This window comes from Butyrivibrio sp. NC3005 (assembly GCF_000424545.1).
Classification (GTDB): domain Bacteria; phylum Bacillota; class Clostridia; order Lachnospirales; family Lachnospiraceae; genus Butyrivibrio.
The window spans coordinates 1-57,671 of the sequence record NZ_AUKC01000018.1; the positions used below are offsets into that span (position 1 = coordinate 1).

Consider the following 57,671-nt stretch of genomic DNA (forward strand, 5'->3'; position numbering starts at 1 on the left):
GATTGACATTATACCAAAAAAGGGAGGTCAATGCTCTTTTTATTTAAATCTCCCGAGAATAAAGGATTTAATAACAAAAAGGAGTGTCAGATTTGACACTACCCGTAAGGCAAAGGAGGGCTTTTTATGAGTATTTATGATTTAAGTGTAACTGCAGCTTCAGGCGAAGAGATTTCTATGAAGAATTACGAGAAAAAGGTAGTTCTTATTGTAAACACTGCGACAGGATGCGGATTTACACCTCATTATAAAGATATTGAAGCAATGTATGAGAAATATCACGATAGAGGATTTGAAGTTATTGATATACCTTGTAATCAGTTTGCAGGTCAGACACCAGGAACTGATGACGAAATTCATGAGTTCTGTACACTTAAGTACAATACACAGTTTCCACAGATGAAGAAGTCTGACGTAAATGGTGAGAATGCAATACCATTGTTTAAATATTTGAAAGAGCAAAAGGGATTTGAAGGATTTGGAAAAGGACCTAAAGCACTTGCAATGAGCGCAATGCTTTCTAAAATCGATAAAGATTATAAAAATAATTCCGAAATTAAATGGAATTTCACCAAGTTCGTTGTAGACAGGTCTGGCAATGTTGTGGCTAGATTTGAACCTACTGCAAAGATGGAACTGGTAGATAAGTGTATAGAAGAACTGTTATAAGCTGCAGATAAACAATAAGCATGAAATACGAGTTTATTAAAGAGTAATTAAAAGAGGGTATTATGGCACAAGAATATGAACAGCTGCTGTTAAAAAATCAATTATGTTTTCCACTATATGCTTGTGGACGCAAAATAGTAAGTGAATACACTCCTTTTTTGAAACCGCTTAATCTTACATACACTCAGTATGTTGTTTTTATGGTTCTTTGGGAAAAAGAAAGCATAAGTGTTGGTCAACTTGGCAGTACACTTCATTTAGATGCCGGAACTCTTACACCTCTTTTGAAAAAACTGGAAAAAGAAGATTATGTAACAAGAAAACGTTCTAAGGAAGATGAACGTGTTACTATAATAAGTATTACTGAAAAAGGAAAAGCGCTTAAAGAGAAGTGTAAGGATATACCGCTTGAACTTACAAAGAAAAAGTCTCCGCTAAATGAAGCGGAGACAAAAACACTTTATACATTATTGTATAAACTTCTTGAAGAAGATGAGTTATAAAGTAATAACATAATGATGAATTATGAAGTTACAAGTCCGAGGCGAACAATCTTTCCGTCTTTAATATCTAGATGAAGACCTGTTGCACTTTCAACTTCCTGTCCACGGATTGAGAGGTAATACTGCAATACTTCTTTGACTTTCTTAAGGTTAGAGTTTGCCTCGAATTCATTTCCGGCATCAATATCGCCATATTCTATGGATTTACTATCTCCTGTTAAGGTAATATTTTGAACATATTCCATTCCCCAATCATCATGAACTGCACCTTCTACTTTGTTATCATTACAGTACAGTTTTTCAACAGATAGACTAAAAACTCCATCTTTTTCTTCAAATGCTGTTACCATATCACAGTAGGATGTGTAATTGCCGTCTGGAAGCTGATTAGCAGTAACTTCTGGTGCGTTTGCTTTTTCTGCATCTTTTTTAGCCTTATGCATATCGCAAATTGTATATGCTACTGCAGAAATATCAAATCCATCAAGGTCTGTGCCTGTAACGGTAAGAGTGTAAGTAAGGCTTGTATCACTAAAATACCAATATGCTACATCTACAGTTTTGTCAGTATCTATTTTTCTCTTGAAATAAACAGGCTGTCCATCGTGCATTTCTTTGGAATCGCTGTCCCATTCATCATAGTTATATCCAGAAATACAGTCACTTGGTCGTTTTGCTTTTTGCATTCTTGCAACATAATCAACAGATGTATATTCATCTGACATAGTAAATGTAACTTCACCAAGAGGTACAACTTCTGTATATTCATTTAATTTTGAATCATGGTTTATATTCCCCAGAAGAGCATCATCTTCACAAATTTTGTATGTGACATTTAAAGCTCCATCTGGGATTTCAAAATCGGATTCCATTTCCCTGGCAAATTCGTCCTTAGTAACAGTTTTCCATGGATTTGAAGCATCTTGTGAAGTCTTAGTTTCTTCGTTCTGTAAATTATCCCTGCTTGAAGAATCATCATTTTTCTTAGTAGAACTGCTTGAAGAAGACAAATCTGCAGATGTTTTTGTAGTAGAATCTATAGATTCATTTTTGGAGGAATTATTTTCGTTTCCCTTACTACTGCATCCGCAAAGAAGTACTACTGTTAATCCGATTACAATAATCTTTTTCTTTATCATTATAATCTCCTTTCGTTTTTCTTACTTTATTTTATCAGAAAAAATGTTGTTTGCGACTCTTTTTTATTGATAGAATAAGTGGTGTCATTACTTATAGTTTTTTGTCACTGCGTTCCAAAAACTACGCAAACTGGCCATTTGAAAAGGCTTCGCCTTGGACCAGTTTGCCACTTGACTTTTGTTCTCACGAAACTCGCAGTAAATGCGAGTTTATGAATATAAGTGACAAGAAGTCATGACTTCTTGCTGAGATTTAGGATAATCATCAGCAAGAATCCTGCTTTGCAGGACAAAATTTGTCTTAACGACAAATTTTGGTCTGATACGGTTTTTGATTTTCCTGATGAAAACAAAAACCTATACTTTATTGTTTTGAATACTTAGTAGATTAGTTTTACTGGCTTGTAATATTTCATGAGCAGAACTGTTTATAAACGTTGGTACTTATGCGCTGTTTTTTAGCGCATTACGTACCACTACGTTTATAATCAAGCGAAAGCGTGTCTGCGACGAAATATACAAACAGTAAAACGGACTATATAGAAACAATAAAGCATAATTTATGGTCCTGATTAAAAGAAAGTGATTCAAAATATTCTAGTAATAACAAAATAAAAGTGCGAGGGAATTTTTATGCTGGACATTATAATCGTTGAAGATAACAAAGAAATTGGAGGTCTTTTATGTGATTTCCTAAGAAAAGAAAATTATACTGTGAGTATTGCTCAAACAGGTGAAAAAGCACTTGAATTATTTGAGGCTTATGGAGCCAAACTAATAGTTCTTGATCTTATGTTACCTGGAATTGACGGATTTTTTGTATGCTCCAAAATCAGAGAAAATTCTAATGCCCATATTATGATTGCAAGTGCAAGAACATCAAAAGATGACAAGCTCAAAGGTCTGGGAATCGGAGCAGACGACTACATAGAAAAACCGTACGATATTGATATTCTTCTGGCAAAGATAAAAGGAGTTTTCAAGCGTAAATATGCTTTAGATGAGATGGTTTCTGACGAAATAACAATAAATACTGTTACGAATAGTATTTTTGTAAGAGGAGCATATATAGAATCAACAGCCAAAGAGTTCGAGCTTTTAAAACTATTAATGGAGAATAAGGGCATTACATTAAAAAAAGAATATCTGTTCAATAATATATGGGGAAGCGATAGCGATTCAGAACTACAGACATTAACAGTTCATATCAAATGGCTAAGGCAGAAAATAGAAGATAATCCAAAGAATCCTAAACATCTTATTACAGAATGGGGAGTGGGGTACCGATTTGAATAAGTATAAAAAGTTTGCATTGTGTACTATCTTAATAGAAATCGTCCTTATTATTATCTGTAATGTGTATATTTTAAAAAACAATAACAGTCAACAGGGCAGAAAGTATTTAGTAGATATAAGCCGAATAGTCACAAGGGTTGAAAAAGGCGAATCCATTCAAAATATAGATTTAAATAAGTATAAAACAATTGTATCAATAAAAGAGTTTGATCCATACTACCGCTCAAAATATGATTATACAGTCGAAGAGTTAAATGGAAAGCTCTATAGATTTGAGTATTATCCTGTTGATAACTCTTTTGTAATATGGCATGTGAATAAAATTCTTACCATAATGCTTGTTTTTTCTATAGTTCTACTAGCTTTTGTGGGAAAAAAGATAATTTATCCATTTATAAGTATCAAAACACTTCCACAAGAGCTGGCCAAAGGAAATCTTTCAATTCCAATAAAAGAAGAAAAAAGCAAATTTTTCGGGAGTTTTTTGTGGGGGATGGATATGTTAAGGGAAAAACTCGAAGATGATAAGAGAAATGAACTTGAACTTATTAAAGAGCGCAAAACTTTGATTCTATCTTTGTCACATGATATAAAAACACCTCTTTCTGCAATAGATTTATATGCTAGAGCTTTGAAGAATAACTTATATAAAGAAGAGAAGAAGAAAATAGAAGCCTTAGAAGGGATAGAGAAGAATGTTTTTGAGATAAAAAAGTATGTCAATGAAATTTTAGAAGCCGCCAGAAAAGATTTTCTTTCTTTAAGTGTAGAGAATACAGAGGTGTATCTTTTCGATGTTATAAAAGAAATAGAAAAGTATTATACAGAGAAAATGATGCATCTCCATATAGATTTTAAAATTTTTGATACTGACAATTGTTTTATATATGGCGATTTCAATCGTATCGTAGAAGTATTTCAAAATGTTATAGAAAATGCTGTTAAATATGGAGATGGAAAAAAGATTGAAATATCTTTTTCTGAGGAAGAAGAATGCAGACTTATAACTGTCAGCAACACAGGATGCAGCGTTAAACAGGATGAAATACCTCATTTATTTGACTCTTTCTATAGGGGAAGCAATAGCGAAGGCATACAGGGAAGTGGATTGGGATTGTATATATGCAAAGAAATAATGAAAAAAATGGATGGAGATATTTTTGCAGAAATAAAAGGTGATATTTTCGCTGTGACACTCGTGACAAAAAAATTATGATTTTTGCCTGTTTCGTTCAGAATCATTTTGGGGATTTAATGAATGATTAATAATTGGTGCATTATATTAAATATTGTAATCAGCAAGGATGCGTTTCCAAAGGCCTGGAGGTTAAAGAAAAGCGTATATAAAGGCACAAAATAAGTTTTAATCCAACAGAGGTTATGAAGAGAAAGGAAGAATCATGTATTTTAGAATCTTAAGACGTGATGTGAAGCGAAAGAAAACGATGAATTTCATATTGTTGTTATTCACGATTCTTGCTTCAACGTTTGTATCGAGTGGACTTAGCAATGTTGTTAATGTAATGAGTGGTACTGATTATTATTTTGAACAGGCGGGACTAGGTGATTATATTATCATTACACAAAATGGTGATGGCAAAGTTGAAAACATATTGGAGAAATCCAAAGAAGTGACAGGATATAAAAAAGAGGAATGTTGTTGGGCATCAAAAGATGATCTTACTGCTAATGGACATAAGGTTGAAATGAAGAATAATACATTTTTGATTCAGCCGTTACAGGAAAATGGTCTTAGTTATTTTAATGAAGATAACACGAAGCTTACACATGTAGATCAGGGTAAGATTTATGTAACAGCAGGTTTTCTTAAAGATAACAATATAGAAGTAGGAGATACATTAAGGCTAACCTTCAACCAAAAGACTTTTACTTTTGATATTGCAGGTGAAATCAAAGATGCGCTCCTTGGTTCCGTTATGATGGGAAATACAAGATTTATCATAAGTAACGAAGATTACCAAAGGTATACAAGTGACTCTAAAATAAAAGACTATAAGGGATGCATCTATAATATTGATACAGATGATGTAAAGATTCTTATCAATGATATAGCTGACGTAGAAGGTGTATTATTTGCTGACGGAAAAGATGTTATAAAAATCTGCTACATTATGGAAATGATTGTAGCCATGATAGTACTAATCCTTAGTGTCTGTCTGATTATAGTATCTTTTGTACTTTTAAAGTTTGTAATAGCATTCTCTATTAGTGAAGAGTATCGTGAAATTGGCGTGATGAAGGCAATTGGAATAAGTAATTTCAAGATAAGAAGCCTTTATATGATTAAGTATCTTGTTATGGCACTTCTCGGAGGACTTCTAGGTTTTCTTATTGGAATTCCATTTGGAAATATTCTGATACAGTCAGTGTCTCAAAAGATGATTTTAGGTAATGAATTTGGAGTATTGTTAAATGTAACAGGTTCAGTTTTTGTAGTTATCATAATGAGCTTTTTTGCATATCTTTGCACAGGAAAGATAAAAAAAGTTACACCTGTAGATGCAATTAGAAGTGGACAAACAGGTGAAAGATACGACAAAAAAATGATGTTTCCTCTTAGAAAATCTGTTTTGGGTAATGCTGTGTATATGGCAGTAAATGATGTTGTAAGTTCGCCCAGACGTTTCTTTACAATTATTATTTCGTTCTTTTTGATGGAAAAGATATATCAAAGCTTTCTTCAAAGGAACTTGCAGATGTACGACTTAACAAGATGGGATTTATTTTCCAGCAGATGCAAATGTTGAAGAATCTTACAATAATGGATAATATCTTGATTCCTGCTATGGAGAAAAATGATAAAAGAAAAGAAAGGCGCCAAAAAGTCAAAAGAGCAGAAGAACTTTTAAGAAAATTATCTATTATCGATGTTGCTGATAATGATATCAATGAAGTGTCAGGAGGCCAGCTCCAAAGAGCGTGTATCTGTAGAAGTATGATTAATAATCCGAAGATTATTTTTGCAGATGAGCCTACAGGAGCACTTAACAGGACTGCATCAACAGAAGTAATGGATGAACTTGTTAAGCTTAACAATGAAGGAACTACTATCATGATGGTTACGCATGATCCGAAGATTGCTGCAAAATGTAAAAAGGTATTCTATATTGTGGATGGTAATATCAAAGGTGAATACGAAAATGTTACTAATGAGCATACCTCTGAACAGGATAGAGAGCGAAGATTGAATAACTGGCTCATGGATCTTGGCTGGTAATGTATAAGGTAATTTAACAGGGATTTTTTAAGCAAGATTTTCGAATATTTATTGCTAGTGATGCCAACAAAGTGTATAATATTTTTTGTTCAGAAAAGATAAGGATGCTGCCTGTAAGTTAAATGATTTAAGCGTCATAAGTGTTTCTAATCTTTGGTGCCGATGTCATAATCATGGCAGTAATATAAGTAAGAGGGAATTCGGAGGATTAGAACAATGTCAAGCATTATAACAGAATCCCAGCATTTTAATAATGAGATTCCGTTTTGTACGGTTTATTCTTTAAGAGATAAAAAAGAGTTAGAGCGTATTTTCCTAAAACATCGCATTTCCTATTATCTTGATTGGCAAAAACAATCTTTATGGCAGAAAATTTTTGGTGGACGTAAGGGATCCGATAGAATTAATTGCCTGGTTAAGATTAATAGAGCGGATGTCGAACGTGCAAGAGAACTTGTTAAGAACATTACTGGTCTGAAAATGAAAGAACTTATCGGAAACACAGAAAATCGTCAGGTTACAAAGAGAGCTCTGATGGATGAAGAGATGGATCTTGATAAGGAAGATGAAGAAATGTAATTATTCTAGGAAGATGATTTTTAAGAGCTGAAATTCTTGAATGATTTTGTAGGAGTAATTATCAAAAGGGTCTGTATGGGAGGAATAGTGCTATCTTTAGACAAGTGATAGCAGCTTTTGTTCATACAGATCTTTTTTTGAGCTATAAATAATAAAATGGTACTTTTTTAGATAAATGTAATGTTAAACTCCTTTGAAAGGTGGATATAGTAGATTGGAATTTAAGAATAATAATAGAAAAAATATCGTAAATAAGACAGGGGTTGCTTCAAATAAACCTAAGAAAAATAAGAACTTTGCAGGTAAGCTTCCAGAAAACCAAAAATCTTTAAGAAAGTTTTCTGATAATAGAAAACCTTCAGGTAAGATTCAGGATAATAGAAAAACTGAAGGCAAATCTTTTGAAAAAGGTAAAAAAGAATCTAAAGCATTATGTCCTGTATTTAATAAATGTGGTGGCTGTCAGCTTCTTCACATGCCGTATAACAAACAGCTTGAGTGGAAACAGAAAAGAGTGCAGGAGCTAATCGGAAACATCTGTGAGGTTGAATCGGTTATTGGAATGAAAGAGCCTGACCATTACAGATGTAAGGTTCATCATGTCTTTGGCCATGATAGAAAAGGAAATGCTCTTCATGGAATTTATCAGGAAGGCTCCCATAAAGTTGTTCCTATTACAACATGCCTTCTTGAAGATAGAAAAGCAGATGAGATAATCGAAACGGTACGAAGTTTGCTTAAATCATTTAAAATAAAAACATATGATGAAGACTATGGACAGGGACTTCTTAGACATGTTCTTATCAGAATAGGTAAGAATAGTGGACAGGTTATGGTGGTACTTGTTGTATCAAATCCTATTTTTCCATCAAGCAAAAACTTCGTGAAGGCACTTGTAGAGAAACATCCAGAGATAACAACAATTGTTTTGAATGTTAATGATAAGCATACAAGTATGGTGCTTGGTGATAAAGAAAAGCCTATTTATGGAAAAGGGTATATAACTGATGAAGTATGCGGAATGACTTTTAAAATTTCTCCTAAATCGTTTTATCAGGTAAATCCTGTACAGACCGAAAGACTTTATAGTAAAGCAATAGAGCTTGCAAAACTAAAAAAGACTGATGTAGTTATGGATTGTTACAGTGGTGTAGGTACTATCGGAATCATCGCATCGCCTCATGTTAAAGAAGTTATTAGCGTAGAGCTCAATAAGGATGCTGTAAAAGATGCTATCTGGAATTCTAGGGCAAATAATGCCGAAAACGTTACTTTCTATAATAACGATGCTACAAGATTTATGGCTCAAATGGCAGAAAGTAATGATAGAGTTGATGTAGTTATTATGGATCCGCCAAGAAGTGGTGCTACAGAAGAGTTTCTTAAGTCCTTGTTTGAGCTTGCTCCGGAAAGAGTATCTTATATTTCCTGCTCGCCAGATACACTTGCAAGAGATTTGAAAATTATGGTCAAGAATGGTTATAAGGTAGAGAAAGTAGTACCGGTTGATATGTTTGCTTACACAAAGTCGATTGAAACAGTAGCGGTTTTATCTAGAATAGGTGACTAACAGAGGATTATATAAAACATTTTTCTGATTTTGATATTGTATATTCCGCCATTATTAAAAATGTTGATTACTCTGATGTAATCAAAGATCATGTAAAAAATTTTGCGATAGAAAAAACTGTGACAAAAGTTCCTAAGTAGTATTATTCCTACTACGTAGGAGCTTTTTTGTTATGCACTTTGACTAACATTTGTGCAAAAAAGCAATATCTGATAAGCATATAGCAACTTATGATAAGAAAGAAATGTGATGTTGCATAATAATATTGTATAAATCCTGCAACAGCAGAGCATAATGCACAAATGAATTTCTTTTAAATCTTAAAATCTTTTTATGGGAAGGGGTATTGCATGCATAAGAAAAAGTTAGGTTTAACATCTTTGCTTATGGCAGAAATGTTGCTTACTACAACTGTAGGGACAGGGGTTACAAACGTCTATGCAGCTGAAAATGAGTCAAATGTAAGCGCATCTGAATCTGAAGAAAAAGAGGAGAAGTCAGATTCATCAGTCGAATCAGAAAGTACTAAAGAAGGGGAAGACAATCCTGAAAAGTCAAATGATGCAGGAAATGGTTCTACCAGTGAAGAAGCAGGGGGCAAATCCGGGGAGAAGGATAACGACAAGACAAGTGATAACGAAGAAAAGAAAGAAGAAAGTAATTCAGGAAGTGATAACAGCGAAGAAGCTGCTAGCAAAGAGGAGGGTGTAGAGAACAAGGACAAAGAGTCTAAAGAAAAGGATAAGGAACAAAAAGACGACGTCAAGAAGGATGAGGAAAAAGAGGATAAAAAGGAAGAAGGTAACAAAGACGAGAAAACTATAAGATACTCGGCTGATGAGCTCGATGTAAGTTTTCGTTGGGGCAGTGAGAAAGCTGAAAATGGAGTTATGAAATTCCCAAGTCAGTATTATGAGTATCTTGTAAAGATTCCTAAGAAGTATTCTTTTAATGAAATCGAAAACATTAAAGTTAAAATGAAGGATCAGGATGGAAAGCTTTGCTTTAAGTACTATGGAACTGAGGAAAAGCCTACAAAAGAAGATAAGTCTGTAAAAGAGACTTATGATAATTTTGGTAAGGAAGAATATGACATAAATATTGAGGATGATGCTTCATTTACATATCTTGGAATTATGTCTGTAGATGAATTTGGTGAGAAGACACCGACAGAGTTTGCAACCTTGGTAGGAATAGAGATAAAACTCAAAGATGATGTTAAGAAAGATGATGAAAATTCCAAGATTAAGCATATCATCTACACTAAGGATGATATGGAATTTATGGATACCTGGTCTAAAGAAGCATATGATGGCGGTAATGTTTTAAAGTTTGAGAAAGACTGGCAAGAGTATTGCTTCAAATTAAAAGAACCGTTAAATGCGGAAAGAATTAACAGCATTAAGATTAAAGTTAAAGATCAGGATGCGACTGTTGCATTTAAGCTTTATGATGAAACACAAGGTGAAGATGGTAAATATAAAGAACTCCTAGCTGAATATGGCAAAAAAGGTCAGAAGGAATATGTTCTTAACCCATCTGTAGACGGTAAGGTGACACACTTTGCTATTATGGCTATGAATAGTAACACCTATCCATGCGGAGTTACTATCGAAAGTGTAGAATTTGAATATGATACAACGCCTGTTGATGATACTGTGAAAAAAGGTGTAGAGTATGATATTCCAAATCTTAGAGATAAGATGTGCGCAGTTCTTGGTGATGACTTTATCGTAGGAACCGCAATTAGTTATCAGGAATTTGCTGATAATATGGAGATGGAACTTGTAACAAAACATTTCAATGGTGTAACTCTTGGAAATGAGCTTAAGCCTGATTCTATGCTTAGAAAAGATGCTGAGCTAGAGGATGTTACTCTTAATGGTCATACTTTCAAGTTTCCTAAGTTGAACTACGAAACTCCTGAAAGATATCTTGATTTCTTTGTAAAATGGAATAATGAGCATCCAGATAAGAAGATTCGTATAAGGGGACACGTTTTAGTATGGCACAATCAGACTCCAGAGTTCTTTTTCCATGAAGACTATGATCTTGGTAAGCCGTTTGTAACTCCAGAAGTTATGAATCTTCGATTGGAGTATTATATAAAGAGTGTCGCACAGCATTTCACATCCGAGGGTAGCAAATACAAGGATATGTTCTATGGATGGGATGTTGTTAATGAAGCTGTGAGTGATGGAACAGGCACTTATAGAAATGACAATGAAAACTCAAAATGGTGGGCAGTATACAAGAGCCCTGAGTTCATTAAGAATGCCTTCGTATATGCTAACAAATATATGCCAAAGTCTATTGCTCTTTTCTACAATGATTATAATGAAACAATGGAGAGTAAAACCAAGGGTATATGTCAGCTTCTTACAGATGTAAAGAATACTGAAGGGGCTAGAATTGATGGTATGGGCATGCAGGCTCATTACCAGATAACATCCAATTCTCCATCTATGGAGCAATTCAAAAAGTCTGCACGTGCATATGGCAAGATTGTAGGACAGGTTCAGGTTACTGAGCTTGACTTCAAGGGAAGTGCCAACTCTAAAGATGAAAGACTTGCCCAGAGATATAAAGATGTTTATGACACCATTAGACGTTTGAGAAATGAAGGCTGCAATATTACAGGTATGACAATCTGGGGAGTGGTAGACAAGCATTCATGGCTTCAGACTCAGAACAGTGCAGGAGGAGGATCTACAGATAATAGCCGACAGTATCCGCTTTTGTTTGACAACAATTATAAGGCTAAAAATTCTTTCTATGCCCTTGCAGATGCAGGCGAGTTAGAGCCGGAGATAAAGAGTGTTCGTCTTGTTCAGATGCTCGAAGAAGACTATAGTGTAGGTGAAAACTATAGCTTTAATAAGGATGGCGGAAATGTTTCATTTACTCCTATGTGGAGCACTGATGGATTAAATGTAAAGGTTAAAGTTCCAGATAATTCTTTTGATAGTCAAGACTCTGTAACTTTATTTGCATCGGATTCTGATGGTATTAAGCAGGTAACTGTAAGCAGAAAAGACGCAAAAGAAGTAAACGGTGGCTATGAGGCAGAACTTAAGCTTTCTGTTAATGGAAAGTCTCTTTCTTCAAATGAAGTAAAGATGGATGTGCTGGTAAATGATAATGGCAATAAGTCAGCATTTAATGACACAACCTTTAATCAGGCAAGTAGTAACAAGTTTTTTGCAGAAACAACCGTTAAACCTCTTCTTAATGTTCAAAAGGGAAGTGTTTTAATAGACGGCAAGATTGATGATAAGGACTGGGATAAGGCAGAAGAAGTTCCACTTACCATCAATGTTGGTTCAAAGGTTAGTGCCAAGGCAAAACTTTTGTGGGATGAGGAAAATCTCTATGTTCTTATGAATGTTAAAGATGATGTTCTCAACAAGGATTCTTCACAGAATCATGAGCAAGATTCTATTGAAGTATTTATAGATGAGAATAACCATAAGACTTCTTCCTATGAAGATGATGACAAACAGTATCGTATTAATTATGAGAACAAACAAAGTTTTAATGGTAAAAAGTGTGTAGAAGAAAATGTAAAGTCAAGCGCAGTTGTTACCAAAGATGGTTATATGATTGAGGCTGCATTCAAGTGGACTGATATTAAGCCTTCTAATGGCACTGCTGTTGGTTTGGAACTTCAGATTAATGATGCTGATGGCAGTGGTAAGCGTATTGGTACACTTAGCTGGAGTGACAAGACAGGTAATGGCTGGTCTTCAACTTCAGTATATGGAACAATTTGCCTTAAGGATGGAATTGTTATCCCTCCAGAACCTTCGAAAGATACACCTAAAGAAGATGAGAACAAGGATAAGCCGGCAAATGGTGGTGGTAATAAAACTCCATCAAAAAGTGGTAATGGTGGGAACGAATCAGGAAACAGTGGAAGTAGTTCAACATCAGGAAACATATCAACAGGAAGTGATACAACAAGAAGTACATCGACAGGCAGTACATCAACAACTTCTAACAAAGCTGCGGCTGCTAAAAAGAATACTACAACTGTAAGTAAAGCATCTGCAAATGCACCTGCAAACAATGGAGAAGTACTTGGTGTAAGAAAGAGCGGCGATTCAGATTCTGTATACAAAAATACTGGAAAGGTTTCTTCTAGGAATACAAAGAAGAGTTCTAAAACAGGTAAAAAGACAAGAATAAACGCAAGGAAGAATTCTTCTAAGGTTACACTGGCGGAAAATAAGACTACAGAAGAAGTAAAAGAAGTTACAGAAGAAGAAAACCTTGAAGTGGCTGTTAATGAAGAAGATACGAACAAGGAGGAAGTAAACGAATCTGCATCTTCTGAGAATGAAAATGCTGAAGAAACAAAGAAATATGAAACAAGTGCTGATACATCTTCTGAAACTTCAAAGGACGATGCGAAAGAAAATGTAGAAGAAAAGAAACCTGAAGATGAAAACGCAGCAAAGGAAAATGAAAAGTCAAGTGTTCCTGTAGCACCAATCGCAGGAGGAACCGGTGCTGTAGCACTTGTAGCTATTATTTCAGCTATTCTTAAAAAGAAAGGTATTTTTTAAACTTTCTTTAGAAAACCAAAAATGATATAATAGTTTCATAATATGGAAGTATATTTTATTAATACACTTAACTTATGGAAGGAAAAAATCATTTTGGCTAATGAAAAGATAAAAAAGGCTGATAAAAATCCTATTCAGGTAGCTGACAGGCTTTTTAAAACTTTAGAGTTTCTTGCTTCTAGAAAAGAGTCAGGACTTATGGAAGTTGCAAGCGCAATGAAGCTTAATAAAAGTACTGCTCATAGAATTCTGACTTCACTTGAATATATGGGTTATGTGAAACAGAGTAAAGAGAATGGAAAATATTTTCTTACGATGAAGATTGTGGAGCTATCTGGGCTTGTCATGAGCAGAGTTGACATAATAGGTATGGTTAGACCGCACTTGGAGAAGCTTATGGAAACAACAGGTGAGACGGTTCATTTTGTTAAAAGAGACGGAAATGAAGCAATCTACATCGATAAGGTTGAATCACATCAGAACTCTATTCAAATGATTTCACACATTGGAAGTAGAATTCCGCTTTATTGTTCAGGTGTAGGAAAAGCTATGGCAGCGACTTTTAGCAATGAAGAAGTAAGAGATGTGTGGAAGAGCAGCAGGATAGTCAAGCTGACTCCTCATACTATAACCGATTACATGGATTTTGAAGAGGTTCTCGACAGGATTAGAAAGCTTGGATATGCAATGGACGATGAAGAAAACGAATTAGGTGTAAGGTGCATTGCAACAGATTTGTCTTCGAATGGAAAAAGTGCAGAATATGCATTTAGCATTTCTGCACCCGTTTCGAGGATGGATGAGAAAAGAATTAGTAAGCTCTCTGAATATATGCAGAGAACAAGGCAGGATATATTAAAAGATATAGGTGGACTATTATAAACACAAAAAACTCCTTACTGATAATCATCGGTGGGGAGTTTTTGTATTGACATCATTAATTAAAGTAATATAATTAATAACAGTTATACCATAATATGAAATATAGTTTCACAATATGAAACTAAAAGGAGAATGTATGAACGCAGTACTTGAAAAGTTTGAGAAGATTGGTATTATTCCTGTTGTAGTTTTAGATGATGCAAAAGATGCAAAGAAGCTTGGAGAAGCTCTTATGAAGGGCGGACTTCCGGCAGCTGAGGTGACATTCCGTACAGAGGCAGCAGAAGAGTCTATTAGAATTATGTCTGAGAATTTCCCTGATATGCTTGTTGGTGCAGGAACTGTACTTACAACAGAACAGGTTGATAGAGCAGTTAATGCTGGGGCAAAGTTTATCGTAAGTCCTGGATTTAATCCTAAAGTTGTTAAATATTGTATCGAAAAGAATATTCCGGTAACACCTGGTACACAGACACCTTCTGAAATGGAACAGGCTATTGAGATGGGTCTGGACGTAGTGAAGTTCTTCCCGGCAGAGCCTGCTGGTGGTCTTAAGATGATCAAGGCAGTCTCTGCTCCTTATACAATGCTTAAATTCATGCCTACAGGTGGAATTAGTGCAGATAATGTAAGAGAATATCTTAAGTTTAACAAGATTCTTGCATGCGGCGGAAGCTGGATGGTTAAGAAGGATATGATTGTTAATGGTGAGTTTGACAAGATTGAGGAGCTTGTTGCACAGGCTGCTGCAATAGTTAAAGAAGTTCGCGGATAAAATAATAGTTATTTGTAATAAAAAGGCAAAATTGGAGAAGGAATATGAAAGTTGAACTTAATTTAAGAGCAAAAGAAGATTGCAAATTTGATGCAGTATCATTGGGAGAGGTTATGCTTCGCCTTGATCCAGGCGAAGGCAGAATCAGAACTGCAAGAAGTTTCAGAGCCTGGGAAGGCGGCGGAGAATATAATGTTATAAGAGGTCTTCATAAGTGTTTTGGTATGGATACAGCCGTTATTACATCTTTTGCAGATAATGAAATCGGTAAGCTTATGAAAGACTTCATTGAACAGGGCGGTGTTGACACTTCTCTTATCAACTGGAAGAAGACAGATGGAATCGGAAGAATTTGCCGTAATGGTCTTAATTTTACAGAAAGAGGATTTGGCATTCGTGGTGCAGTAGGCTGTTCGGATAGAGCAAATACTGCAATTTCTCAGGCAAAGCCAGAGGACTTTGACTTTGATTATATTTTTGGTGAGCTTGGTGTTCGTTGGCTTCATACAGGCGGAATCTATGCAGCTTTGTCCGAGCAGGCAAGTGAGACTGTTGTAGAAGCTATTAAGACTGCAAAGAAATACGGAACAATTGTGTCTTACGATCTTAACTATCGTCCATCTATGTGGAGCGCAATCGGCGGACAGACAAAAGCTCAGGAAGTTAACAGAGAAATCGCAAAGTATGTTGATGTCATGATTGGTAATGAAGAAGACTTTACAGCATGCCTTGGTTTTAAGATTGAAGGTAATGATGAGAATTTAAAGAGTCTTAACATCGATGGATATAAGAAGATGATTAATGAAGCAGCAAAGACATATCCTAATTTCAAGGTTGTTGCTACAACACTTCGTACAGTTAAGACAGCTACAGTTAATGATTGGAAGGCAATGTGCTGGGCAGGTGGAGAAATCTTTATGTCTAACGAGTATCCAGGCCTTGAGATCATGGATAGAGTAGGTGGCGGTGATTCATTCGCATCTGGTCTTGTATATGGTCTTATGACAACAGCCAATCCTCAGATGGCTGTAGATTATGGAGCAGCTCACGGAGCACTTGCAATGACAACACCTGGGGACACTTCTATGGCATCCAAGGAAGAAGTTGAAGCTATTATGGGCGGTGCTGGAGCAAGAGTTAAGAGATAAAAAACAAATCTTTAGTTTAGATAAATTTTATATATTTCATCTTTATTAAAGCTTGACCAACTACCTTTATATTTGTACGATTTAATTATGCGCTGTGTATTGCAACAGCATTTTAAATCTCGCAATATAAAGGAGTTGGGTATGTTTTTTGACAAAAAATGGAAGAACCAGAATTGGTTTCAGTACGCAGTTGCGTTGTGCATTGCGATTCTTTTCTACACTATAATAAACAATATAGATGGTATACAAGATTGTTTTAGTGTCTTATATGGATTTATTTCACCGGTTGTTCTTGGTGTAATAATTGCATATCTGCTTAATCCCGTCATGTCTTTTTATGAACGGACAATTTTTTCTAGATTAAAACAGCAGTCATTTAGAAGAAGTTTTTCATTAATACTTACGGTTATTACTTTTTTGCTGTTTTTTTCTGTGCTTCTTATAGCACTGATTCCTCAGATAGTATCGAGTCTGACTACTCTTTTTGCAAATGTGGATGAATACTCGAATACGCTTCAGATGCTTTTAGAAAAATTAAAAGAAACTGCTGCTAAGTTTAAGCTTGATATTAGTTCATTTACAGCTTTTAGTGATAATTTTCTTAGTACTTTTAAGTCAAGTATACCTAATGGCTTTAACAGCATTGTTAATACTTCGGTGAATATCGGTTCAGGAATACTTAATGCTGTTATTTCATTTATTCTTGCTATTTATTTTTTGGCAGATAAAGAGCATTTAATTGGTGGATGGTCTAATTTGTTAGGTCTTTTGGTATCTGACAAGCATAAAAGAGACTGGGTTGATTTTTGGACTAGATGCAATACTATTCTTCTTAGATATATTGGTGGAGACCTGCTGGATGCACTTATTGTTGGAGTAGTTAACTGGATATTCATGCTTGCTTTCGGAATGCCATATGCAGTGCTTATTTCTCTTATAGTGGGAGTTACAAATCTTGCTCCTACTTTTGGTCCTATTGTGGGAGCTGTGATTGGCGGATTTATTCTTGTGCTTGTTAATCCATGGTCTGCACTTTGGTTTCTTATTTTTACCATTGTTCTTCAGACATGTGATGGATATATTATTAAGCCTAAGCTCTTTGGAAATACTCTTGGAATCGCGTCTGTATGGATTTTAGTATCTATAATCGTATTTGGAAGAGTTTTTGGAATTGTGGGTGTGCTTCTTGCAATTCCGTTCGCAGCTATTATAGACTTTATATATAGGGAATTCTTTCTTGTCTGGCTTAAAAGAAAAAAAGATGTTGGCGAATTTGATGATAATGAAGATGATATAGCTAAAGATGAGAATGTAAATAAAAAAAATTCATAAAGTTTTTGGCAGCATTGTGTTTTTTTGTTGATTTTGTAAGAACCTAAACTAAACAGCCATATATCTTGTGGGAGGGATTATGGAAAAAAGAAGTTCTTTAAGATTTAAAAATGTCTTTTCTTTGTTAATGTATTTTTTGAAGGGCAGCAAACATTTGTTTGCTGCCACAGTTGTGTTTTCATGCATGACATCTTTTATAGATCTTATTAATCCAAGGTTTATAGGTTTTGCAGTGGATGTTATTTTAGGTAACGATATTGGTAAATATCGTTTTACGTCCTTACTGCTAAAAAACGATACTGGTGCTGATTTTCTCAAGAAACATATGTATATTGTGGCGCTTTGCGTGCTCGCATTTTCTGTGTTAGGAGGGTTTTGCAGATATCTTGTAAGACTTTTTAATACCATGGGAGCAGAGAAGTTAGTTAAAAGAATGAGAGATAGCCTTTCTGATCATATCATGCATCTTCCATATGCGTGGTATGGAACAGTGCAGACAGGTGACATTATTCAGCGATGTACATCAGATGTAGAAACTATTAAAATGTTTGTTTCTGAACAGCTTGTAAATTTTTTTAGGATAGTTATGCTTATGATTCTCGCGCTTAGTTTTATGGCGGGAATTTCAGTAAAACTGACACTTATTTCTGGTGCATTTATTCCTGTTATTGTGCTATATTCTGTATTTTTTCATGGAAAAATAGGGGATGCATTTGAACATGTTGATATTCAGGAGGGAAAGTTATCTGCTATTGTTCAGGAAAATCTAACAGGTGTTCGAGTGGTTAGAGCTTTTGGTAGAGAATCCTACGAAAAAGACCGTTTTGATAAACAAAACGAGTATTATACGAATATGTGGATTAGAATGCTCAAACTTTTATCTGCATTTTGGGCATCAAATGATCTTATTTCGGGATTGCAGATTTTCTTTGTTGTTATTTTTGGAGCAATATTCTGTGTGCATGGTCAGATGAGTGCAGGTCAGTATGTATCATTTATAGCATATAATGCTATTTTGACTTGGCCGGTTAGAATGCTAGGAAGAGTAATTACTGAAATGAGTAGGGCCGGAATATCAGGTAACAGAATTTTGGAGATTATGAATACACAGGTTGAACATGATATAGAATCTCCAAAGAGACCGCCGTTGGATAAAGATATATTATTTGAACATGTATCATTTTCTTATGACAATGAAAATGATATTTTGTCCGATGTTTCTTTTGAAGTGAAAGCGGGTAGTTGTGTAGGAATCCTGGGATCTACAGGTTCTGGCAAATCTACTTTGATGTATCTTCTAGACAGGCTCTATAACCTTCCAAAAGAAAATGGAAAAATCACAATTGGCGGTGTTGATATTTTGGATATAGAAGCTGAGTACTTAAGAGAAAACATAGGAATTGTACTTCAGGAGCCATATCTTTTTTCTAGAACACTTGCCGATAATATTGCAATTACTCAAAATGAGTTGAAGATGGATAATATTTATCATACTGCGCATACTGCTTTTCTCGATGAAGCTGTAGAGAAGTTTACTAAGGGGTACGATACCTTTGTAGGTGAGAGGGGAGTAACTTTGTCTGGGGGTCAAAAGCAGCGAGTTGCAATCGCTCAAACTCTTATGAAAAATGCTAAGATACTAATCTTCGATGATTCATTATCTGCCGTTGATGCTAATACTGATGCAAAAATAAGAGAGGCTTTGAATAAAGAAATGAAAGGTACAACAGTATTCTTGATTGCACATAGGATTACAACTCTTATGAATGCAGATAATATCCTTGTTATGCAAAATGGTCGGATAAAAGAAAGTGGTACTCATGAAATTCTCCTTGAAAAAGGCGGCATTTATAAAAAAATTTATGATTTACAGACACAGGGAATGGAGGAATGATTAAAGATGGGCAATAAAGAGAATAATGTAAAACTTCCTCTATTTGGCATACCTGCGCTTATGCCTTATATTAAACCTTATGGTAAAACGATTATTGTTATGATAATGCTTGGAACATTTTCGAGTATTATTGATTCGTTTTACCCTCTTTTTCACAAGTATGCATTGAACAATTTTGTTGGAAAGAGAAAACTTGATTACATTGCATTTTTCTGTGTGCTGTATGTCATTATTTTGATAATTCAATCTATTGATAATTACATTACAACTTATTTTTGTTCAAAAGTAGAAATGAAAATGGACAGAGATTTGAGAAATGCCGGATTTTATCACCTTCAGACATTGTCATTTTCTTATTTTAATCAGAACAATGTCGGGTATATTCACTCACGAGTTATGAGTGATACAGGAAAAATAGGAGAACTTGTAAGCTGGCGACTTATGGATTTTGTATGGAATTTTTCTTACATTATCTCTATCCTTGTTGTTATGCTTTTTATGAGCGTAAGGTTATCGCTTGTGATTTTTGCTTTGATACCTGTTGCAGTTGTGTGTATCGTCTTTTTTCAAAAAAAGCTTGTTGCCTTAGGAAGACAAATTAGAGAAATAAATTCACGTATTTCTGGTAACTTTAACGAGAATATTACGGGTGCTCGAAGCGTTAAAACTCTTGTAATTGAAAAAAGAGTCCAGAATGATTTTGAAAAAGAAACCGAGAATATGCGCAGAGAATCTATTAAAAACGGACATTACTCTGCGCTTTTTACAGCGCTTATTACACTTATGAGTTCGATTGCGCTTTCTCTTGTTTTGTGGCAAGGTGGAAAGCTTACAACAAAGCATATTATTGAGATAGGCACATTATCAGTATTCATGTCCTATGCACTTGGAATGATGGAACCAATTCAGAACGTGGTTAACACCATTTCTGCACTTATTTCTATTCAAGTTAATATTGAAAGATTTACCAAGCTTATGAATACTGAATCAGATGTTAAGGATTCTAAGGAAATAATCGAAAAATATGGTGATACCTTTAATCCTAAGATGGAAAATTGGGAAGAACTTCATGGAAAAGTGGAATTTAAAGATGTTTCCTTTAAATATCCTGATGGTGATGAATATGTTCTTGAACATTTTAATCTTGTAGTGCCTCAAGGCTCTACAGTGGCTATTGTCGGAGAAACAGGTGCCGGAAAATCCACCTTGGTAAATCTTGTATGCAGATTTTTTGAACCGACAGTAGGAAAAGTGTTGATTGACGACAAGGATGCAAGAGAAAGAAGCTTATTGTGGCTTCATAGAGGAATTGGATATGTTCTTCAGTCACCACATCTTTTTTCTGGAACTGTACGTGACAATCTTCGTTATGGAAAGCCTGATGCAAGCGAGGAAGAAATATGGAAAGCACTAAAAATGGTTGCTGCTGACAAAATCGTAAAACGAATGGAAAAAGGACTTTCAGGTGAAGTAGGAGAAGGCGGAGATATGCTTTCTACAGGAGAAAAACAGCTTTTATCCTTTGCCAGAGCAATACTTGCGGATCCAAAGATTCTTGTCTTGGATGAAGCAACAAGTTCTATTGATTCTGTAACAGAGAAAGCTATTCAGAATGCAATAAAGGTTGTTACTAAAGGTAGAACTACATTTATGATAGCACATAGACTTTCAACTGTTGTGGATGCGGATGTTATCTTGGCAGTGTGTGATGGAAAGATAATTGAAAGAGGCAATCATCACGAACTTATGAAGAAAAAAGGATATTATCACGAGTTATATACAAGACAGTTTAGCGAGGATATTTAAAAACTTTAGATTTTTGTCACCTGAAGAATTTTTTGTTGGCTAATTTGAATATTTGGTGTAATATGTAATTTGTGAAAATTGTGTGAAAATTTTTAGTGAAGATTTTCACAGATAAAAAGGAGCAAATACAGATCATGAAGCAGTATATGTATACTCTGGTAACAGAAGAAGATCTGGAACGGATTGCGGATGACATTTATGGACAGGACTTGTTTGGAGGAGCTTCTAGTGTCCTGATTACGATTTTTTCAACGAAAGATAGAGCTGGTTTATTGGACCATGTGCTAAGCTTTTTTGAAGAGCGTTTTCCTGAAGTGTCTAGTAGTGGATGTTTTGTTTCAACTGGAAAGTTACAGGAAGATATTCCAGGAGAAGATACTACGATTACAATTTCCGTTTTGGATAATGTATCGATTGATGCAATAATTTGTCCAGAGGTTTTGGAGAAGCACCAGCCATCACGAGATCCTTTGACAGGCGTTTATACTAGAACTGAAATTGAGAGAATTTTGGATGAAGTGCTTAGCCAGTCAGATATCTGTTCACCAGCAATTTTACTGGCAGATATCGATCATCTTGATCAAATAAATGTTACTTTGGGACATGATGCGGGAGATTATGTAACTCAGAAAGTAGCTGATATTCTTATGCAGAGTCTTAGAATCGCTGATCATATTGGACGTTGGGAGTCTGAGAAATTTATGATAGTTTTGCAGCATGTTGATAAAAACAGCATGATGGATGTTACAAACCGTCTTAGAAAACTTGTTGAAGAGGCGGATTTTGCTGATGTTGGTAAAATAACGATTTCTTTTGGATGTACACTTATAAATTCAGGAGAAGAGAAATCTGTAGCTTATTCCAGAGCGAATCAGGCATTGGAGAATGCAAAAGAAAATGGAAGAAATTGTGTTGAGTGTCTTTAATAAGTTATCTGTAAAATAACTTTTTAAGGTTGTCGAGGAGGACAAAATGTTAGAGAAAATGTTTCATTTGAAAGAACACAATACGAATGTTCGTACTGAGGTTCTTGCGGGTGTTACGACATTCCTGGCGATGGCGTACATTCTTGCTGTTAATCCATCTATTTTAGGTAATGTAATGGATGCAAACGGCGTATTTTTGGCAACAGCGATTGCTTCAGCGATTGCCACCACTATTATGGCTTTATGGGCTAACTATCCGATAGCACTTTCAGCAGGGCTTGGACTTAATGCCTATTTTGCTTTTACAGTTTGTCTTCAGGAACTTGCTGATGTAGAAAATGCATTTGAGATTTGTCTTACAGCTGTACTTCTTGAAGGTCTTATTTTTATTGCTATATCTGTTTTCAAAGTAAGAGAGCAGATTATAAATGGCATTCCACACAATCTTAAGAGTGGAATTTCAGCGGGTATTGGTCTTTTTGTAGCATTTATAGGTCTTCAGGGAGCTGGAATTGTTGTAAACAGTGATTCAACATTAGTTGACCTTGGTGATTTTGCTTCGCCTCAGGTTGCACTTGCTTTAGTGGGATTTTTAATTATTGTTATCCTGTCATATTACAAGATTCCAGGTGCTGTTCTTATAGGTATTATTGGAACTTGGATTTTGGGAATGATAGCACAGACAACTGGATGGTATGTTGTTGATGATGCTCATGCAAGCCTTTTCCCGGATTTTTCTCAGGGACTTGTGAATTTTGCAGGACTTAAAAAGACTGCATTCCATTTTAACTTTGGATGGGTTTCACATAATGTTGTTCAGTTTATTGCTATTGTATTCAGCTTTCTTTTTGTGGATTTGTTCGATACTGTTGGTACAGTAGTTGGTGTTGCTGACAAGGCTGGACTTCTTGACAAAGATGGAAAACTTCCTAGAGTTGGTAAAGTGTTTATGGCAGATGCTGTTGGTACAACAGTTGGTGCTTGTCTTGGTACATCTACAATTACAAGCTTTGTAGAGTCAAGTGCAGGTGTTGCGGCAGGCGGACGTACAGGTCTTACAGCTCTTACAACAGCTGGAATGTTTGTTCTTTCTTTGTTCCTGTCACCAATTTTTTTGGCTATTCCTGGATTCGCAACAGCTCCAGCTCTTATTTATGTTGGAATGCTTATGATTACTTCGGTTAAGAAAATCGAGTTCGATGGAGATGTGGCTGATAGCGCAGGAGCATACATGGCAATACTTATGATGCCTCTTACATACTCTATCGCAAATGGAATTATGTTTGGTATTATTACATGGGTTGTTGTAAAAGTATTTGAGAAAAAAGCTAAAGATATATCTCCTATTATGTGGGTGATTTTTGGCTTGTTTGTTTTAAGAATACTTACACTTGTAACTAATTTTAGATAATTGTTTTTGTACTTTATATCTTACATGAACCTCGCAGTTATTGCGAGGTTCATGCTGTGTTGTACACAAGAATTTTTTAAGAGGAATTAATAAAATGAAATTTTTAAAGATTAAAAAGATTTTACCTGCATCACTTATTGCACTTTGTCTTTGTGGTCAGGGAAGTGTATTGGCAAATGCTAGTATAGTTAATAACTACAGTGTATGTTATGCTGCAGAATTTGATTACAGAGCTGTTTTTGATTCGACATATTATGCACAGAGATATCCAGATGTAGCAGCCATTTATGGAACTGAGCCAGAGGCTTTATATTCCCATTTCGTTAATGCTGGTATGGCAGAAGTTAGACAGCCAAGTGCAGCTTTTAATGTCCAAATCTATATGTCCAACTATGAAGATTTGCAGTCAATTTTTGGAAGTGATATTGCTGCATATTATAAACACTATATTTCATCTGGAAAAAATGAATCAAGAGTAGGTGACCACCTTCTTCCTGGTAAAAAACTTAAAGATTTTTCAGAGTTATCAGCAGTCAGTGTACCTGCAAAAGATAACCAGATTCAGGAAAAGACATATGATTTTATAACTCCATCATCAACGTTAGTTGTTGTAAATCACTCACATGGAATTGATACAAAATATGTTCCAAGTGTAGCAAGCGTTGGAAATGGTCAGCTTATGAGAGAAGATGTGGCGCCTATAGTACTTAAGATGATAAGTGATGCTAGAAAGCAAGGGGTAGGTATTTCTGTAGTATCGGGTTATAGAAGTGCTTCTAGACAGACTATGCTCTATAATCGTAAGGTAAACTATTACAAGTCGCTTGGATGCAATGATGAGGATGCCAGAAGAAAAGCTGCTACAGTTGTTAATCCGCCAGGATATTCTGAACATCAGACAGGTCTTTGCATGGATATAACAGATACTTCTTACAGAGGACTTACTACCAGCCAGGAGCGAACAAAAGGATATCAGTGGATTTTAGCTCATTGCGCAGAATATGGATTTATTCTTCGTTATCCTGTTGGAAAAGAAAATGTCACAGAAGTTATATATGAGCCATGGCATTTTAGATATGTTGGTAAGGAAGCAGCAATAGAGATTATGCAAAGAGGTATTACTCTTGAGGAATATGCTGCTGAGAGAGGACTTAAGTAAATTAACAAAAAAATCGCGTTGTATTAAAGCAAAATCGTGCCTTCGACGAAACAAAATAATAGTAAAAAGGATTATATATAACGAAAATCTAAAGCTTATTGTTTCTTGTGCAAAAATATGATTAAAGTTATAAAAGATTCTTTGTAAAAATCGAAACTCCGTCTTTTTATGAGCCATAAAATGTGATATACTGTCAATGGATGGGGGAATTTTATGTCTTTAAGAGATAGCAATCGGATGGACAAAAAAGATCAGAATTATTTTTTGAATCGTGAAGAAAGTCCGTTTGAAAGCATGCCAAAAGATAAAGAAGATTTGGCTCAAGCTTTTAGACGAAGTCATCCGCCGGTTCGTGCAAGTTCCGGCAGTACAGAAGATTCAAGGGAAGGTATAAAAGAATCTTCGAAGGGTGGGGAATTTGGAAAAAGGGATAGACAAAACCTTCAGAAAATACTCCAATCAAATTCAATATTTAAACGTATCTTGATAGCGCAGGCATTTGCAATATTGTGTCTGACAGTGCTTGTATCATTTGTCTTTTATTCTAATTTTGGAATAAAAAGGCAATGTGAGAAAATGGCTAGGCAGATATTGGATTTACAGGAAGCCTATAACGGCCTTATTCTTCAAAATACAGGCGAAGAAGTTGTAGGCACTGAATCAGTAGAAATGACTGATGGCACTGACAAAAGCACTAAAGGCAGAAAAACTGCAGCAAGTGGTGAAAAGTCAGATGTTCGCTATGTTTATCTAACTTTTGACGATGGACCAAGCTCCAAGACTGAGAAAATATTAGATATTCTTGACAGATACGGTGTTAAAGCTACTTTCTTTGTATGTGGGAAAAAAGCATACGAAGGGGAGTATAAGAGAATTGTTGAGGAGGGTCATAGCATAGGGATGCATTCCTTTAGTCACAGTTATGGAAAGCTCTACGCATCTTTAGATAGTTTTCAGACAGACCTTCATAAGCTACAAAATTATATTTATGACTTAACTGGAGTATGGACAACATACTACAGGTTCCCAGGTGGAAGTTCTAATACTACCAGCAAGGTAAACATGCAGGAATTAAAAGATTATCTTGGCAGGGAACATATTACTTACTTTGACTGGAATGTATATGGCGGCGATGGTGTTTCTTCAGATGTTATAGTAAGAAATGTTACAGCCAATATTACAAGATATGATGAGTGTATGATTCTTTTTCATGATGCTAATGATAAAGAGTCAACAGTTGAAGCTTTGCCGAGAATCATTGAGTATATTCAGTCATTGGATAACACAGTTATTGTTCCGATTACGGATAAAACCGAACCGGTTCAACATCATAAATAAGCTATAAGAACGGAGGAAGAAACTATGGGATTTTTCTCAGAGCTGAAAAAAGATTTGTCCAACGTCAATGACGAAATGGGCATTGAACAGACAGCTGCAGAGAAGAATGCGGAAAGTGGAATTGCCGGGGAAAATGCTGAGAGTAACATGCAAACTGAAGCTATTCAGCAAGAACTTGCGTCCGCACCACAAATGCAGCAGGAAAAAGAATCTGCAGAAACAGAATATCCTACACAAGAATCCAGTTATAGTGTTAATGCTCAAACTGAACAAGTGGAGGATAACCCTGCAGAATTCGAAGAACAAATGCAGGATTACGTGCATTACAACACCGGGGTATCTGAAGAAAATATCCCAGTTGAAGAACCAGAAGTACATGTTAAACAAGAAGTACCATTTTTTTCAAATGTGTCAAATAGTTCGCAGACAAGCAGAGCGCAGTTTGTAAATCAAAAGCAAAATGAAATGCCTGTTTATAACAACTACAACACATCAAAACAAAACTACAATGAAGATAGGGGATATGAAGAGATGATGGACGCAGAACATGTAGCAACAGATGAAACAGCAGCAATTACTGAAGGAATGGTTGTAAGCGGTGATATTCAGACAACTGGCTCTTTGGATTTGATTGGTAAGGTAGTAGGAAATGTTACAGCATATGGCAAACTTAATGTAACTGGCGAAATTGAAGGTAATTCAACTGCAGCTGAAATTTTTGCAGAAGCAGCAAGAATTAATGGTGATGTACATTCACAGGGAAGCATTAAGATTGGTCAGAGCTCCGTTATTATAGGTAACCTTTATGCAACAAGCGCAGTTATCGCTGGTGCTGTAAAGGGTGATATTGATGTTCATGGACCGGTTGTACTTGATACAACAGCTATAGTTATGGGTAATATCAAGTCTCAGTCCGTACAGATTAACAATGGTGCAGTAATTGAAGGTAACTGCTCACAGGTATATGCAGATGTTAATCCAACAGCTTTCTTTGAAGGCTTGAAAACTAAGGAACAGTAATGTTAATATATTGAATGGAAAATGTTGCTGCTTTTAGTTTTGAAATGCGTACAAGCGCATTTCGTAACAAAATGATTTTGTAAGTTATGCCGGGACCATTTTTCCCGGCATAATTTTATGTTATGACATTACCCAAATTTATATTTTTAGGGTAAAATAGTATCTAGAAAAGAGGAAAAACGAAACATGAGAATTTTATTGAAACTCAGTGGTGAAGCACTTGCAGGTGACAAGAAAACAGGCTTTGATGAACCTACAGTACGCAAAGTAGCACTTCAGGTTAAACAGCTTGTAGATTCAGGTACACAGGTTGGTATTGTTATTGGCGGTGGTAACTTCTGGAGAGGTCGTACAAGTGAGAATATTGATCGAGTTAAAGCTGATCAGATTGGTATGCTCGCAACAGTAATGAACTGTATTTATGTTTCGGAAATTTTTCGATCCGAAGGAATGATGACTAATATACTTACTCCATTTGAGTGCGGATCTTTTACAAAGCTTTTTTCAAAAGATCGTGCTAACAAATATTTTGCAAAAAATATGGTCGTATTTTTTGCAGGAGGTACAGGTCATCCATATTTCTCAACTGATACAGGTGTTGTACTTCGTGCTGTAGAAGTTGAGGCGGATGTGCTTCTTCTTGCGAAAGCTATTGATGGTGTTTATGATAGTGATCCAGCTGTTAATCCTAATGCAAAGCGCTATGATCGTCTTAGCATAAATGAAGTTGTTGCCAATAACTTGCAGGTTGTTGATATGACTGCATCTATTCTTGCAAGAGATAATCATATGCCGATGCGTGTGTTTGCTTTGCAGGAGGAAAACAGTATCGTTAAGGCTGTAAGCGGCAACTTTAACGGAACTATCGTTGATGCTTGAATAACAATTATTAAGTGAAAATAAGTCACAGTTTGAGAGGAGAACGTTTACTATGAACGAAAGATTAAAGGATTACCAGGGAAAAATGGATAAGGCAATTAATTTCCTTGCTGAAGATTTGGCCACAATTCGTGCAGGAAGAGCCAATCCGCATGTGCTTGATAAAATTCGCGTAGATTATTATGGCACACCTACACCAATTCAGCAGGTGGGCAATGTTACTGTTCCGGAAGCACGTATTATTCAGATTGCTCCTTGGGAAAAAAACATGCTTAAAGAAATTGAAAAAGCAATTATGACATCTGAACTTGGAATTAATCCTACAAATGACGGCAGTGTTATCCGTCTTATTTTCCCAGAACTTACAGAAGACAGACGTAAGGAACTTGCCAAGGAAGTTAAGAAAAAGGGTGAAGATGCTAAGGTTGCTGTTCGTAATATTCGTCGCGATGGTAATGAAGCATTTAAGAAACTTAAGGGAAGTGAAGTTTCTGAAGATGAAATTAAGGATCTTACAGATGAACTTCAGAAGCTTACAGATGAATATGTAAAGAAAGTTGAAGCTACTATTGAGGCTAAGACCAAGGAAATTATGACACTTTAATTATTTCTGGATGTAGAGGTATTATGGAAGAGAGAAAGATTCCGCAGCATGTTGCGATTATTTTAGATGGTAATGGACGCTGGGCAAAAGCCAAGGGCATGCCGCGTAATTATGGACATATGCAGGGAGCTAAGGCAGTTGAGAATATATTGTTCGATGCAGATGAACTTGGAATAAAATATCTTACTGTTTATGCTTTCTCAACAGAGAACTGGAACAGACCACAGGCTGAAGTTGCAGCACTTATGAAGATTCTGGAACAGTATTTAAAGAGTAGTATCAAAAAGTCAATGAAAAATAATGTAAGATGTAGAGTTATTGGTGAACGTTCAAAATTGTCTCCAGCTATACAGGCTGCAGTTAATGATCTTGAAGAGGCTACTAAGAACAATACAGGACTTACATTTACAATTGCTATCAACTACGGAAGTCGTGATGAAATAACAAGAGCGGTCAGAAAGGTTGCTAAAAGGGTTCAAAATGGTGAACTTGATGCTGATAGCATTACAGAGGAAGACATTAATAATTCTTTGGATACTGGATTTATGCCAGATCCAGATCTTATGATTCGTACTTGCGGCGAGCAAAGAGTATCAAACTTCCTTCTTTGGCAGCTTGCGTACACAGAATTTTATTATACAGATATTGCCTGGCCGGATTTTGACAGAAACGAGCTTGAAAAAGCGATTGATGCTTACAATCATCGTACTCGAAGATTTGGCGGATTGAAAAAAGGTGAAGAATAAGTGAAAACAAGAATAATTAGCGGCATTGTAATAGGCATTATTTTAGTATTGACACTCTCTAGTGGAGGATATATATTAGGAGGCTTTTTGCTTGCTGTTTCAGAAGTTGCATATTTTGAACTTGCAAGAACATTAGGGTTTAGTGAAAATGGAAAAACAAGTCTGCTTCAGATAGTAGGGCATATAAGTGTTGCACTTCATTATTTGCTGCTTATGACATATCATGATGTTAAAGTTTTTTTGTGTAGCATTTTATTCGCTTTCTTTGGAATAATGATAGTTTATGTTCTTACATTTCCAAGGTATAAGTCGGTTCAGGCTATAGAAGCTGTTTTTTCCTTTATGTATGCACCGGTCTTGCTTTCTTTTATTTATATGCTACGTATTATGCCAAATGGATATATGCTTGTATGGATTCCATTTGTGGCGTTCGTGTGTGATACGTTTGCATATTTTACAGGAAAAGCATTCGGAAAACACAAAATGTGTCCGATTTTATCTCCTAAGAAGACCGTAGAGGGGGCCATAGGTGGAGTGCTTTTTTCTGTACTTGCAGGTGTTATTTTTGCATATGTGCTTCAAAAAAACTCTGGTGTCGAAGGAAATGTAACTATTCAGTATATGATTATTACCTTTGTTGCCAGCATTATCTCGCAGATTGGTGACCTTGCAGCATCTGCTATAAAAAGAGATAAGAAAATCAAAGACTATGGAAATCTTATTCCTGGTCACGGTGGAATCATGGATAGATTCGATAGTGTTACTTTTGTAGCGCCTTTAATATATGTATTAGAAGTATTATTTAGTATTATTGGTGCATAAAAATAATTAAAAATTGACTGATTATCGAACGCAATTTTTATCTATAATTTTGCGTTCGATAATTGTTTTTTTGGAAAGATAGGTAAATAAATGAGAAAAATCGTATTACTTGGTTCAACAGGTTCAATTGGAACTCAGACACTTGATGTGGTTCGAAATTATCGTGATGATTTGAAAATTGTGGCGTTAGCTGCGAATCATAACGTTGAGCTGATAGAGAAGCAGATAAGGGAATTCAAGCCATCCAAAGTTGCTATGTACAGTAGCAAAGCAGCTGAAGAGCTTAGAGTTAAAATTGCAGATTTGGGAATTCCTGTATATGAAGGAATGGATGGGCTTATAGAACTCGTAAAGTCAGAGGAAGCTGATACGGTGCTTACTGCAGTTGTTGGAATGATTGGAATAAGACCTACAATTGAAGCGATAAAAGCTAAGAAAGATATTGCACTTGCCAACAAAGAAACACTTGTATGCGCTGGTCATATCATTATGCCTCTGGCAAAAGAATATGGGGTTAGTATCTTGCCTGTTGATTCAGAGCATAGTGCTATTTTCCAGTCTTTAAATGGAGAACCAAGAAAAAGCGTTGAAAAGATTTTATTAACAGCTTCAGGTGGTACATTCAGAGGAAAGACTACTAAAGAACTTGAAAACGTAAGCGTTGAAGATGCTTTAAAGAATCCTAACTGGGATATGGGAGCAAAGGTTACTATTGACTCAGCATCACTTGTTAACAAGGGACTTGAAGTAATTGAGGCTAAGTGGCTCTTTGGTGTTGATGTAGAGAATATCCAGGTTGTAATTCAGCCTCAGTCGATACTTCATTCTGCTGTTCAGTTTGTGGATGGAGCAATTATCGGACAGTTTGGAGTACCTGATATGAAACTTCCTATTCAGTATGCCCTCTTTTATCCAGATAGAAGACCCATGCCTGAAGAAAGACTTGATTTGTTCAAACTTGGAAGCATTATTTTTGAAAAACCAAATACTGATGTGTTTAAAGGTCTTCCGCTTGCTATTAACGCAGCAAAAATTGGTGGAAGTATGCCAACTGTTTTCAATGCTGCAAATGAAATGGCAGTTAAGCGCTTTGTTAAAGGAGAGATTAAGTTTCTTGATATATACTCAATGATTGACAAAGCTATGCAGCATCATGTTAAAATTGATAATCCTTCTGTTGAAGAGATTCTTGCTGTTGAGAAGGAGACTTATAGTTTTCTTCTTTCATAAAAAAGCAATATAACTATGTCAGACCAAGATTTGTTGTGGTGAAGATTTTGGTCTGCATAGCTGATTCTTTTGATTTGATGCAAAAAAGTTAAAGGGGAGGATTTATTAGATGCAGGCTGTCATTAGTTTATTAATATTTTTGATAATATTTTGCATTTTGGTTGTTTCACATGAAGGTGGACATTTTCTGATAGCTAAAGCAAATGGAATTCGTGTTACAGAATTTACTGTCGGAATGGGTCCCGTTCTTTTTCAGAAGAAAAAGGGTGAAACAATGTATTCGATTCGTCTGCTTCCAGTTGGAGGCGCATGTATCTTTGATGGGATGGATGGACTTGAGGCAGATAAAGAAATAGAAAATGATGACGAACATTCTTTTAAACGCGCAAATGTCTGGGCTAGGATTGCAACTGTGCTTGCAGGACCATTTGCAAATTTTATATTGGGATTTTTGTTTGCAGTAATAGTAGTTGCTTTTACATATCAGTCTATCCCAGAAGTTCGTGGATTTTCAATGGAAAATTCACCAGCACAAACTGCCGGACTAAAAGAAGGCGATGTTATAACATCTATTAACGGACATAAGATTTATCTTGGCGGTGAAGTATCTATGAATATGTATCTGACTGACGGGGAAGATGTTCAGATAACATATCTAAGAGATGGAAAAGAGTATGAAACCAAAATAACACCATCTCTTTATAAAGATAGTGAAAATAAAGTTAATCGTTATGTAATAGGTGTTTATATTGGAAAAGTAATAAAACCTCATGGCATAGATAATTTAAAATATGCAGCATATAATGTTAGGTATTATTTGCTTTCAACCTGGCAAAGTCTTGGACTTCTTTTTAAAGGAAGAACTGATAAAGTTGAATTATCAGGACCTGTTGGAATGGCGGAAATGGTTAATAACAGCTACGAGACAGCCAAGAATGAAGGTGGAACGAAAGAAGTAATACTTACTATGATTAATCTTGCTATGTTCCTGTCAATAAACCTTGGACTTATGAATCTACTTCCGATACCTGCCCTTGACGGAGGCAGAATGGTATTCTTGTTGATTGAGGTAATAGCAGGAAAACCGGTTCCGGAGAAGTATGAAGGAATTGTAGAATTAGTTGGAGCGATTTTCCTTATAGGGCTGATGGTCGTAGTTTTGTTCCACGATGTTGGAAGGTTATTTAAATAAAAGAATGGAGAAATTATTATGGCATATAGAGATAATACAAAGGTTATTCACATAGGTAATAAAGTAATTGGTGGCGGAAATCCTGTTTTGATTCAGTCAATGACTAATACTCCAACTGAAAATGTTGAAGCTACTGTTAAACAGATTTTGGAGCTGGAGAAGGCTGGATGTGACATTATACGTTCAACATGTCCTACACTTGAAGCTGCCAAGGCAATAGGAAAAATAAAGAAACAGATTCATATTCCTCTTGTGGCAGATATACATTTTGATTATAAAATGGCCATTGCTGCAATGGAGAATGGGGCAGACAAGATTAGAATTAATCCTGGCAACATTGGTGGAAAAGACAAAATCATGGAAGTTGTAAGAGTTGCCAAGGAAAGAAACGTACCAATAAGAGTAGGTGTTAACTCTGGTTCTCTCGAAAAAGATTTGGTTGAAAAGTATGGCGGTGTTACTGCGCAGGGACTTGTTGAAAGTGCACTTGATAAGACACATATTATTGAAGACTGTGGATATGATAATATGGTTATCAGTATCAAGTCTTCAAATGTTATGATGGCAGTAGATGCACACAAAATTTTGGCTGAAAAGACAAATTATCCACTTCACGTTGGTATTACAGAAGCTGGAACAGTATATTCTGGTTCTGTTAAGTCTGCTGTTGGACTTGGACTAATACTTGGCCAGGGAATTGGTGACACTATTAGAGTATCACTTTCAGGTAATCCTGTTGAAGAAATAAAGGCTGCTAAGCTTATTCTTAGAGCGCTTGGACTCAAAAAGGATGGAATTGATGTGGTATCATGCCCAACTTGTGGTAGAACAAAAATTGACCTTATAGGATTGGCTAATAAGGTCGAAACACTTGCAGCTTCGTATCCTTATAATATCAAAGTTGCTGTTATGGGATGCGCTGTAAATGGTCCTGGAGAGGCAAAAGAAGCTGATCTTGGTGTTGCAGGCGGAAATGGCGAAGGATTGTTGATAAAAAAAGGCGAAATTATTCGCAAAGTTCCAGAAGATCAGCTTCTTGACGTACTTAAAGAAGAGCTCGATAACTGGAAAGGTTAAAATTATTTGGAGGCAGTAATGGCAAAAGCGTTTTCAGAAGTTTTTCCACAATTAAAATTAACAGGACATACAAAAGAACTAATGGATGAAACAGTTGTGGAGAAAGTTTCAGCTACCAGAAAACAAGATTTTATTAGAATTTATATATCAGGAAATTCTCTTATTGAGAAAGAGGAAATCTGGAAAGTTGAAAAAGAAATCAGAAAACAGCTTTTTTCTGGCATTGCTGTAACAATAAAAATATTTGAGCGCTTTCATCTGTCTGCTCAGTACACTCCTGAGAATCTGATGAATCTCTATAGCGATAGTATTTTACAGGAATTTAAAGCTTATAATCCTATTGAATATACTCTTATGCGTGGAGCAGAATACAGATTTCCAGAAGAAAGCAGAATGGAAATTGTATTAGAGGATTCTGTTATAGGAATGCAGGAATCTCCTGAAATTGAAAGAATAATGTCCAAGATTTTAAATGAGAGGTGTGGACTAAATGTGAGACTTTCCTGCATTTTTGAACAGAAGAAAGAAAAAAAGAAGAATCTTGCACCAGACTATAGTGCTGAATCGGAAAGAATGTCTGCTAGACTTGAAGCAGTCGAAGAAGCTAAAGAAGAAAAGAAACGTCAAGGTTCTCAGAAAAAAGTTGAAAAAACTGTTATTAAGACTGCTAATAAGCCTATCGAAAAGCCTGCTGTAAAAGCTGAAAGTTCAGCAAAGACAGCTTCTCAGATGCCCGATAATTCTAATAATCAGGCATTTACCAGCAAACGTTTCGGGTCTTCATGGAAGAAATCAAATAGTTTTTCTGCGAAGAAATCAGATAATCCAGATGTTATTTATGGAAGAGATTTTGATGATGAACCTATGAGCCTTTCTGAAGTTGATGGCGAAATTGGTGAAATAACAATACATGGTAAGGTTATCCGCTATGAAGAAAAGCCTCTTCGAAATGGTGAGAAGACTATTCTTATGTTTGATATTACTGATTTTACAGATTCAATAACCTGTAAAATATTTGTTCGTAATGAAGAGCTTAAGGATATCTCTAAAAACCTTAAGGCGGGTACTTTTGTTAAAGTTAAAGGTATTACCATGATTGATAAATTTGATCACGAGCTTACAATCGGATCAATTGGTGGTATCAAAAAAGGTGTCGATTTTACTGTAAAACGAGAAGATCATGCTGATTTAAAAAGAGTTGAACTGCATTGTCATACCAAAATGAGTGATATGGATGGTGTTTCTGAAGTTAAGGATATTGTCAAACAGGCTTATAAATGGGGAATGCCAGGTATTGCAATTACGGATCACGGCGTTGTACAAGCGCTTACAGATGCCAATCATGTATGGCAGGATCTTTATGATGATGCTTGCAAGAAGGCAAAAGAAGAAGGAACACCAAAGCCTGACAGGCAGAATTTTTTCAAACTGATTTTGGGCGTTGAGGGATATCTTGTAGATGATCTTGTTGAAATTGTACGTAACAATAAGGGTCAGATTATAAAAGATACAACTTTTGTTGTCTTTGATATTGAAACTACAGGTTTTTCTCCGCTTAAGAATAAGATAATTGAAATTGGTGCTGTTAAAGTTCGAAATGGTGAGATTGTTGAACGCTTTTCAGAGTTTATAAATCCTCAGGTACCTATTCCGTTCAGGATTGAGAAGCTGACTAGTATCACAGATGAAATGGTTATTAATGCTCCTACAAGGGATGTAATTATTCCTAAGTTTGTTGAATTCTGTAAAGATTGTGTTCTTGTAGGACATAATGTTGGTTTTGATATCAGTTTCATTAATCAGAATTGTAAAGAACTTGGAATAGAAGCGGATTATACAACTGTAGATACAATGTGGCTTTCGAGAATCTTTTTTCCGCATCAGGCAAAACATACTCTCGATGCCACTGCTAAAACGTTAAATGTAATCTTGGATCATCACCACAGAGCTGTAGATGATGCTGAATGTACCGCACTTATTTTTTTGAAATTTCTTCCTATGTTGGAAAAAGAAGGCATAGAAGATTTGTATAAAATGCAGGAATTCGGTAAAGCTACTCCGGATATGATAAAACACTTAAGACCGCATCATGTTATTATTTTAGCGAAGAATACACTTGGCCGTGTTAATTTGTATACTCTTGTAAGTAAATCGCATTTGGATTATTTTAGAAGATTTCCACTTATTCCGAAATCTGTGTTAACAGAGTACAGAGAGGGACTTATTGTAGGTTCTGCCTGCTGCGCGGGTGAATTGTATGGAGCTGTAATTGAAGATCGTCCTGAAAATGAAATTGCTCGATTGGTGAATTTTTATGATTATTTGGAAATTCAGCCCGTTGGTAATAATCACTTTATGGTTGATTCTGATAGATATGAAAGTATTCAAAGTGACGATGACATACGAGAAGTTAACAAGAAAATAGTAGCGCTTGGAGAACAGTTTCATAAGCCGGTGGTAGCAACGTGTGATGCACATTTCCTTAATCCGGAAGATAAAATTTATCGAACAATAATTCAGGCAGGACGAGGTTTTGATGACGAAGAACCGGCAGATTTGTATGTTAGAACTACAGATGAAATGCTTAAGGAATTTGATTACCTTGGAGGAGATAAGTCAGAAGAAGTCTGCATTACTAATACAAGAAAGATAATGGCAATGTGTGATTCGATTTCACCTGTTAGACCTGATAAATGTCCTCCAGTTATTGAAGATTCAGATAAACTGTTGGAGAAGATTTGCTATGATAAGGCGCATGAAATTTATGGCGAAAATCTTCCGGAAATAGTTGATGCCAGACTTAAGAGAGAACTTAACTCTATTATTAGCAATGGATATTCGGTTATGTATATTATTGCTCAGAAACTTGTATGGAAATCTAATGAAGATGGATATCTTGTTGGATCTAGAGGATCTGTAGGAAGTTCATTCGTTGCATTTACATCCGGTATTACAGAAGTTAATTCACTTGCTCCGCATTATATATGCCCGAAGTGTCATTTTTCTGACTTTGATTCGGAAGAGGTAAAGTCTTTTGGTGGAAAATCCGGTGCAGATATGCCAGATAGAAGATGTCCTAAGTGTGGCCATCTTCTTGACAAGGATGGTTTTGATATTCCTTTCGAGACTTTCCTTGGATTTAAGGGTGATAAAGAGCCAGATATTGATCTTAACTTTTCAGGTGAGTATCAGTCAAAGGCTCATAAATATACAGAGGTAATTTTTGGTTATGGCCAGACTTTTAGAGCTGGAACACTTGCTGCGCTTGCTGATAAGACTGCATTTGGATATGTAAAAAAGTATTTTGATGAGCAGAATACACCTAAAAGAATGGCTGAAATAAACAGACTTGTTGCAGGGTGTACCGGAGTAAGAAGAGGTACTGGTCAGCATCCTGGAGGAATTGTTGTTCTTCCTGTTGGTGAAGACATTAACTCTTTTACACCTGTTCAGCATCCTGCTAATGACCAGACAACAGCCACTATAACAACTCATTATGATTATCACTCTATTGATCATAACCTGTTAAAGCTTGATATTCTTGGACATGATGATCCTACTATGATACGATTTCTTATGGATTGTACAGGAGTTGATCCAAAAGATGTACCGCTTGATGATCCTCTTGTTATGGAATTGTTCGAAGATACAGGTTCACTTGGAGTTACTCCAGAGCAAATTGGAGGAACAAAGCTTGGATGCCTTGGAATACCGGAATTTGGTACTGACTTTGCTATGAACATGGTAGTTGAGGCAAAACCTACGTCTTTAAGTCACCTTATACGAATTTCTGGCCTTTCACATGGAACAGACGTGTGGCAGGGAAATGCTCAGGATTTGATAAAAAGTGGCACAGCAACTATTGATACAGCAATTTGTTGCCGAGATGATATTATGATTTATCTTATTCAGAAAGGATTAGACCCGTCAGAGTCTTTCAAGATAATGGAAAATGTCAGAAAAGGTAAAGTTGCAAAAGGTGGATGCAAGCAATGGCCGGAATGGAAACAGGATATGATAGATCATGGTGTACCAGAATGGTATATAGGGTCTTGTCAGAAGATTAAATACATGTTCCCTAAGGCACATGCAGCAGCCTATGTTATGATGGCATGGAGAATAGCTTATTTCAAAGTTTACTGTCCGCAGGCTTTTTATGCGGCATGGTTCAGTATAAGAGCAAAGGCTTTTTCATATCTTGATATGTGTCAGGGAGAAAACCATCTTCATGGGCGTATGCAGGAGTTAAAGAATAAAGAAAAGATGACACCGGTAGAAGAGGCGGAATATGGAGATATGCGACTTGTTGAGGAGATGTATGAAAGAGGTATCGAGTTTGAACCTATCGATATTTTCAAAGCAAAGTCACGTCTTTTCCAAGTGGTGGGTAATAAGATAATGCCTTCGCTTAAATCTTTTGATGGTATGGGTGAAAAAGCAGCAGATGCAGTAGTGGAAGCTGCTAAAGATGGTCCATTTTTATCAAAAGATGATTTTAAGGCTAGAACAAAATGTCCTCAAAAGGTTGTTGATGCAATGGCAGAAATAGGTCTTTTGGGCGATTTACCTGAGTCGAACCAGTTTTCACTCTTTGATTTTATGTGAAAAAATAATTTTTTTAAAAAAAGTGCTTGCATTAATTTCTAAACCGTGGTAAATTATTTCAGTCGACGCGTTTAAGAAACAAATGCAGGCACGAAATATGGCTCGTTGGTCAAGAGGCTAAGACGCTGCCCTCTCACGGCAGAATCATGGGTTCGATTCCCGTACGAGCTACTTAGAAACAGTTATTTGATAAAGCTATGGCTCGTTGGTCAAGAGGCTAAGACGCTGCCCTCTCACGGCAGAATCATGGGTTCGATTCCCGTACGAGCTACTTAGAAACAGTTATTTGATAAAGCATATGGCTCGTTGGTCAAGAGGCTAAGACGCTGCCCTCTCACGGCAGAATCATGGGTTCGATTCCCGTACGAGCTATTTTGCTTGTTGTCATTTTGGTAGGATTTGACATTTCTATTTAAATGTGCTATGTTTTTAGTGTAATAGTAGTTTTTGAAGTGGACTTTCGCGAGTCCACTTTTTTGATGTAATTATTAAGTTGCTTGATTGCTTGATGTTTGTTAAACGCACATTTTTGTTAAATGCATTCTTTTAGATGCGGCAATGCAAAGACGCTACCTTTGTTTTTTAGGTAGCAACGTGTTAATTGAACAGGAGAATTAAAAGTGTCAAGAAAAGAAAACATTGAACGTAAAACAGAAGAAATGCTTGCTCCAATTGCAGAGCAAATTGGTGTTGAGATTTACGATGTTGAATTTGTCAAAGAAGCTGGAGAATGGTATCTTCGCGCATATATTGACAGAGAAGGTGGTGTTGATATCAATACCTGTGTTGATGTAAGTCGTGCTTTATCTGATGAACTTGATAAAGAAGACTTCATTGAAGAGGCATATACATTGGAAGTTAGTAGCCCTGGACTTGGTCGAACTCTAAAAAAAGATCGTCATTTCCAGCACAGTATTGGTATGGAAATTGATTTGAAGACTTTCCAGCCAATAGATGGTGTTAAAGAGTTTTCAGGAATTTTGAAAGCTTTTGACAAAGATACAATTACAGTAGATATAAATGGAGAAGATAAAATTTTTCAGCGCAAGGAATTGTCTGTAGTCAGACTGGCACTGGATTTTTGATATATGATTGCACGTGCGCCAGTTAGCGCAGGAAAGGAAAAGTGATGAGCAAAGAACTAAAGGAAGCACTTGATGCATTGGAAAAAGAGAAGAATATCAGCAAAGAAACACTCTTTGATGCTATTGAGAATTCTCTTGTAACTGCATGCAAGAACAACTTTGGAAAAGCAGAGAATGTAAAAGTTGAGGTTGATAGAATAACCTGCGACTTCCATGTATATGCTCAGAAGACAATTGTTGAGACTGAAGATGATGTAATGGATCCGATGCTTGAGATTTCTCTTGATGAGGCTCGCAAGATTGACAGAAAACTCATGGTTGACGACATCGTAAATGTTCCGCTTAATTCAAAGAGCTTTGGAAGAATTGCAACTCAGAATGCAAAGAATGTAATTCTTCAGAAAATTCGTGAAGAGGAACGAGATGCTGTATGCAAAGAATATTATGAGAAAGAACATGACATCGTAACAGGTGTTGTTCAGCGTTATATTGGACGTAACATCAGCATCAATCTTGGAAAAGCAGATGCAATTCTTAATGAGAGCGAACAAGTTAAGGAAGAGACATATAGACCGACAGACAGAATTAAGGTATATATTCTGGAAGTAAAGAATGGAAATAAAGGTCCGCGTATCCTTGTTTCAAGAACACATCCAGATCTTGTTAAGCGTTTGTTCGAGCAGGAAGTTACAGAAATTCGTGATGGAGTTGTAGAAATCAGAGCAATCGCAAGAGAAGCCGGAAGCCGTACCAAAATTGCGGTATCGTCCAATAATCCTAACGTAGATGCGGTTGGTGCATGCGTTGGTGTAAACGGAGCAAGAGTAAATCTTATTGTTGAAGAACTTAATGGGGAGAAGATTGATGTAATCAATTGGGATGAAAATCCTGGAAACCTTATACAGAATGCTCTTAGCCCTGCAAAAATTGTTGCAGTATTTGCTGATCCAGATGAAAAGACAGCAAAGGTAGTAGTTCCAGATTACCAGCTTTCACTTGCTATTGGTAAGGAAGGTCAGAATGCCAGACTGGCAGCAAGACTTACAGGATATAAGATTGATATCAAGTCTGAGACACAGGCAAAGGATGCTCCAGGCTTCCGTTATGAGGACTACCTTGACGACGAAGAAGATTTCGAGGAGGAGACTGAAACAAACGAAACAAATGATGCTCCTCTTGAAGCAAATGAAGTTGTAGATGATACAATCGAACTTCTCGATGACGATATGCTTGATGAGTAATTTTATATAAGGTTATTCTGATTGAATATCCTTTCAAAAATAAAAGCTTTAAGGAGTATGAATGGCTAAGAAGATTCCAATGAGGCAATGTATCGGTTGCGGCGAAATGAAAAATAAAAATGAACTGATGAGAGTAATAAAGACACCAGATGGTGAAATTGTACTCGATCGTGGAGGACGCCAGAATGGAAGGGGCGCATATTTGTGCAAAAAAATAGAGTGCCTTAGGAAAGCCAGAAAGAATAAAGCACTTGAACGTTCTTTTAAACAAAGTATCAGTGAAGAAATCTATGAATCACTAGAGAAGGAGTTTGATGAAAGTGAATGATAAAAATTTAATGTCTTTGTATTCTTTTCTTGGTCTTTGCATGAAAGCTGGTAAACTGTCTTCCGGAGAAGTCGGAACGCAGCAGAGTATTACTTCTGGAAAAGCAAAGCTTGTCATCATAAGCCAGGACGCTTCAGAAAATACTACTAATGATTTTAAGAATAAATGTGATTATTATAAAGTTCCTTATGTAGTATTTGGAGATAAAGAAAATCTCGGACGTGCGATTGGAAAATCAGAGCGTACTAGCCTTGCGGTTTGCGATAATGGTTTTGCAAAAGCTTTCCGGGAAAAATTGCAGAAATGGCAGGACGGAGGAGATTTGAATGGCGAAAATAAAAATATCTGAACTTGCGAAAGAGCTTAGCGTAGATGGAAAAGAAGTATTAAGCTATCTGCAGGAACAAGGTGTTGATTCGGCGAAGCGATCTACTAGTTCTGTCGATGATGCAGAAGCTGATAAAATCAGAAAACATTTTGGAAAAAACCTAAGTGGTAATTCAAATAATAAAGAAACTGTCAAAGAAATAGCAAAAGAATCCGCGAAAAAAGCGGTAAAGGAAGTCAATACGAATAATAACGAAGAAATCAAAATGGAAAAGGATAACCTTCAGCAGGGAAATCCAGTTAAAAAGAAAAAGAAAATAATAATTGTTACTGGACAGAAAGATGGAAATAGTGCGTCTTCTCAGGGACAGAATCACAAAAATAATGCGTCTAAGAGTTCCGGAGGCGCCTCTAAAGAGTCTGGAAATGCTACAGATCATGCAGGAAAGAACAAGACGTCTGGCCGTGGAAATAATAAGGGTGGAAAAAATAATAGTTTCAGCTCAGCTGCAGCAGTTTATCATCCGATAAAACCAAAGACAGCACCTTCACAGCGTGAATATGAATCTAATATTCGCAAGATTGAAGAACCAAAGCCACGCACAGCAGTAGCGCCGGCAGAAAATACACAGGCAAAGAAAGCAGAAAATGTTCCTGCAAAGAAAATTGAGAATGTTTCTGCTGAAACAGCTCCTGTACAGGAAACAAAGAAGGAAACAGTTTTGAGTAAGCAAGATAGAAATGAGAAATCAAATTCTTCTCAGAAGAATAATGGACAAGGTCACCGTCAAGAAAAGAATAATCGTGCTGAAAACAGCTCAAGGAACGGAAATAGAGAAGGCAGAGCAAACTCAGACAGAAATAATGGCGAACGTCGCCAGAATTCTGAGGAGCGCCGTTCAAATCGTCCTCCTAAGGACAGAGATCAGCATTTTGATAAAAACTCTAATCAAAATGGTAGAAGAGGTGGCGGCAAGTCATTTAATAAAGGCGGCCAAAACGGTAATGGCAAGAATTTTGGTTCTGGTAGATCTCAGGGAGGTCGTGGAAATGCAGCTGCAAGTTTTGTAGCTCCAGCACCAAGTGACAAACCTGTTAATAACAAGCATAACGATCGAAGAATTGATAAAGATAAGAGATCTAAGAAGGACTATGAGGCAGATGAAGAACTTATGCCACGTAGCAAGCGTGTTGGTCGATTTATCAAACCTGAAGTTAAGAAGGAAGTTGAACCAGAAGAACAGATTAAGGTGATAACTATTCCTGAACATCTTACAATTAGAGACCTTGCAGATAAAATGAAGATGCAGCCTTCAGCAATTATTAAGAAGCTGTTCTTGGCTGGTCAGATTGTTACAGTTAACTCTGATTTGACATATGAAGAAGCTGAAAATATCGCAATTGATTACGATATTATTTGTGAGAAGGAAGTTGAAGTTGATGTTATCGAAGAACTTCTCAAGGAAGAAGATGAAGATCCAACAACTCTTAGCTCTAGACCACCAGTTGTCTGCGTAATGGGTCATGTAGACCATGGTAAAACATCACTGCTTGATAAGATTAGAGATACATCTGTAACAGAAAGAGAAGCAGGCGGTATTACTCAGAGAATCGGTGCTTATACAATATCAGTTGATGGTAAGAAGGTAACATTCCTTGATACACCTGGTCATGAAGCTTTCACAGCAATGCGTATGAGAGGCGCTAATTCTACAGATATAGCAGTACTTGTTGTTGCTGCGGATGATGGTGTAATGCCTCAGACTATTGAAGCTATTAACCATGCTAAGGCTGCAAACGTAGAAATAATTGTTGCTGTAAACAAGATTGATAAGCCAAGTGCAAATATTGATAGAGTTAAGCAGGAACTTACAGAGTACGGTCTTATATCTACAGATTGGGGCGGAACAACAGAATTTGTACCTGTTTCTGCAAAGACTGGAGAGGGAATTGATACTCTTCTTGAGACAATCATTCTTACATCTGATATTCTTGAACTTAAGGCAAATCCTAACCGTATGGCTAGAGGTATTGTTCTTGAGGCTAAGCTTGACAAGGGAAGAGGACCGGTTGCCAATGTACTTGTTCAAAAGGGTACACTTCATGTAGGTGATTTCGTTTCTGCTGGTGCAAGCCATGGCCGTGTACGTGCGATGTCAGATGATAAGGGAAGACGCGTTAAAGAAGCAACCCCTTCAACACCTGTTGAGATTCTTGGCTTGTCAGATGTTCCAAATGCAGGTGAAGTTATCGTAGCTCATAGTTCTGATAAAGATGCAAAGCATTATGCAGATACATATCTTCAGCAGCATAAGAAGGATCTTATCGAGGAAACAAAGGCTAAGATGTCACTTGATGATTTGTATTCCAAGATTGAAGAAGGAAAACTCAAAGAACTTGATATTATTCTTAAAGCAGATGTGCAGGGTAGCGTAGAAGCTTTGAAAGCAAGTCTTATGAAGCTTTCTAATGAAGAAGTGGTTGTTAAGATTATTCATGGCGGCGTTGGTGCAATTAATGAGTCTGATGTAACACTTGCAGCTGCAAGTAATGCAATTATTATCGGCTTTGATGTTCGTCCTGATGCAACAGCTAAATCAATGGCTGATCATGAGGGTGTAGAAATCAAGCTTTACAAAGTAATTTATCAGGCAATTGATGATGTAGAAGCAGCTCTTAAGGGAATGCTTGCACCAGTATATGAGGAAAAAGTAATTGGTCATGCTGAAGTTCGTCAGATCTTCAAAGCATCAGCAATCGGTAATATTGCCGGATGTTTCGTAAAAGATGGTATGATGCAGAGAGGTTGCAGAGTACGTATCAATAGAAATGATGAGCAAGTATTTGAAGGTGACCTTAAGTCCTTGAAGAGATTTAAGGATGATGTCAAGGAAGTTAAAGAAGGCTATGAATGTGGTCTTGTATTTGATGATTTTGATCAGATGAATGTTGGCGATATGGTTGAGGCATATGTAATGGTTGAGGTGCCTAGAAACTAAGTCAGATTCTTATTGCATACACCTTCAGCAGTGTATAAAAACCGCCGGAGGAATGCCCTCCGGCGCTGGCCAGGGGGATTCCTATGGGCGGTTTTTATTATCTAAAAACAGAATTTATTAAAAATGATAGGTATGTAGAGTTTTATCTTTCTATATACAGAGAAAGCTATAGTTTACATCGAAAGATATATAAAATATTAAAAATTATGCAGTAAGGGGGCAGAACATGAGGAAGAACAGCATAAAGAATAACAGAATTAACGGCGAAGTAATGCGCGTTGTTGCAAGTGCAATTCGTTATAGCAAAGATCCCCGAATCAGTCCTATGACTTCTGTAATGGAAGTAGAGGTTGCTCCAGATCTTAAGACATGTAAAGTCTGGGTATCTGTTATGGGTTCCGATGAAGATAGAGAAAAAACAATGGAAGGTTTAAAAAGTGCTACAGGCTATATTAGAAGCACTCTTGCAAGGGAGATTAATCTTAGGAATACTCCGAGCCTTCGTTTTATCATGGACGATTCAATTGAATATGCTATTGATATGTCCAAAAAGATTGATGAAGTTACTGCTAAGGATGATGCAGCTAGAAAAGCACGTGGTGAGGTCGAAGAAGATACTGAAAACGAAGTCGAAGACGAAAATGAGGATTGATTTTTTGGAACTCATATATGGAGTCTAGATGTTACTTTTTGCAAGTTAATAAATATACAGTAAATTCTAAAGAAACATAGATGAAGTATCACGAGGGTGTCTCGGCGTAAAAATAAAAAGGAAAAAAATGAAGATAGAAGAAGTAATTGGAGAAGTATCAACTATAGGAATCTCAGGACATGTTAGACCTGACGGAGATTGTATTGGTTCTTGCATGGGAATGTATTTATATCTAAAAAAAATATATCCTAATGCAAGAATAGATGTCTTTTTAGAGAAAATTCCTGAAGTATACAATTATATTCCAGGAGTTGAGACTATTCGAGATGATTTTGTAACCGATGTTGAACAATATGATGCTTTTTTGATTCTTGATACTGGAAAAGATCGTACTCTTGGTGCAGAAAAGTATTATGATAATGCTAAAAAGAGAATAAATATCGACCATCACAAATCAAATCCTGGAATTGGCGATTGGAAGTATATTTATCCTATGGCTAGTAGCGCATGTGAACTTGCCTATGAACTAATGGATCCTTCTAGAATTGATAAAGAGATAGCAATGACTTTGTATACTGGAATGATAAGTGACACAGGAGTGTTTAAATATTCCAATACATCACCCAAAACCTTACAAATTGCTTCTAAACTTATTAGTTATGGATTTGCTTTTGATGAACTTATAGACAGAGTGTTTTTTGAGAAAACATATAAACAGAATTTACTCCTTGGAAGAGCTCTTCTTGAAAGTGAATTACTTTGCGAGGGACACCTTATTGTTTCATTTTTGACAATTCAAATGATTGAGGAATATGGCGCAAGCCACAATGACGTTGAAGGAATTGTTAGTCAGCTTCAGTTGACAAAAGGTGTTGATTGTTCTGTATTTATTCATCAGGATGGAGAAAACGAATATAAGATTTCTTTAAGATCCAATGGCAAAGTTGATGTTTCTAAAGTTGCTCAGCAGTTTGGTGGTGGCGGACATGCACGTGCGGCTGGAATATCCATGACGGGCGATGGATGCGCTATAAAAAAAGAACTGGTAGATACTATTTCAGTACTTCTTCAGTAATAATGGCTAAGGAAAACTAATGAATCGTTATAATGGTTTAATAAATATCTATAAAGAAGCAGGTTATACTTCTAATGACGTTGTTGGTAGACTAAGAGGAATTCTTCATCAGAAGAAAATTGGTCATACTGGGACATTGGATCCGGAAGCGGTAGGAGTACTTGTAGTATGCCTTGGAAATGGAACAAGGCTTGTCGAAGAACTTACAGATCATACAAAAGAGTATATAGCTGTGTGCAGACTAGGTGTTGAAACTGATACACAAGATATGACAGGAACAATACTAAGAGAAACAGTAGATAATATTCCTGAAGTTAATGAACTTATGGAAGCAGTAAATGCATTTGTGGGTGACTATGATCAGATTCCTCCCATGTATTCGGCGCTTAAAGTAAACGGAAAGAAGTTGTATGAGCTTGCAAGGCAGGGCATAGAAGTAGAAAGAAAATCTAGAAAAATACATATTGATTCTATATCTGTTTTAGATACAAGCAATTTAAAAGATAAACATGAATTTACTATGGAAGTTCGATGCAGCAAAGGAACCTATATCAGAACGCTTTGTCATGATATAGGCCAAAGACTTGGCTGCGGTGGAGCAATGGCACATCTTACAAGAACCACAGTTGGTAGTTTTCACTTAGAAACTGCGGTAACACTTGATATGGTAGAAAAATTCAGGGATGAAGACAAACTATCAGATATCATAGTCCCAGTTGAAACTTTCTTTAGAGATTTAGATAGTGTTCATGTGAAAAATAGTTCAAGAAAGTATATAGAAAATGGAAATCCATTTAGATTTTCTGATATTGCAGACGTTGAACTTGATGATGCTCAGGATAAAATGGACAAAGAACAGATGTATCAGGATAAAACACGAGTACGAGTGTATGACGAAGATGGCGTATTTTTTGGAATATATAAGTATGATGCACGTCTTAAGTGTTTTCGAGTAGAAAAATATTTTTATGAAAGAGCATGAAAAATGCAGATAATTGAAAAAATGACAAAGTTTTCTATCGAAGGACCAAGTGCAGTTGCAATTGGGAAATTTGATGGTATTCATAGAGGACACAGAAAACTTTTAGAAGATCTTTACAAAGAAAAAGAAAAAGGAAAAAAAACAGTAATTTTTACATTTGATCCTTCTCCAGCTTCTTTTTTCGCTGGAGAAACAGTCCCTGGGCTAATGACCAAAGAAGAAAAAAGACAATGGTTTCTTGAAAATGGAATAGATGTTCTAGTAGAATTTCCGATGAATAAAGAAACAGCGGCTATTCCTGCTGATGTATTTGTTAGAAAATATCTGGTTGAACAGATGAATGCAAAGTATGTTGTGGCAGGACTTGATGTTTCTTTTGGTGACAAAGGGAAGGGTGACTGGAATTTATTGCAGTCACTTGGACATGAGCTTGGGTTCGAAACTCACTTTATTAAAAAGGTTGAATGTAATGGCCGTGAGATAAGTTCAACATATGTTAGAGAAGAAATTACAAACGGAAATATGGAAAATGCAGCTTTTCTGCTGGGATTTCCGTATACATTCAGTGGGGTTGTAAAGCATGGTCGAGCTCTGGGAAGGACAATTGGTATTCCTACAATCAACATTGTTCCTGACAAAGAAAAGATTCTTCCACCTAATGGAGTGTATTTTTCAAAAGTTCAGATTGGCAATAAAACCTATAAGGGAATGACTAACGTTGGATGCAAACCAACTGTTGATTCAAAAGGTGAGATTGTTATCGAAACTTTTATATATGACTTCAAAGAAGATGTGTATGATGAAGATGTTTCTGTTTCATTGCTTAAATTCAGAAGACCAGAGAAGAAATTTGCTGATATAAATGAATTGAAAGAACAAATGGAAAAAGATCTGGCAGCTGGAAAAGAATATGAGATTCCAGCTACTATGTTAACTTAAGATCATAATAATAGCGCAATATGATTAAAACATTACTTCTTTACAGAAAGTATTTTTTATGATACAGTAAATTAGTTGTTATGAGTATTTCATGCAACAAGAAGTATACATTGACCGTTACTTGGTTATGGATTTCCGACCTTAACCCGGTAGCAGGTGTCGTAGAAAAAGGAGAATTATAATGATTTCTAAAGAGAAAAAGACAGAGATTATCAACAAGTATGCAACAAAGCCAGGCGATACAGGTTCACCTGAAGTTCAGGTAGCTGTTCTTACAGAGAGAATTGCTGAGCTTAATGCACACCTTGACAAGAACCCTAAGGATCACCACTCAAGACGTGGTCTTCTGAAGATGGTTGGTCAGAGACGTAACCTTCTTGGATACCTTAAGGCAAAGGATATTGAGAGATATCGTAAGCTTATCCAGGAACTTGGTCTTAGAAAGTAATTTCTGTACAGCAGAGGCGGGTTGACTGAAAGCCAATAGTTCAGTTATCCGCCTTTTTTTACGTAGGTGAAGAAAACCTGCACACGTACCTCTGAAACAGGAGTGATGCGGATGAGCAGGAAAAGGAGAATAAGAAAAAATGGTAAAAACTTACTCAATGGAACTGGCTGGTCGTACACTTAAAGTTGAGATTGGCAAAGTTGGTAAACAGGCAAATGGCTGTGCATTTATCCAATATGGAGATACTACACTTCTTTGCACAGCAACAGAGGCTAAGGCTCCTCGTGATGGCGTTGATTTCTTTCCTTTGAATATCGAGTTCAATGAAAAGTTTTATGCAATAGGTAAATTCCCAGGCGGCTTTAATAAGAGAGAATCTAAGCCTTCAGAGAATGCAATTTTAACAGATCGTATGATTGACCGTCCAATGCGTCCTCTTTTCCCTAAGGATATGAGAAATGACGTTACAGTTGAAAATATGGTAATGGCGGTTGATCCAGAATGTAGACCTGAGCTTCTTGCTATGATTGGTTCTTCCGTTGCAGTAGCAATCTCCGATATTCCTTGGGATGGTCCGTGTGCAGCTACACAGATTGGTCTTGTTGATGGACAGATGATTATAAACCCTTCACAGGAGCAGTGGGATAATGGCGATATGAAGCTTACAGTTGCTTCTACAGCACAGAAAGTAATTATGATTGAAGCAGGAGCAAAGGAAATTCCTGAGGCTGATATGCTTCGTTATATCTATGAAGCTGATGCTGTTAATAAGAAGGTTGTTGAATTCATCAATGAGATCGTTGCAGATATAGGTAAGCCAAAGCAGGAGTATGTTTCTGCTGCAGTTCCTGCTGAAATCATGGAAGCGCTTAAGACAATTGTTCCTCCAGAAGAAATGGAAGAACTTGTATTTACAGATGATAAGATGGTTCGTGATAAGAACATGGATGATGTTGAAGAGAGAGTTAAGGCAGATCCACGTTTTGCAGAGAATGAAGAGTGGCTTTCATTTGTTGGCGATGCTGTTTATCAGTATGAGAAGAAAACAGTCCGTAAGATGATTCTTAAAGATCATAAGAGACCAGATGGTCGTGAGATTACTCAGATTAGACCGTTGTCTGCTGAAATTGATCTTATTCCAAGAGTACATGGTAGTGCTATGTTTACTCGAGGACAGACACAGATTTGTGACGTAGTAACACTTGCACCTCTTTCTGAAGCTCAGAAAGTTGAAGGACTTGATGTTAATGTTACAACAAAAAGATATATGCACCAGTACAACTTCCCAGCATACTCTGTAGGTGAAACAAAGGTTTCTAGAGGACCTGGACGTCGTGAAATTGGTCATGGAGCACTTGCTGAAAGAGCGCTTCTTCCAGTACTTCCTACACCAGAGGAGTTCCCTTATGCAATTCGTGCTGTATCTGAAACATTTGAGAGTAATGGTTCAACATCTATGGCATCCACATGTGCAAGCTGTATGGCACTTATGGCTGCAGGTGTACCTATCAAATCTCCAGTTGCTGGTATTAGCTGTGGTCTCGTAACTGGTGATGAGGATGAAGATTTTGTTCTTCTTACTGATATTCAGGGTCTTGAAGATTTCTTCGGAGATATGGACTTCAAGGTAACAGGTACTCATAAGGGTATTACAGCTATCCAGATGGATATTAAGATTCATGGTCTTACAAGAGCTATTGTTGAAGGTGCTATTGCAAGATGTAAAGATGCTCGTGAATTCATCATGAATGGTGTAATGCATGATGCAATCGCTGAACCTCGTAAAGAAGTTAGTGAATATGCTCCAAAGATTGATTCTATGGAAATTCCGGCAGAAAAGATTGGTGATGTAGTTGGACAAAGAGGAAAGACTATCAATGAAATCATTGCTCGTACCGGAGTTAAAATAGATATCACAGATGATGGAAAAATTTCTATCTGTGGAGAAGATAAGAAAATGATCAACAAGGCTAAGGAAATGATCGAGATTATTACAACAGAGTTTCAGAAAGGACAAATTTTCACTGGAACAGTTGTAAGTATTAAGGAATTTGGAGCATTTGTTGAATTTGCACCTGGTAAAGAAGGCATGATTCATATCTCAAAGATTGCTAAAGAGAGAGTTGAACATGTTGAAGACGTTTTGAAGATTGGTGATGAAGTAACAGTTGTCTGCATGGGCAAGGATCGTATGGGAAGAATAAGCTTCTCTATGAAGGATGTCGCACAGATCTAATCAATGTCGAATAGATAGTAGTTTATGCGTATAAGAATAATTTATGTGCATAAACTAAGAATGCAACAGGGTCGGCGTGATATTTACATGCCGGCCTTGTATTGATGTAATGAAATATTAAAAAATATACATGAGGATTAAAGATTTATGAGTGATAAGAAAATTGCAGAAGAAATATCTAAACGTCGTACATTTGCCATTATTTCCCATCCTGATGCCGGTAAGACTACACTTACAGAGAAATTCCTTCTTTATGGAGGAGTTATTAATCAGGCAGGCTCAGTAAAAGGTAAGGCTACTGCTAAACATGCTGTTTCTGACTGGATGGAAATTGAGAAAGAAAGAGGTATTTCAGTAACATCTTCTGCGCTTCAGTTTAATTTTGAAGATCATTGTATCAATATTCTTGATACACCTGGACACCAAGATTTCTCAGAGGATACATATCGTACACTTATGGCTGCAGATTCTGCAGTAATGGTTATTGATGCCAGCAAGGGAGTAGAGGCCCAGACAAAAAAGCTTTTCAAAGTATGTACAATGCGTCATATTCCAATTTTTACGTTTATTAATAAGCTGGACCGAGATGCTATGGATACATTCGAGCTGATGCAGGATATTGAAGATAATCTCGGAATTGAAACATGTCCGATTAACTGGCCTATTGGTTCTGGACATAATTTCAAGGGAATTTATGAAAGAAAAGAAAATGATATAGTAACTTTCTCTGGTACAGAAAAAGGAACTAAAGAAGGTGAAGAAAACTATATCAAAATGGATAATCAGGCTGAGCTTGATGAGATAATTGGTGAAGAAGCACTTGAAAAGCTCAAGGGAGAAATTGAGCTCCTTGATGGGGCAGGTGCTGAATTTGATCTTGATGCTGTTCGTCGAGGTGAACTTACACCTGTATTCTTTGGTTCGGCTCTTCAGAATTTTGGTATTGAAATTTTTCTTCATCATTTCTTGCAGATGGCTACTCTTCCAACAGGAAGAATTTCAAATGATGAAGTTATAGATCCTGTAGAACATGATTTTTCTGCGTTTGTATTTAAAATTCAGGCTAATATGAATAGCAAACATAGAGATAGAGTTGCATTTATGCGTATTTGTTCTGGAAGATATGACGCAGATAAAGAAGTTAAACATGTTCAAAGTGGTAGAACTTTCAGGCTATCACAGCCACAGCAGCTTATGGCAGATGAGAGAAAAATTCTATCTGAGGCCTATGCTGGAGATATTATGGGTGTGTTTGACCCAGGTATTTTCTCTATTGGTGATACTGTATGCATGCCAAAAGATACAGTTTGTTATGAAGGAATTCCAACATTTGCTCCTGAACATTTTGCAAGAGTTCGTCAGGTTGATACCATGAAGAGAAAACAGTTTGTTAAAGGTATTCGTCAGATTGCTCAGGAAGGTGCTATTCAGATTTTCCAGGAATTTAACACAGGACTTGAAGAAATAATTGTTGGTGTTGTTGGCGTTCTTCAGTTTGATGTTTTGAAATTCAGACTTAAAAACGAGTATAATGTTGATATCATACTCGAAAACCTCCCATATGAATATATAAGATGGGTAGATTCAGATGTGGATATGACAAATCTTGTTGGAACATCTGATATGAAGAAAATCAAGGATATGAACGATCGTCCTCTTCTTTTGTTTATCAATGAATGGAGTGTTGATATGACAATTAAGAGAAATCCGGGTCTTGAGCTTTCTGAATTCCGCAAGAATTCTTAATTTTCAAATTGAAAACAAGACTCTTTTAAGTTTTGTCATTTCGTTCAAAAAACTGTGCAAATTGGTTGTTTAAAAAGGTTATGTCCTAGACCAGTTTGCTACCTGAATTATAGTTAAAAAACATACATAAGAAGGGCGGAAGATGCTGAATAATGATAATGATAAAGATAAAAGAATAGATTTTAGCATTTGGAATTATTCTGTTCTTGTTGTCTTGCTTATAGGTGTGATTCTGGTACATAAATATACGCTACCTTCAGAAGGAATTTTGGGAACTTATAATCCTGAAAATCCATTTTTGGTTATTCGAGCTGTGCATACAAGCGTTGTTTCGTATCCGACAAATAAAGAAAAATTAAAAAGAGAAAAAATAGGTCTTACTGATGCAAAGATATCAGAAATCTGTAATTCTCAAAAGGCTTATTATTATTTTAATTCATTGGATAAAAGAAAACAGAAACTGTATGCTGAGATTTATTATATAATGCAAAAGCGTGCAAAAAAAATTTATGTATCAAGTACAGATATTGATGAAATATCTGATATAAGGAAAAAAGTATTATTGGATCATCCGGAAATATTTTATGTTTCTGGATGGACATCTAGTACTAAGTATTCGCTTAAAGGTAAGATAAAGGCGATAGAATATTCTGATGACATTATTCTTTCGAATAAGCAGATACATGATTTATCAGTAAAAGCTGAGGATAAAGTTTCATCAATATTAAAAAACATGCCAAACTTTGATACTGATTATGAAAAAGTAAAATATGTTTATGAATGTGTAATAGGTAATACAAAGTATGAATCTGATTCCAAAGAAAATCAGAATATTTTATCAGTTCTTTTGTATAATAAGAGTGTTTGCCTTGGTTATGCCAAAACAACTCAATACATTCTTCAAAGACTAGGAATTGAGGCGATTACAGTGACGGGTAAGGCTAGCAGCCTTTCTGACAAACAGAAGATTATACCACATGCCTGGAATATGGTCAAAATAGATAACAACTGGTATCATATGGATACAACATGGGGGGATTGTGAAAATAAAATAGTGGCTAATATGGGAGACTTGTCACTGATTCTGTATTCATATCTATGTATGGATGATAAGACTATATTTAAAACTCATGTAAGAGATAATATTTCAGATTACCCTATTGCAGACAGTTTGCAGGATTATTTTTCAAGAGAAAACAAAATTTGTTCTTCTGTTAATTTGAATAATCTTTATAAGGAGTTTGAAGATTTTCGCGAACGCAAAGAAGAATCAGTACAGATAAAGTATAGTAATGATGCAATTAAACAGCAGTTACTGGACAGACTTTCTAAGAATTGCAATATATATCGAAAAAATGGCGAGGACAATGTCAAAATTTGTTACATTGATTTGAAAGATAATAATTGTCTTGTTTTTACAAGAGCTGTAAAAAAATAAAAGACCTTATATAAACAGTAACAAGTGGTACTATGCAAAATTCATAAAAAAAGATATAATTATGAAGAAATTGTAATTTTTGTCTATTATTATATTTTGGATAATAAGGAGAATTGTTATGGAGAATACAAAAGATAACAGCTCTTTTGCTTTAAGAGATAATGCTGAAATCGGAAGTGTAAAAATAGCTAATGATGTTATTGGTATGATTGGTGCATTGGCAGCGATGGAAATTGATGGAGTTTCTGCTATGGCTGGTAATGTTACAAGTGAAGTTTTAGAAAAGGCTGGTTATAAACGTCTTGCAAAAGGTGTTAAGGTACAGCTTAATGGAAAACAGGTAGGAATTGAGCTTTCATTGCTTATGGGATATGGATATAACATTCCTGCAACAAGTCAGAAAGTTCAGACACGAGTAAAGAATACAATAGAGAACATGACAGGTCTTGATGTTACAGATGTTAATGTTCGAATTGCTGGCATAACAATGCCAAACAATTGATTTTTCATAATAGTAACGACGGTAACAGTTTCATTGTACATTGAAAAGAAAGAGAAGATAAAAGAAGAATGAGAAGAAGTGAAGAAAGAGAACAAGTATTTAAATTATTGTTCCGTGTAGAATTTAACCCTATGACAGATATGGCTGAGCAGGAAGAACTTTTTTCTGTTGACTATAGCGAATCTGATGATTTATTTATTAATTCAGATGAGTATCGTTTATCAGAGGCTGATTCTATGAAGGTCAGAATGCGTTATGAGAGAATTGCAGAAAAGCTTCCTGAAATTGATGCTATGATAAATGAGAAAGCTAAGGGATGGGATACATCGCGTATGGCTAAGGTTGAACTTACAATCATTCGTCTGGCTGTATTTGAGATATGCTTCGATGATGATATTCCAACTGGTGTAGCTATTAACGAAGCTATTGAGCTTGCTAAGAAATACGGTCAGGATAGTTCTTCATCTTTTGTAAATGGAGTGTTGGCTAGATTTGCGTAAGAATAAAAATGTTTATTCAGTTGCACAAGTAAATTTATACATTAAAGATATGTTTGAGCAGGACTTTCTCCTTAACAGTATTACTGTTAAAGGAGAAGTCAGTAACTGCAAATATCATTCCTCAGGACATATTTACTTCACACTTAAAGACTCATCTGGAGCTATAAACTGTGTGATGTTTAGAGGAAATAGAAAAGGACTTTCTTTTGAATTACAGGAAGGTCAGCAGGTTTTAGTTTCAGGTTCTGTGAATGTCTATATAAAAGGCGGAAGTTATCAGCTCTACGCCACGAGCATTTCCCAAGACGGTGACGGACAACTTTACGAAGAATTTGAAAAGTTGAAGAATAGACTAGAGGAACAAGGGATGTTTGCGCTTGAGTACAAACAAAAGATTCCCAGGTTTATTCATACACTTGGAATAGTTACAGCTTCTACCGGAGCAGCTGTGCATGATATTATTAATATTACGACAAGGAGAAATCCTCATGTTCAAATAATATTATATCCTGCTATTGTTCAGGGTGAGGAAGCACCTGCAAGTATAATTAAGGGAATAGAGACACTTTCTTCAATGAACGTTGATGTCATGATAGTTGGTCGTGGAGGTGGATCTATTGAAGACTTATGGGCTTTTAATGACGAAAATGTTGCGCAGGCAATTTTTGACTGCCCTATTCCTATTATTTCAGCTGTAGGACATGAAACAGATACTACAATAGCTGATTTTGTCGCTGATTTAAGAGCTCCTACACCTTCTGCAGCTGCTGAACTGGCTGTGTTTGAATGGGAGCGTTTTGAAAATGATTTGAGAGATTATGCATATACTCTCCATAATCTTCAGGAAAGCAGACTTGAAAAAGTAAGAAATAATGCAATCCAGAAGGCTCGTACTCTTTGGGCACTTTCGCCCGTAATGCTGATACGTCAGCAAAAAATAAAAAAAGACGAGTATACTCAAAAACTGACTCTTGTCTGGAATCAGTTTTTGCAAAGATATAAAAACAGACTAAATCTTCAGATAGAGACCATGAAAGGTTTGTCACCGTTAAACAAACTTCAAAGCGGTTATTCTTATGTAGAGAACGCGGATAAGGTAAATGTTCGAAGCATAGAAGACGTAGTAAGAAATGATAAGATAAAAATACATGTTACCGACGGTATAATAAGTGCGACGGTAGATGATGTATCCAAGTCTTGAAAAGCATTTTTATAAGCTTCTGATGTAGGCATATAAAATGTTACAAAATAGCTTTGTGAAGGTGAAATTTGGAAGGAGAAGATTAGATTATATATGAATAAAGAGAATTCTTTTGAAAACATATCAATTGAAGATGCTTTAAAAATGGTTGATGAAACCATATCTTCTCTTCAAAAAGAAGATATCTCACTTGAGGAATCTTTTCGAAGGTATGAACAGGGAATGAAACTGTTAAAGTATTGCAATGATGAGATTGAACAAGTTGAGCAGAAAGTCATGAAAATCGCAGGTGATAGTGAACTTGTAGATTTTGAATAATAGATAGTCATTTAAGAGAGAACTGATGCAAATGGTATTTGTTACTGATGCAGGTTTTATGACAGTAACCAGTATTTTGCACATATAGGTGGAAAAATGGATACAGAATTATTTAAAGAAAAACTAAAAGAGAAAACAATCGATGCAGAGCGTATCGTTAAATTATATCTTCCAAAAGAGGAAGGCAACCAGAAAAAAGTTATAGAAGCTATGAACTATAGTATTCTTGTAGGCGGTAAGAGAATAAGACCAGTACTTATGAAAGAAGCCTATCTTATGTTCGGTGGCGATGACGAAAAAGTAATTGGTCCGTTTATGGCTGCCTTAGAGATGATACATAATTATTCGCTTATTCATGATGATCTTCCAGCTTTGGATAATGATGAATATCGTAGAGGGAAGAAAACATGCCATGCAGTTTATGGTGCAGGAATGGCTACAATTGCCGGTGATGGACTTTTAAATTTTGCTTACGAGACAGCTTTTAAGGCAGGTCTTTCTAATGCAAAGCTTACAGACTATGATGGAGAAGTAAATAACAGAATTCTTGCTGCACTTCAGATTTTAGGAAAAAAAGCCGGAATTTATGGAATGGTCGGTGGACAATGTGCTGACATTGAAGCCGAAAAACGAAAAGATCTTACAAGAGAAGAGCTTATCTTTATCCATGAAAATAAAACAGGTGCACTTATAGAAGCAGCACTTATGATTGGAGCTTTACTTGCCGGAGCCGATTTCAAAGATGTTCAGGCCATGGAAAAAGTCGGAAGCAACGTTGGAATAGCTTTTCAGATTCAGGATGATATTTTAGATGTTGTAGGTGATGAGGCAACACTTGGGAAACCAGTAGGATCAGATGCCAAGAATGAGAAAACAACTTATGTAAATCTATTTGGAATTGAAAAGTCCAGACAAGATGTTAGTAATCTTTCAAATGAAGCAGTTTCTTTGCTGAATGATCTTGCAAATAAGAAAAGTGTTGATGATCCATTTTTGAAGGATTTAATTCTTTCAATGATTAATCGAGTAAAATAATAGACTCTATATACTTTTACCTGAAAAGACTTTGAGTCGGAAAGAAATTGAGTGATGAAGACAGAAGTATTAAATAAGATAAAAATGACTGGGGATGTTAAGAGGGTTTCAGAGAATGAAATTCCGGAATTATCAAAAGAAATTCGAGAATTTTTAATCGAAAAATTGAGTGTTACAGGTGGTCATCTTGCATCAAATTTAGGTACAGTTG

General features: G+C 36.1%; 48 protein-coding genes and 3 tRNA genes (1 of these 51 running past the window's edge). 50 read left to right on the forward strand and 1 reads right to left on the reverse strand.

Annotated elements, in window-relative coordinates; genetic code table 11:
- Window positions 1-126: 126 nt before the first annotated feature.
- On the forward strand, window positions 127-669 hold the full coding sequence (locus G634_RS0106425) for a glutathione peroxidase (protein WP_026504599.1): 543 nt from the start codon (window positions 127-129) through the stop codon (window positions 667-669).
- A gap of 62 nt (window positions 670-731) precedes the next feature.
- Entirely contained in the window at window positions 732-1,172 is a 441-nt protein-coding gene (locus G634_RS0106430) for a MarR family winged helix-turn-helix transcriptional regulator (protein ID WP_035799200.1), read from the forward strand.
- A gap of 20 nt (window positions 1,173-1,192) precedes the next feature.
- Here the strand turns inward: G634_RS0106430 and G634_RS0106435 are convergent, their stop codons facing one another.
- A complete protein-coding gene (locus tag G634_RS0106435; protein WP_026504601.1) occupies window positions 1,193-2,311 on the reverse strand; it encodes a hypothetical protein in 1,119 nt (372 codons plus the stop codon).
- Window positions 2,312-2,944: 633 nt separating this feature from the next.
- Between G634_RS0106435 and G634_RS0106440 the strand changes: the two genes are divergently transcribed.
- The 48 genes from G634_RS0106440 to dxs all read left to right on the forward strand — a co-directional run.
- The gene (locus G634_RS0106440) at window positions 2,945-3,607 is read left to right on the forward strand and encodes a response regulator transcription factor (protein WP_026504602.1); all 663 of its coding nucleotides are present in this window, start codon (window positions 2,945-2,947) and stop codon (window positions 3,605-3,607) included.
- Entirely contained in the window at window positions 3,600-4,823 is a 1,224-nt protein-coding gene (locus G634_RS0106445) for a sensor histidine kinase (RefSeq protein WP_026504603.1), read from the forward strand. Before G634_RS0106440 ends, G634_RS0106445 begins: the two co-directional genes overlap by 8 nt.
- A gap of 184 nt (window positions 4,824-5,007) precedes the next feature.
- Entirely contained in the window at window positions 5,008-6,375 is a 1,368-nt protein-coding gene (locus tag G634_RS21870; RefSeq protein ID WP_051233724.1) for an ABC transporter permease, read from the forward strand.
- Window positions 6,294-6,845, forward strand: coding sequence for an ABC transporter ATP-binding protein (locus tag G634_RS18255; RefSeq protein WP_081676522.1), 552 nt, complete (start codon window positions 6,294-6,296; stop codon window positions 6,843-6,845). The genes G634_RS21870 and G634_RS18255 overlap by 82 nt, the downstream gene beginning before the upstream one ends.
- Window positions 6,846-7,061: 216 nt before the next feature.
- Window positions 7,062-7,424 carry a hypothetical protein gene (locus G634_RS0106460; protein ID WP_026504604.1) on the forward strand — a complete coding sequence of 121 codons (363 nt, stop codon included), beginning with the start codon at window positions 7,062-7,064 and terminating at the stop codon, window positions 7,422-7,424.
- A gap of 214 nt (window positions 7,425-7,638) precedes the next feature.
- Window positions 7,639-8,994, forward strand: coding sequence for a 23S rRNA (uracil(1939)-C(5))-methyltransferase RlmD (rlmD, locus tag G634_RS18260; RefSeq protein WP_242826778.1), 1,356 nt, complete (start codon window positions 7,639-7,641; stop codon window positions 8,992-8,994).
- Between the two features lie 350 nt (window positions 8,995-9,344).
- A complete protein-coding gene (locus G634_RS20205) occupies window positions 9,345-13,562 on the forward strand; it encodes an endo-1,4-beta-xylanase (protein WP_051233726.1) in 4,218 nt (1,405 codons plus the stop codon).
- A gap of 93 nt (window positions 13,563-13,655) precedes the next feature.
- Window positions 13,656-14,444, forward strand: a complete 789-nt coding sequence (locus tag G634_RS0106475; RefSeq protein WP_242826779.1) for an IclR family transcriptional regulator — start codon at window positions 13,656-13,658, stop codon at window positions 14,442-14,444.
- 136 nt (window positions 14,445-14,580) lie between these two features.
- Window positions 14,581-15,219: a bifunctional 4-hydroxy-2-oxoglutarate aldolase/2-dehydro-3-deoxy-phosphogluconate aldolase gene (locus G634_RS0106480; protein ID WP_026504606.1), complete on the forward strand. Its 639-nt coding sequence runs from the start codon at window positions 14,581-14,583 to the stop codon at window positions 15,217-15,219.
- 44 nt (window positions 15,220-15,263) lie between these two features.
- Complete coding sequence (locus G634_RS0106485) at window positions 15,264-16,367, forward strand: sugar kinase (RefSeq protein WP_026504607.1); 1,104 nt, start codon at window positions 15,264-15,266, stop codon at window positions 16,365-16,367.
- Between the two features lie 141 nt (window positions 16,368-16,508).
- The gene (locus G634_RS0106490; RefSeq protein WP_026504608.1) at window positions 16,509-17,699 is read left to right on the forward strand and encodes an AI-2E family transporter; all 1,191 of its coding nucleotides are present in this window, start codon (window positions 16,509-16,511) and stop codon (window positions 17,697-17,699) included.
- 79 nt (window positions 17,700-17,778) lie between these two features.
- Window positions 17,779-19,593 (forward strand): ABC transporter ATP-binding protein, encoded by a 1,815-nt coding sequence (locus G634_RS0106495; protein WP_026504609.1) that lies wholly within the window; start codon window positions 17,779-17,781, stop codon window positions 19,591-19,593.
- Between the two features lie 6 nt (window positions 19,594-19,599).
- Window positions 19,600-21,399: an ABC transporter ATP-binding protein gene (locus tag G634_RS0106500; RefSeq protein WP_026504610.1), complete on the forward strand. Its 1,800-nt coding sequence runs from the start codon at window positions 19,600-19,602 to the stop codon at window positions 21,397-21,399.
- A gap of 134 nt (window positions 21,400-21,533) precedes the next feature.
- Window positions 21,534-22,325, forward strand: a complete 792-nt coding sequence (locus tag G634_RS0106505) for a GGDEF domain-containing protein (protein ID WP_026504611.1) — start codon at window positions 21,534-21,536, stop codon at window positions 22,323-22,325.
- Between the two features lie 46 nt (window positions 22,326-22,371).
- Window positions 22,372-23,736: an NCS2 family permease gene (locus G634_RS0106510; protein ID WP_026504612.1), complete on the forward strand. Its 1,365-nt coding sequence runs from the start codon at window positions 22,372-22,374 to the stop codon at window positions 23,734-23,736.
- A 94-nt stretch (window positions 23,737-23,830) separates the two neighbouring features.
- Complete coding sequence (locus tag G634_RS20210; RefSeq protein ID WP_051233727.1) at window positions 23,831-24,895, forward strand: M15 family metallopeptidase; 1,065 nt, start codon at window positions 23,831-23,833, stop codon at window positions 24,893-24,895.
- Window positions 24,896-25,108: 213 nt separating this feature from the next.
- Complete coding sequence (locus G634_RS20215) at window positions 25,109-26,233, forward strand: polysaccharide deacetylase family protein (protein ID WP_051233728.1); 1,125 nt, start codon at window positions 25,109-25,111, stop codon at window positions 26,231-26,233.
- A 24-nt stretch (window positions 26,234-26,257) separates the two neighbouring features.
- Window positions 26,258-27,253 carry a polymer-forming cytoskeletal protein gene (locus G634_RS20220; protein WP_051233729.1) on the forward strand — a complete coding sequence of 332 codons (996 nt, stop codon included), beginning with the start codon at window positions 26,258-26,260 and terminating at the stop codon, window positions 27,251-27,253.
- Between the two features lie 186 nt (window positions 27,254-27,439).
- A complete protein-coding gene (pyrH, locus tag G634_RS0106530; protein ID WP_026504613.1) occupies window positions 27,440-28,132 on the forward strand; it encodes a UMP kinase in 693 nt (230 codons plus the stop codon).
- A 52-nt stretch (window positions 28,133-28,184) separates the two neighbouring features.
- The gene (gene frr, locus G634_RS0106535; protein WP_026504614.1) at window positions 28,185-28,736 is read left to right on the forward strand and encodes a ribosome recycling factor; all 552 of its coding nucleotides are present in this window, start codon (window positions 28,185-28,187) and stop codon (window positions 28,734-28,736) included.
- 23 nt (window positions 28,737-28,759) lie between these two features.
- Window positions 28,760-29,482 (forward strand): isoprenyl transferase, encoded by a 723-nt coding sequence (locus tag G634_RS0106540; RefSeq protein WP_026504615.1) that lies wholly within the window; start codon window positions 28,760-28,762, stop codon window positions 29,480-29,482.
- Entirely contained in the window at window positions 29,483-30,304 is an 822-nt protein-coding gene (locus tag G634_RS0106545; RefSeq protein WP_026504616.1) for a phosphatidate cytidylyltransferase, read from the forward strand.
- Between the two features lie 90 nt (window positions 30,305-30,394).
- Entirely contained in the window at window positions 30,395-31,534 is a 1,140-nt protein-coding gene (locus G634_RS0106550) for a 1-deoxy-D-xylulose-5-phosphate reductoisomerase (protein ID WP_026504617.1), read from the forward strand.
- Window positions 31,535-31,643: 109 nt separating this feature from the next.
- On the forward strand, window positions 31,644-32,726 hold the full coding sequence (gene rseP / locus G634_RS0106555) for an RIP metalloprotease RseP (RefSeq protein ID WP_051233730.1): 1,083 nt from the start codon (window positions 31,644-31,646) through the stop codon (window positions 32,724-32,726).
- 18 nt (window positions 32,727-32,744) lie between these two features.
- Entirely contained in the window at window positions 32,745-33,803 is a 1,059-nt protein-coding gene (gene ispG, locus G634_RS0106560; RefSeq protein ID WP_026504619.1) for a flavodoxin-dependent (E)-4-hydroxy-3-methylbut-2-enyl-diphosphate synthase, read from the forward strand.
- Window positions 33,804-33,821: 18 nt separating this feature from the next.
- Complete coding sequence (locus tag G634_RS0106565; RefSeq protein ID WP_026504620.1) at window positions 33,822-38,408, forward strand: PolC-type DNA polymerase III; 4,587 nt, start codon at window positions 33,822-33,824, stop codon at window positions 38,406-38,408.
- A gap of 99 nt (window positions 38,409-38,507) precedes the next feature.
- Window positions 38,508-38,579: transfer RNA gene (locus G634_RS0106570), tRNA-Glu, on the forward strand.
- A gap of 28 nt (window positions 38,580-38,607) precedes the next feature.
- Window positions 38,608-38,679, forward strand: a tRNA-Glu gene (locus G634_RS0106575).
- A gap of 29 nt (window positions 38,680-38,708) precedes the next feature.
- Window positions 38,709-38,780: transfer RNA gene (locus tag G634_RS0106580), tRNA-Glu, on the forward strand.
- Window positions 38,781-39,028: 248 nt separating this feature from the next.
- Entirely contained in the window at window positions 39,029-39,493 is a 465-nt protein-coding gene (rimP, locus tag G634_RS0106585) for a ribosome maturation factor RimP (RefSeq protein WP_026504621.1), read from the forward strand.
- Between the two features lie 44 nt (window positions 39,494-39,537).
- Window positions 39,538-40,734, forward strand: coding sequence for a transcription termination factor NusA (gene nusA / locus G634_RS0106590; protein ID WP_026504622.1), 1,197 nt, complete (start codon window positions 39,538-39,540; stop codon window positions 40,732-40,734).
- Window positions 40,735-40,795: 61 nt separating this feature from the next.
- The gene (rnpM, locus tag G634_RS0106595; protein WP_026504623.1) at window positions 40,796-41,062 is read left to right on the forward strand and encodes an RNase P modulator RnpM; all 267 of its coding nucleotides are present in this window, start codon (window positions 40,796-40,798) and stop codon (window positions 41,060-41,062) included.
- Window positions 41,055-41,411, forward strand: a complete 357-nt coding sequence (locus tag G634_RS0106600; protein WP_305803619.1) for a ribosomal L7Ae/L30e/S12e/Gadd45 family protein — start codon at window positions 41,055-41,057, stop codon at window positions 41,409-41,411. The genes rnpM and G634_RS0106600 overlap by 8 nt, the downstream gene beginning before the upstream one ends.
- Window positions 41,389-44,388, forward strand: coding sequence for a translation initiation factor IF-2 (infB, locus tag G634_RS0106605; protein WP_081676526.1), 3,000 nt, complete (start codon window positions 41,389-41,391; stop codon window positions 44,386-44,388). Before G634_RS0106600 ends, infB begins: the two co-directional genes overlap by 23 nt.
- 226 nt (window positions 44,389-44,614) lie before the next feature.
- Entirely contained in the window at window positions 44,615-45,040 is a 426-nt protein-coding gene (rbfA, locus tag G634_RS0106615; protein WP_026504626.1) for a 30S ribosome-binding factor RbfA, read from the forward strand.
- A 127-nt stretch (window positions 45,041-45,167) separates the two neighbouring features.
- Complete coding sequence (locus G634_RS0106620; RefSeq protein ID WP_026504627.1) at window positions 45,168-46,115, forward strand: DHH family phosphoesterase; 948 nt, start codon at window positions 45,168-45,170, stop codon at window positions 46,113-46,115.
- A 19-nt stretch (window positions 46,116-46,134) separates the two neighbouring features.
- Window positions 46,135-47,097: a tRNA pseudouridine(55) synthase TruB gene (truB, locus tag G634_RS0106625; RefSeq protein ID WP_026504628.1), complete on the forward strand. Its 963-nt coding sequence runs from the start codon at window positions 46,135-46,137 to the stop codon at window positions 47,095-47,097.
- Window positions 47,098-47,100: 3 nt separating this feature from the next.
- Complete coding sequence (locus G634_RS0106630) at window positions 47,101-48,036, forward strand: bifunctional riboflavin kinase/FAD synthetase (RefSeq protein ID WP_026504629.1); 936 nt, start codon at window positions 47,101-47,103, stop codon at window positions 48,034-48,036.
- Window positions 48,037-48,217: 181 nt separating this feature from the next.
- Window positions 48,218-48,484, forward strand: coding sequence for a 30S ribosomal protein S15 (rpsO, locus tag G634_RS0106635; protein WP_035799205.1), 267 nt, complete (start codon window positions 48,218-48,220; stop codon window positions 48,482-48,484).
- A 139-nt stretch (window positions 48,485-48,623) separates the two neighbouring features.
- On the forward strand, window positions 48,624-50,720 hold the full coding sequence (locus G634_RS0106640; RefSeq protein ID WP_026504631.1) for a polyribonucleotide nucleotidyltransferase: 2,097 nt from the start codon (window positions 48,624-48,626) through the stop codon (window positions 50,718-50,720).
- A 147-nt stretch (window positions 50,721-50,867) separates the two neighbouring features.
- Entirely contained in the window at window positions 50,868-52,466 is a 1,599-nt protein-coding gene (locus G634_RS0106645; protein ID WP_026504632.1) for a peptide chain release factor 3, read from the forward strand.
- Window positions 52,467-52,608: 142 nt separating this feature from the next.
- On the forward strand, window positions 52,609-53,904 hold the full coding sequence (locus G634_RS18285) for a transglutaminase domain-containing protein (protein ID WP_026504633.1): 1,296 nt from the start codon (window positions 52,609-52,611) through the stop codon (window positions 53,902-53,904).
- A gap of 118 nt (window positions 53,905-54,022) precedes the next feature.
- Window positions 54,023-54,406, forward strand: coding sequence for an Asp23/Gls24 family envelope stress response protein (locus G634_RS0106655; protein ID WP_026504634.1), 384 nt, complete (start codon window positions 54,023-54,025; stop codon window positions 54,404-54,406).
- 68 nt (window positions 54,407-54,474) lie between these two features.
- Entirely contained in the window at window positions 54,475-54,906 is a 432-nt protein-coding gene (gene nusB, locus G634_RS0106660) for a transcription antitermination factor NusB (protein WP_026504635.1), read from the forward strand.
- A gap of 49 nt (window positions 54,907-54,955) precedes the next feature.
- On the forward strand, window positions 54,956-56,107 hold the full coding sequence (xseA, locus tag G634_RS0106665; RefSeq protein WP_242826781.1) for an exodeoxyribonuclease VII large subunit: 1,152 nt from the start codon (window positions 54,956-54,958) through the stop codon (window positions 56,105-56,107).
- 93 nt (window positions 56,108-56,200) lie between these two features.
- Entirely contained in the window at window positions 56,201-56,425 is a 225-nt protein-coding gene (gene xseB / locus G634_RS0106670; RefSeq protein ID WP_026504637.1) for an exodeoxyribonuclease VII small subunit, read from the forward strand.
- A 96-nt stretch (window positions 56,426-56,521) separates the two neighbouring features.
- Window positions 56,522-57,460 carry a polyprenyl synthetase family protein gene (locus tag G634_RS0106675; RefSeq protein WP_026504638.1) on the forward strand — a complete coding sequence of 313 codons (939 nt, stop codon included), beginning with the start codon at window positions 56,522-56,524 and terminating at the stop codon, window positions 57,458-57,460.
- A 54-nt stretch (window positions 57,461-57,514) separates the two neighbouring features.
- A protein-coding gene (gene dxs, locus G634_RS0106680; RefSeq protein ID WP_051233731.1) for a 1-deoxy-D-xylulose-5-phosphate synthase crosses the window boundary here: on the forward strand, window positions 57,515-57,671 show its beginning. The gene runs 1,715 nt beyond the window's last position; the window shows 157 of its 1,872 coding nt (coding positions 1-157); its start codon is at window positions 57,515-57,517; its stop codon lies beyond the right edge, outside the window.

Bases quoted from the DNA above. Each gene is read 5' to 3' on its own strand.
- G634_RS0106425 (WP_026504599.1), top strand. From the start codon at position 127: ATGAGTATTTATGATTTAAGTGTAACTGCAGCTTCAGGCGAAGAGATT.
- G634_RS0106430 (WP_035799200.1), top strand. From the start codon at position 732: ATGGCACAAGAATATGAACAGCTGCTGTTAAAAAATCAATTATGTTTT.
- G634_RS0106435 (WP_026504601.1), bottom strand. From the start codon at position 2,311: ATGATAAAGAAAAAGATTATTGTAATCGGATTAACAGTAGTACTTCTT.
- G634_RS0106440 (WP_026504602.1), top strand. From the start codon at position 2,945: ATGCTGGACATTATAATCGTTGAAGATAACAAAGAAATTGGAGGTCTT.
- G634_RS21870 (WP_051233724.1), top strand. From the start codon at position 5,008: ATGTATTTTAGAATCTTAAGACGTGATGTGAAGCGAAAGAAAACGATG.
- G634_RS0106460 (WP_026504604.1), top strand. From the start codon at position 7,062: ATGTCAAGCATTATAACAGAATCCCAGCATTTTAATAATGAGATTCCG.
- G634_RS20205 (WP_051233726.1), top strand. From the start codon at position 9,345: ATGCATAAGAAAAAGTTAGGTTTAACATCTTTGCTTATGGCAGAAATG.
- G634_RS0106480 (WP_026504606.1), top strand. From the start codon at position 14,581: ATGAACGCAGTACTTGAAAAGTTTGAGAAGATTGGTATTATTCCTGTT.
- G634_RS0106485 (WP_026504607.1), top strand. From the start codon at position 15,264: ATGAAAGTTGAACTTAATTTAAGAGCAAAAGAAGATTGCAAATTTGAT.
- G634_RS0106490 (WP_026504608.1), top strand. From the start codon at position 16,509: ATGTTTTTTGACAAAAAATGGAAGAACCAGAATTGGTTTCAGTACGCA.
- G634_RS0106495 (WP_026504609.1), top strand. From the start codon at position 17,779: ATGGAAAAAAGAAGTTCTTTAAGATTTAAAAATGTCTTTTCTTTGTTA.
- G634_RS0106500 (WP_026504610.1), top strand. From the start codon at position 19,600: ATGGGCAATAAAGAGAATAATGTAAAACTTCCTCTATTTGGCATACCT.
- G634_RS0106505 (WP_026504611.1), top strand. From the start codon at position 21,534: ATGAAGCAGTATATGTATACTCTGGTAACAGAAGAAGATCTGGAACGG.
- G634_RS0106510 (WP_026504612.1), top strand. From the start codon at position 22,372: ATGTTAGAGAAAATGTTTCATTTGAAAGAACACAATACGAATGTTCGT.
- G634_RS20210 (WP_051233727.1), top strand. From the start codon at position 23,831: ATGAAATTTTTAAAGATTAAAAAGATTTTACCTGCATCACTTATTGCA.
- G634_RS20215 (WP_051233728.1), top strand. From the start codon at position 25,109: ATGTCTTTAAGAGATAGCAATCGGATGGACAAAAAAGATCAGAATTAT.
- G634_RS20220 (WP_051233729.1), top strand. From the start codon at position 26,258: ATGGGATTTTTCTCAGAGCTGAAAAAAGATTTGTCCAACGTCAATGAC.
- pyrH (WP_026504613.1), top strand. From the start codon at position 27,440: ATGAGAATTTTATTGAAACTCAGTGGTGAAGCACTTGCAGGTGACAAG.
- frr (WP_026504614.1), top strand. From the start codon at position 28,185: ATGAACGAAAGATTAAAGGATTACCAGGGAAAAATGGATAAGGCAATT.
- G634_RS0106540 (WP_026504615.1), top strand. From the start codon at position 28,760: ATGGAAGAGAGAAAGATTCCGCAGCATGTTGCGATTATTTTAGATGGT.
- G634_RS0106550 (WP_026504617.1), top strand. From the start codon at position 30,395: ATGAGAAAAATCGTATTACTTGGTTCAACAGGTTCAATTGGAACTCAG.
- rseP (WP_051233730.1), top strand. From the start codon at position 31,644: ATGCAGGCTGTCATTAGTTTATTAATATTTTTGATAATATTTTGCATT.
- ispG (WP_026504619.1), top strand. From the start codon at position 32,745: ATGGCATATAGAGATAATACAAAGGTTATTCACATAGGTAATAAAGTA.
- G634_RS0106565 (WP_026504620.1), top strand. From the start codon at position 33,822: ATGGCAAAAGCGTTTTCAGAAGTTTTTCCACAATTAAAATTAACAGGA.
- nusA (WP_026504622.1), top strand. From the start codon at position 39,538: ATGAGCAAAGAACTAAAGGAAGCACTTGATGCATTGGAAAAAGAGAAG.
- rnpM (WP_026504623.1), top strand. From the start codon at position 40,796: ATGGCTAAGAAGATTCCAATGAGGCAATGTATCGGTTGCGGCGAAATG.
- infB (WP_081676526.1), top strand. From the start codon at position 41,389: ATGGCGAAAATAAAAATATCTGAACTTGCGAAAGAGCTTAGCGTAGAT.
- rbfA (WP_026504626.1), top strand. From the start codon at position 44,615: ATGAGGAAGAACAGCATAAAGAATAACAGAATTAACGGCGAAGTAATG.
- G634_RS0106620 (WP_026504627.1), top strand. From the start codon at position 45,168: ATGAAGATAGAAGAAGTAATTGGAGAAGTATCAACTATAGGAATCTCA.
- truB (WP_026504628.1), top strand. From the start codon at position 46,135: ATGAATCGTTATAATGGTTTAATAAATATCTATAAAGAAGCAGGTTAT.
- G634_RS0106630 (WP_026504629.1), top strand. From the start codon at position 47,101: ATGCAGATAATTGAAAAAATGACAAAGTTTTCTATCGAAGGACCAAGT.
- rpsO (WP_035799205.1), top strand. From the start codon at position 48,218: ATGATTTCTAAAGAGAAAAAGACAGAGATTATCAACAAGTATGCAACA.
- G634_RS0106640 (WP_026504631.1), top strand. From the start codon at position 48,624: ATGGTAAAAACTTACTCAATGGAACTGGCTGGTCGTACACTTAAAGTT.
- G634_RS0106645 (WP_026504632.1), top strand. From the start codon at position 50,868: ATGAGTGATAAGAAAATTGCAGAAGAAATATCTAAACGTCGTACATTT.
- G634_RS18285 (WP_026504633.1), top strand. From the start codon at position 52,609: ATGCTGAATAATGATAATGATAAAGATAAAAGAATAGATTTTAGCATT.
- G634_RS0106655 (WP_026504634.1), top strand. From the start codon at position 54,023: ATGGAGAATACAAAAGATAACAGCTCTTTTGCTTTAAGAGATAATGCT.
- nusB (WP_026504635.1), top strand. From the start codon at position 54,475: ATGAGAAGAAGTGAAGAAAGAGAACAAGTATTTAAATTATTGTTCCGT.
- xseA (WP_242826781.1), top strand. From the start codon at position 54,956: ATGTTTGAGCAGGACTTTCTCCTTAACAGTATTACTGTTAAAGGAGAA.
- xseB (WP_026504637.1), top strand. From the start codon at position 56,201: ATGAATAAAGAGAATTCTTTTGAAAACATATCAATTGAAGATGCTTTA.
- G634_RS0106675 (WP_026504638.1), top strand. From the start codon at position 56,522: ATGGATACAGAATTATTTAAAGAAAAACTAAAAGAGAAAACAATCGAT.